Here is a 54,885-nt window from a genome sequence, read left to right as displayed (position 1 = left end):
TTCGCTCCGTTGCTGTTCGTCGCTGTCGTGCTCGGCGCGATCGTGGCGTTGATCGGCAGGCGCTGGATTCTGGCTGGAGTCTCGGCCGTCGTGCTGGCGGCAGGCGCGCTGTCCTACGCACCGCTCTACGTCGCGGATGCCGCCCCGAGTTCCGGTGGTGTGCGGTTGCGCGTGATGCAGGCAAATCTGATGGTGGGACTGGCAGATCCGGAGGTGGTGGTCGGTCAGGCCCGCGAGAACTCCGTCGACGTGGTCACGATTCAGGAATTGACCGATGCGGCGGTGGTGGGACTGCGTGACGCCGGGATGGAAGGGCTGTTCCCCTACAGCTATCTTCGGCCTGACGCGGGCGGGGGCGGCGGTGCCGGGATCTACAGCCGCCTACCGATCTCCGACAGCCGCGAACTGGGTGGATACGGTCCGGTGAATCTTGCGACCCGTATCCAGGTCCCTGATTTCGAGCCGATTTCGTTGCTGGCCGTGCACCCCGGACCCGCCTACATCACGCCCGCCGACATCTGGACCGCTGAATTGGACAGGCTCCGAGACGATGTGGCTGCAGTATCAGACGACGGTCCGGTGATCGTCAGCGGAGACTTCAACACGACGTATTCGCACAAGAAGTTCCGCAACCTGCTGGACGCCGGATACTCCGACGCCGCAGCACAATTGGGAGAGGGCCTGATACCGACCTATCCCACCGGCAAAGGCACACCCGCTGTCGTCGGGATAGACCACATCCTCACCAACAGCGGCCACGCTCGGTCCCTGGAGAGAATCGATCTACCGGGATCCGATCACCACGGACTGATCGGGGAGATCGAGTTCTCCTGAGCGTGCGGCCGCCAGTCAGCTCACACGAGCGGATTGCTTCCGAGACGTACCGCATTGCAACAGGATTCGCACCGCGGCCGGGGTTCCATCCAACGATGTCACGATGTCGTCGCGTGTCTGCGCTGCCGCGGTGGAGATTGTGTCGAGCGATGTCACTGCAGGGTCGAGGGTCGCGGTGATCTCGACGACCCGTTGACCACGGTCCGACACCGAGCGACCGGTTGCCGAGACGACACCGTCGTGGGCAGCCAGGGACTTCGCGGCGCTTCGCGCGGCGGTTGTCAGATCGACACTGAGCCTGCCGTCGACGGTGGCATCTGCGGTGGACGCGAATGCCACGATGCCGATCGAGCGCCGAGGCAGGTGCGCGAGGAGCCACCGCAGTCCGAGGAGAACGAGGACGATCGCGGCCGCGGCCAGAGCCCAGGGCCACCAACCGGCGTCGAGGGCGGTGTCGACGAAGGCGGCGTCGATGCGTTCACGGCCGGGGAACTTGCCGCGCTCCCACGCGATTGCTCCGCCGCCGAGGGCGATCAGTGCGAGTCCGACGACCGCTGTACTGGTTCGGTCGACCGAAGCGGTGGCGCGTTTCATGAGGCTGGTCCTGTCGTTCGCACTCGGGTGCGGACTTTCGGTGCCGACGCGAGTGGGCGGAGGGCGTCGTCCACGGAGGTGACGAGTGAGGATTTCAGGGCCGACGTATCGGTGCCGACGACGGTCGACACGGCAACGGTGACCTTCTTGTTGCCGGCCTTTGCCGTCGCGGAATCGACTCCGACGCTGTCGAGGGCGGAGGCGCGCGCAACGGCGGCCACGTCACCCTTGCGGAGCCAGATGTCCTGCTCGCTGAGGGCGCGGTGGGTGCGTCGGCGTGGGCGGATAGCGACGAACACCAGGATGAATCCGACGACGACCGCCGCGATGCCCGCCGGCAACATCCACTGTTGCGCGGTGAGTCCGTCCAGATGAGTCGCGGCAGGTCCGACCCAGTCCGGTCCGTCGAGTGCACCGAGCCTCAGCAGCGCTTCTCGCCCGAGTACCGCACCGGCACCGATGAGGACGAGTGCGAACAGAACGGCAGGGATGGCGGCGGTGGGGCTGGCTACGGGCTTCTTGCTCGCCTTCTCGTTCATCTCACTCTCCCTTCTTCGACGGGGGCTTCGGCAGACACGCATTCGACGGTGACGTCGACCCGGTCGACGGTGTAGAGGCCCAGTTCGGATAGATCTCGCGCCACTGCAGCGCGGACGTTGGCGGCAACCTGTGCAAGCGGTGACGGCCAGGTGACGGCCACGACGACCTGTGCGCGGACGCGAGAGCCGTTGACCGTCACCTCGGCTTTGGGTAGGTCACGCCCCCCGAGGACACGCAGTCCTGGATGGCGGGCGGTGACCGAATCGGTGCTGCGAGCGGCGAGAACGGCAAGACGCTCGACGGCCTTGTGCTTGATCTCCAGCGAGCCGCGCTGTCCAGGGTCGTTCGGGGTGTCGGCCTCGGTTGCTGTCTCAGTCACGACCGCGACCACGCATGATCGAGTTCAGGTCCAGCTCGCCGTCGAGGTAGCGACCGACGAAGAATCCGAGACCGCCGAGAACGATGGCGATGAGGAAGCCGGTGAAACCGCCGGCAGCTGCGGCGATGGCCAGCAGAAGTCCCACGAACAAACCGATGGTTGCGGTGGTCATTGTCTTGATCTCCAGTCAGAGTAATCAGATGTCGGAGTAGTCAGATTTCGAAGTAGTTGCGCCGGGTGACTCGCTTGCGGATGCGAGCGATCTGCTTGGGCAGACTGCGCAGGGTGGACGGCATCGAAGAGGCGCGGAACACGGTCGGTGCGCTGGCCGCGTTGATCGGAGCCGAGGGGAGAACGGAGAACCTCCGGTCGACTGCGGCGAGCTCGGCCATGTATCGAGTCGGATCGCCGCCGATGTCGGGATGGTGTTCTCGTGCAACCGCGCGCCGAGCCGCCTTGTACGCGGCGGCTCGGTCGTGCGCTGAGTGATGATCCACCTGGTCAGACTCGCACAATGTCCTCGACGGTGACGTGTATGGGCCCGTCGATCATCGCGGCCACGGTGCGACGCACGGCGTCGGCGGTCTCGCGAACCGAGACGCCGAACTCCAGTGTCACGTGCACCTCGGTTCCGTCCTCACCGATGCGGATGCCGGCGATTCGGCGGCCGGGCAGATAGGTAGCAGCCTCACCGAACATGCCGCCGTGCAGCCCGACGACACCGTCGATCGCCACCACGGCGTCGGCGATGTCCTCGGACTGGTCACGGTCCGTCGTGTTCGGGTCCGTCACTGCACTCGGGTGGTGGCGGGCTCGGTGGTGGAGGTCTCCTCGTCGTCCGATCCGTCGTCCAGGAAGATGTCGTGAACGACGATGTTGACCTCGGTGACCTCGAGGCCGGTCATGCGCTCGACGGCGTTGATGACGTTGCGACGGATGCCGGCGGCGAGGTCTCCGATGGAGACGCCGTAGTCGGCGACGATGTCGAGGTCCACCGCTGCCTGACGCTCGCCGACCTCCACGGAGACGCCCTGCGACTGGTTGACGCGGGCGCCGGGAATGCGCTCACGGAGGGCGCCGATCGCGCGGCTGGCTCCGCCGCCGACGGCGTGCACTCCCTGGACCTCACGGGTGGCGATGCCGGCGATCTTGGAGACGACGGTATCGGCAATGGTGGTGCGGCCCTGAGGGCTGAGGAGAACGGAATCCGACTTGCTCGTGACGTCGGTCTTTCCCTCGCCTGATGTGGTTACGGTTGCCTTGTTATCCGTCGTGGAGCTCATGGATACCTCTCGTCGTTGAGTATTGGTGCAGAGTGTGTGTCAGGAGTTGGTCGTACCTCGATCTACGAAACGCACGTCCGAACAAAGTGACCTACGTCATAAGATTACGTCTGGGGGCTCGATGCAGTGGGTTGACGCGTCGGACCGCGTTCTCGTCGGCGCTGCGGCGCTCGGCGAGACCGACGCGTTCGAGGAGATCGTCCGGCGGTACGGCCCGGAGATGTTTCGATATGCGCGCAACATGTTGTCCGATCAGGGTGCCGCCGAGGAAGTGGTGCAGGACGCCTTCGTGGCAGCGTGGAAGGGGCTCGACAACTTCCGTGGAGATTCGGCGCTGAGAACCTGGCTTTTCTCGCTGGTCTCGCACAAAGTGATCGACCATCGGCGCAGGCGTAGCGTTCCCCCCGCAGAAGATTGGGTGTTCGAGCGAAAGAGCACCGGCGCGGGCAGCGACCCGGAGGCGGATGTCGAAGCCGACAGCTTCATGACCGAACTGGGCACTGCACTCGCCGAGCTGCCCTACCGTCAGCGGGCCTGCTGGCTGCTCCGCGAGGTCGAGGGCATGACCCACCCCGAGATCGGCGCGATCATGATGTTGTCCGCCGGAGCGGTACGTGGTCAGTTGACCAGGGCACGAGCAACATTGAGTGAAAGGTTGGCGACATGGCGAACCCGGTAGAGCCGGATTCGGTCCTCGCACGTGCTGCCGCCGAACTTCGGGACGCACCGCAGGAACCGAATTGGGTGGACATCAGCTCGTCCATCCTCACCAAAGTACGCAACACCACCAGGCGTACGTGGCCCATCGACAGCGCGTTTCCCGGCGGCTCCGGGGCCGGCCCGGCGGACACACTGCGGATCAGCGATCACATCGTCAAGACGACCCTTCGTCGCGCCCTTGCCGGCGTCCGCGGCGCTCAACCCACCGAGATCGACCTCGACCTCGACGGTCACGCCTGCATCGGCCTGTCCCTTGCGGTGATCGGCGTCTACGGCGACGACCTGCAAGCTGCCGGCGACGAACTGGCAATGATCGCGATCGATGTCGTGTCCGATCTGCTGGCAATCAGCCTCGATCGTGACGCCGTCGACGTACGCGTCGACGACATCGAGGAGCAGTAGCGTAAAGATTCCGTCATAGCTGCTGGTCGACGGCGTAAGAAAGCGTAAGGAACGCGGCTCGGCCCGTTGGTGGGCTCCAGTATCGAGCGATGACCGAATTGCTCTGTCTCGCGGTGGCCGCGTGTGTCGCGGTGTACCTGTTCGTCGCTCTCCTCGATCCGGAGAGGTTCTGACGCCGCCATGACTCCTGCTCTGCTGGCCGGTCTTCAGATCGGCGTGGTGGTCGTCGTTCTGGCGGCGGCATACGTACCGCTCGGCGACTACATGGCTCGCGTTTTCACCCGCACTCGTGACTCGAGTGTGGAACGCATTCTCTATCGGATCGCCAGGGTCGATCCCGAATCCGAGCAGACGTGGGTCGGCTACGCCACCAGTCTGCTCGGATTCTCGTTCGCCGGCGTCGTACTTCTGTTTCTGCTGCAGCGCATTCAGGGCGTACTCCCGCTGAACGGTGGACTGTCGGGTGTAAGTCCCGCGATGGCATTCAACACCGCGGCCTCGTTCGTGACGAACACCAACTGGCAGTCGTACGTACCCGAGACGACGATGTCCAACCTGACGCAGCCGCTGGGCTTGGCCGTGCAGAACTTCCTCTCCGCTGCAGTCGGTATGGCGGTGGCGATTGCGGTCATCCGAGGATTTGTGCGCGTTTCGGCCGGCGGCGAGCTCGGCAACTTCTGGGTCGATCTGGTGCGTGGAACACTGCGTATCCTGCTGCCGCTGTCGCTGCTGGTGGCCGTGATCCTGCTGACTCAGGGCGTCATCATGTCCTTCTCCAGCGGCTTCGCCTCCACCGGTCTCGACGGTCAGGCCGTCACCAATGCTCTTGCGCCCGTTGCCTCTCAGGAGGCGATCAAAGAGATCGGTACCAACGGCGGCGGCATTCTTGCGGCGAACTCTGCGCATCCGTTCGAGAATCCGACACCACTGTCCAATATCGTCGAGATCATCTCGCTACTGCTCATCCCGGTGGCGCTGACTCGGACGTTCGGGACGATGGTCGGCAGTCGTAAGCAGGGTCTGACGCTGCTTGCCGTCATGGCGACGTTGTGGGCCACGCTGTTGACGGTGACGCTGTTCGCCGAGTCCGGTACTCGCGGAGTGGCGGCTACGGCCGCAGGCGCGATGATGGAAGGCAAGGAAGTCCGTTTCGGCATCCCGGCATCGGCGTTGTTCGCCGTCTCGACGACCGGAACATCGACCGGCGCAGTAAATTCCGCGCACGACAGTATGTCTGCACTCGGCGGCGGAACGGTGTTGCTGAACATGTTGTTCGGCGAGATCGCGCCCGGCGGCGTCGGTACCGGCCTGTACGGATTGCTGGTGCTGGCCATCATCGCCGTGTTCGTCGGAGGGCTACTCGTCGGCCGAACTCCGGAATTCCTCGGCAAGAAGCTCGGGCGACGTGCGATCACGATGGCCGCGCTGTCGGTACTGGTGATGCCGATTCTCGTCCTGGTCGGTACGTCCGTCACCGTGGCGCTCGAATCCACGACGAACTACCAGGGCAATCCCGGAATCCACGGTTTCACCGAGGTGCTCTACGCCTACGCATCCGCGTCGAACAACAACGGCAGCGCGTTCGGCGGGCTGACGGCGACCAGTGACTGGTTCCAGATCTCCCTCGGTGTCGCGATGCTGCTCGGCCGATTCCTACCGATCGTCCTGGTGCTGGCCCTGGCCGGATCGCTGGCGACGACCAAGCGCAGTGCGCCCAACGCCGGCACCCTTCCGACCGACGGACCGCTGTTCGCCGTGTTGCTGATCGGCACCTCCATCCTGGTCGCGGCCCTCACCTTCTTCCCCGCACTTGCTCTCGGACCCATAGCAGAGGCCATGCAATGAACCTGTCACTGTCCACGGCCGTACCCGGCGCGTTCCGCAAACTCGATCCACGACACCTCGCCCGCAACCCGGTCATGTTCGTCGTATTTCTCGGCTCCATCGTCACCACCGTGCTCTCTGTTGCACAGCCGTCGGTATTCGCGTGGTTCGTCACCGGGTGGCTCTGGTTCACGGTGCTGTTCGCCAACCTCGCCGAATCCGTCGCCGAGGGCCGCGGCAAGGCGCAGGCGGCAAGCCTGCGAAAGGTCAAGCAGGACAGCGTTGCTCGACGGCGGACGGGTGTGACAATCGAGGCTGTGGCCGGTGCCGATCTGAAGGTCGGTGACGAGGTCGTCGTCTCGGCGGGCGAGGTGATTCCCGGTGACGGTGACGTCATCGAGGGCATCGCCAGCGTCGACGAGTCGGCGATCACCGGTGAGTCGGCTCCGGTAGTGCGAGAGTCGGGCGGCGACCGATCCGCGGTCACCGGCGGCACCATCGTGCTCTCCGACGAGATCGTCGTGAAGATCACTGCAGCGCAGGGTGAAACGTTCGTCGACCGGATGATCGCGCTCGTCGAGGGTGCAGCTCGGCAGAAGACGCCGAACGAGATCGCACTCAATATTCTTCTGGCGTCACTGACGATCGTGTTTCTCTTCGCGGTTGTGGCTATCGGACCGATGTCGAACTATTCAGGTCGGCAGCAGGATCCGATCCAGTTGATCGCGCTGCTGGTGTGCTTGATTCCCACCACCATCGGTGCACTGCTCTCGGCGATCGGTATCGCCGGCATGGACCGGCTGGTGCAACGCAACGTGCTCGCGATGTCCGGACGCGCCGTGGAGGCCGCAGGCGATATCGACACGTTGCTGATGGACAAGACCGGAACCATCACGTTCGGTAATCGCCGCGCAACCGGACTGCACCCGGCTACGGGCGTCGATGCCGTCGAGCTCGCTCGTGCTGCCAGGCTGTCCTCGCTCGCCGACGGCACTCCCGAAGGCCGCAGCATCGTCGAACTGGTCGAACACGACTTCGACACCGTGACGGGCGAGTCCGACTCGCGCGGCGAGTTCGTCGCGTTCACGGCGCAGACGCGGATGAGTGGACTCGACCTACCGGGTATCGAGATTCGCAAGGGCGCAGCGGATTCGGTGTACGAGTGGATTCGTGCCGGCGGCGGCACCGGCGATCTCGACGATGCGGTGCATCATATCGCTCAGAAAGGCGGTACCCCTCTGGTGGTGGCGGTGCACGAAACCGGTTCTGCTGCCCGAGCTCTCGGTGTAGTGGAGCTCTCCGATGTGGTCAAGCCGGGTATCGCGGAGCGGTTTGCTCAGCTTCGGGCCATGGGAATTCGGACGGTCATGGTGACCGGCGACAATCCGCTGACGGCCAAGGCCATCGCGGCCGAGGCCGGCGTCGACGATTACCTGGCCGAGGCGACACCGGAGGACAAGCTCACGCTCATCCGGCAGGAGCAGGAGGGCGGGCGGTTGGTTGCGATGACCGGCGACGGCACCAACGATGCCCCCGCTCTGGCCCAGGCCGACGTCGGTGTCGCGATGAACACCGGCACCTCGGCCGCCAAGGAGGCCGGCAACATGGTCGACCTCGACTCCGATCCCACCAAACTGATCGAGATCGTCGAGATCGGCAAGCAGTTGCTGATCACCCGCGGAGCATTGACGACCTTCTCGTTGGCCAACGATCTGGCAAAGTACTTCGCGATTCTGCCGGCGATGTTCTCCACCGTCTATCCCCAGCTCGGTGGGCTCAACATCATGCACCTCGCTACTCCGGAATCTGCGATCCTGTCCGCGGTGATCTTCAATGCGCTGGTCATCGTGGCCTTGATTCCTCTGGCGCTCAAAGGTGTTCGATACACCCCGGCATCGGCGGCAGCGCTGCTGCGACGGAATCTGCTGGTCTACGGCGTCGGCGGCGTCATCAGTCCGTTCGTCGGAATCTGGCTCATCGACCTTCTCGTTCGACTCATCCCAGGGATTGGCTGATCATGCGTTTCGTACAGGGATTTCTCCGCCAGGTACTGGCAGGTCTCGCGGTGCTACTGGCACTGACGGTCATCCTCGGCATCGGGTATCCGGCCGCGGTCTGGGGCATCAGTCGCATCGGTTCCGACTCCGCCGAGGGTTCGCCGCTGCGCGACGCGCAGGGATGCGTCGTGGGAAGCGCGTTGATCGGCGTCGATCCGCAGGTGGCTCCGGGAGAACCGGATCCGTTCTTCCATACCCGCGCCGGTGCAGATCCAGCAGCGGCGGTGCCGAGCAATCTCGGGCCCGCGAGTGAGGTGTTGGCCTCCGCCGTCGAGCAGCGCCGTGCCGCCATCGCCGCACGCGAGAACGTCGACCCGACGGCGGTACCTGCCGATGCGGTGACCGGTTCGGGTTCAGGGGTCGATCCCGATATCAGCCCGGCCTACGCGGCGATCCAGGCTGCGCGAGTGGCGCAGGTCAACGGGGTGTCCCTGAGCGATGTCGAGGCTCTGGTCGCCGAGCACACCCACGGACCGCAGTACGGTGTACTCGGTGCCGAAGCGGTGAACGTCCCGGAGTTGAACCTGGCACTGCGGGACACATACCGGCCGGGTGAGGAGACAGGCTGTGGCGGACAGGGGTGAGCTGCGGATCTACCTCGGCGCGGCACCCGGCGTCGGTAAGACCTTCGCGATGCTCGGTGAGGCCCACAGACTGCGCGGCAGGGGCTGCGACGTCGTGGCCGCGGTGGTCGAGACCCATGGCCGCGCGCGGACGATCGAGGCACTCGACGGTATCGAAGTGCTGCCGATGGTGACCGTCGAGTACCGGGGGTCCTCTGCTCAGGAACTCGATCTCGATGCCGTCCTGACCCGACGACCGCAGGTGGTGCTCGTCGACGAGCTGGCGCACACCAACACCCCCGGCAGCGTGCACGGCAAGCGATGGCAGGATGTCGAAGTACTGCTGGACGCCGGCATCGACGTCATCTCCACGCTCAACGTTCAACATCTCGAATCACTCAACGACGTGGTGCACCAGATCACCGGTGTACCTCAACGAGAGACTGTGCCGGACAGCGTGGTTCGAGCGGCCGACGAGGTCGAACTGGTCGACATCACTCCCGAGGCGTTGCGCAGCAGGCTGCGGCACGGCAACGTCTACGCCGCCGAGAAGGTCGACGCCGCGCTGAGCAACTACTTTCGCGGCGGCAACCTGACGGCTCTACGGGAACTCGCGCTGCTGTGGATCGCCGATCAGGTGGACGCGGCACTGGTGAAGTACCGCAAGGACAATCGCATCACCGAGACGTGGGAGGCCCGCGAGCGCGTGGTGGTGGCTGTGACGGGTGGTCCGGAATCGGAGACTCTGCTACGCCGCGCGAGCCGGATCGCCTCGAAGTCCAGCGCGGAGCTGATGGTGCTGCACATCGTCCGTGGCGACGGGCTGATGGGAGTCTCGGCACCGCAGATGGGCTCGGTGCGAAAGCTCGCCGCCGGTCTCGGCGCGAGTCTGCACAGCGTCGTCGGTGACGATGTGCCGTCGACGCTGCTCGACTTCGCGCGGGGGGTGAATGCGACACAGCTGGTGATCGGAACCTCGAGACGGTCGCGCGCGGCCCGCATTCTGGACGAGGGCATCGGCGCGGCGGTGGTGCAGAACTCGGGGAAGATCGACGTACACATGGTCACTCACGCCGAACAGGCCCGGCGATGGGGCCTGCAGGTGGATTCGGGACGCCGTCGAATCCTCGCGTGGATCGCCGCCGTTCTGGTGCCGTGTCTGGCTGCTGCCGTACTGAGCACAGTGGGGCCGAAGTTCGACTCCAGCGGCGAGAGCGCACTGTTCTTCATGGTGGTGCTCTGCGTCGCACTGTTGGGAGGCGTTGCCCCGGCTGCATTCTCGGCGTTGATTGCCGGATTTCTGCTGAACTACTTCTTCACCACACCCCGGTACAGCCTGACCATCGCCGAGCCGGAGAACTTCGTTGTTGCGGTCGTGCTGTTGCTGGTGGCCGTGGCTGTCGCCGCGCTCGTGGACGCCGCCGCCCGGCGGACGCGTCAGGCTCGTCGAGCGACCCAGGAAGCCGAACTGTTGACGCTGTTCGCCGGATCGGTTCTGCGTGGAGCCGACCTGACCGCGCTACTGAACCGCGCCCGCGAGACCTATCGGCAGGGCGGTGTAGCTCTGTGGGACAACGAGTCCCAATCGATCGTCGGAAGTGCAGGCGAGCAGGCTCCGGTCGATCGCACCGGGGCCGATACCGAGGTCGACGCCGGTGACTTCACACTGTTACTAGTCGGTGAACGTACTCGCGCACACGATCGGCGGGTGCTCGCGGCAGTGGCCAATCAGGCCGCGGGCATGGTTCGTCAGGCGCGGCTCGCCGAGGAAGCCAGTCGAGCCAATGCTCTCGCCGAGGCAGACGCGTTGCGTCGAGCATTGCTCTCGGCCGTCAGTCACGACCTGCGGACGCCACTGTCGGCGGTCAAGGCCGCGTCCTCGTCGCTGCGCAGCACCGATGTTCAGTTCTCGGCCGAGGACACCGAGGAGCTGCTGGCGACCATCGACGAATCGGCCGATCAGCTGACTGCTCTGGTGAGCAACCTGCTCGACTCCTCGCGGCTGCAAGCCGGAGTGGTGCAGCCCAGTCTGCGGCCCGTCTTCGTCGACGACGTGCTGGCCGGCGCGCTGATCGGAGCCGACGACCGGGTGCGGGTCGAGGTGGGTGATGTCGAAGTACTGGCCGACCCGGGTCTGCTCGAACGCGTGCTGGCGAACCTGGTGGACAACAGTGCCCGCTACGCCCCTACCGGCGACATCACCGTCACCGCCGCGGTGCACGGCGAGCGCGCGACTATCGCCGTCGCCGACCACGGACCCGGCATCGGTGAGGGAGCCGAAGAGACCATGTTCGACGCGTTCCAACGCCTGGGTGATCGCGACAATTCTGTCGGCGTCGGGCTGGGGTTGTCGGTGGTGCGGGGCTTCGTGCGGGCGATGGGCGGTACCGTCACGGCATCGAACACCGTGGGCGGAGGGCTGACGATGACGGTCGAGTTGAAGGCGGCGAGCAGGTGAAGGTGCGGGTGCTCGTCGTCGACGACGAGCCGCAGATCGTCCGAGCGCTGCGGATCAATCTCAACGTGCGCGGGTTCGAGGTCGTCAGCGCGGCGAGCGGCGGTGAGGCACTGCGGGTGGCTGCGAACTTCCACCCGGACATCGTGATTCTCGATCTCGGCCTCCCCGACATCGATGGCATCGACGTGATCGCCGGTCTGCGCGGTTGGACCGAGGTGCCGATCCTCGTGCTCTCGGCACGAACCGATTCGGCCGATACCGTCGAAGCCCTCGACGCCGGTGCCGACGACTTCGTCACCAAGCCCTTCGGAATGGACGAGCTGTTGGCGCGACTGCGTGCTGCCCTACGACGCGGCCCGCAGACCGTGGCCGATCCCATCGTCGAGACCGCGGACTTCACCGTCGACCTCGCCGCCAAAACCGTTGTTCGGCAGGGTGAGAACGTGCACCTGACCCGCACCGAATGGGGAGTACTCGAACTGCTCGTTCGCAACGAGGGCAAGCTGGTGTCGCAGAAGGAAATACTGCGCACCGTCTGGGGTCCCGGACATGAGCGCGAAACACATTATCTGCGAATCTATCTCGGCCAATTGCGGCAGAAGCTCGAACGGGACCCCGCCGCCCCGATGCACCTGATCACCGAAACCGGAATGGGCTATCGATTCGTGAGCTGACCGCTCATCCGCCCAGTACTTCACCCTCGCGGCGTGGGTCCGCTCCCCCGATCCAGCCGCCGTCGGTGCGTTGCAGTGCACTCAGGCCGCTGGACTGGTCTTTGACCGAAACCTGTTGTCCCATCTCCCGAAGCGCCGCCACCACGGGATCGTTCTCGCCCGACACGTTCGGATGCTCACCGCCGTAGTTGGTGGACGGGGTGTTGGCTGCACCGAAATCGACCATCGACACTGCCTGCTGCGGGTCCATCCCCCAATCGAGCAGTCCTACCAACGTTTTGATGACGAACTGAATGATGACCGAGCCGCCGGGTGAACCGGTGACGAGCACCAGATCTCCGCGTGCACCGTCGTCGTCGCGGTCGAAGACCAAGGTCGGTGCCATCGAGCTGCGCGGACGCTTGCCCGGCTCGACGCGATTGGCCACCGGCATCCCGTCATCGGCCACCGGGGAGGCCGAGAAGTCGGTGAGCTGATTGTTGAGCAGGAAGCCGTCGACCATATGGAACGAGCCGAAGGCCGACTCGACGGTCGTCGTCATCGAGGCCGCGTTGCCCTCGCTGTCGACGACGGAGATGTGGCTGGTGCCGTGCTCGGGATCGGTGGAGGATGCGAACTGCACCGGGCCGAAGTCGCCGGGCTGCGCGGTCCCCATGGACTTGCTCTCGTCGATCAGTCCTGCTCGCTCGCCGAGATATTCGGGATCGAGCAGGGCATCGGGTGAGCCGCCGGGCAGTGGCACGAAGTCCGGGTCGGCCACGTACTTGTCGCGATCGGCGTAGGCGAGGCGCTCGGCCTCGGAGATCAGGTGTACACCCTCGGCCGTCGGGGTTCCGCCGTTGGCGTCCATCCCCGTCGGTGCGTATTGCGCGAGATCGAAGTTCGACAGGATCCCCATCGCCGACGCCACTGCGATACCACCCGACGACGGACCCGGCATACCGCAGATGTCGTGGTCGCGGTACTGCGTGCACACGGCGGTTCGGGTCTTGGGCTCGTACGCGGCGAGGTCGTCGAGCGTGATCTGCCCGGCGGTTCGCCCGGCGGTGGTGTCAGCGGTGGCGTCGACGATCGCCTGCGCGATGTCACCGGTGTAGAACGCGTCGGCACCGTCGGTTGCGATGGTGGACAACGTCTTCGACATCGCCGGGTTGTTCAGGACCGTCCCGGCCGGCTTGCCGGTGCCGTCCGGCTGCAAGAAGTAGTCCTTGGAGGCGGGGTCGAGGGCGAGCTTGGGGGCCGAGTCGGCGATGGACGACGCCATCCGCGGGCTGATCTCGATTCCGTTGTCGGCGAGACCGATAGCGGGTCGGAAGAGCTCGTCCCACGCCTTGGTGCCGTGATCGTCGTGGGCCTGCTCGAGCATCCGCAGCACTCCGGGGACGCCGATCGAGCGGCCGCTGGACCGTGCATCTGGTTGCGGCACAGTACGGTCGACGTCATCGATATATCTCAGGTAGTCGCCGGTTGCGCTCATCGGGGCCTTCTCGCGGCCGTCGTAGCTCTGTACGTCGCCGGTGGCGGCGTCGTAGTACATCAGGAAGGCGCCGCCGCCGATTCCTGACGACTGCGGTTCGACGAGGCCGAGCACGGTCTGCGCGACGATGAGGGCATCGGCGGCGGTGCCGCCGTCACGCAATACCTCACAGGCTGCTTCGGTCGACACCGGATTGGCCGTCGAGACCGAGTACGAGGGCGTCTCGACCGGGGTCATGTCCGATCGATACCCGGTTGCCACTTCCGGATTGGTGGAGATGTCGCCCGAGCCCGCGCCCGACGTCGCTGCTACCGGGGTACCGCCGCTGCTGCCGAGCACGCAGCTGTTCTCGGCAGTGGAGTCGGTACCGGTGGTGTCACTGCTGCTGCACGCGGCGAGCGGCACCAGCAGGAGGGCACAGGCAAGAGCGGTGGTGCGAAGTGGGCGCATTCCGGTTGCAGACACCGCCAGACGCTAACACCGAGATCACCGTCGTTCGGCCGATTCGAGGAGCCAATGTGCGATGGGTGCGGGCCTACCGAACAGAAAGCCCTGCGCGAAACGGCAGTCGAGCGCCTCGATGATGGCGGCCTGCTCTTCGGTCTCGACACCCTCGGCCACCGTGGCAACCGGCAGCGCCGATGCCATGGCGACGATCGCGCGAATCAGCTGGGTGTCGGACTCGGAACGCCCGATCTCGTGGACGAACGACTTGTCGATCTTCAGTAGCGCGATGGGCATCGCGCGCAACCTGTTCAGTGAGGAGTAGCCGATGCCGAAGTCGTCGAGCACGATGAGTACCCCCATCGCGGCGAGTCGATCGAGAATGCTCTTCGCAGTGCCCATGTCGTCGATCAAGACGCTCTCGGTGATCTCGAGCGCCAGATCCGAGCCACGGACGCCGTACAGCTCGAGCAGTCGTCCCACGATGACCGGCAGCGAATCGTCGCGCAACTGCATCGGGGACACGTTCACCGACATCGTGACGTTCTGCCCGTTCGCGCGCAGCGTCACCAGATCCAGAATGGCGGTGTGCAGCACCCATTCGCCGATCTCCTTGATGAGATTGGTCGATTCGGCGATCGGGATGAAGTCGTTGGGGGTACGCACTCTGCCGTGCCGATTCCAGCGGACGAGTGCCTCGTAGACGACGGTGGTACGCGAGGCGGTGTCGACGATCGGCTGGTAGTACACCTCGAGCTCTCCACGTCGTATCGCCCCGCGTAGTGCGGTCGCGGTCTCGATCGCCGACGTTGCGCGAGCTCGCAAGGATTCGTCGAAGAACGCATAGCGCGCTGCGCCGAGAGACTTCGCGTGATACATCGCGGTATCCGCCTCGCGAATGGCATCGTGCAACCGGTCTGCATCGGCGATGCCGACCGAGGCGGTGACGTACGCCGTCGCGGCACTGAGCGGAAACGGCTCGTTCATTCGATCGATGATGCGGCGGGCCATCGCTTCTGCTCCCAGGCGATCGCGCCGGGTCAACACGACGAATTCGTCGCCTGCGTACCGAATCACGGAGTCTGCGGCAGCAACGGAGGCGCGGATACGTCGAGCTGCGGCGATGATGAGCTCGTCACCGACGCGGTGGCCGTACGAATCGTTGACCATCTTGAAATTGTCGAGATCGACGAACAGAACACAGGTGCGTTCGGGAGTCTGCGAGCGCTCGTGCCGAGCGAATTCCTGGTCGAGCATCGTTCGGTTCGGTAGGCCGGTCAACAGATCGTGAGCGGCCAGGTACTTGGCGTGCTCCTTGCCGGTCTGGACTCGGGTCAGTGCGCGCTCGCCACGAAGGAATGCGCCCACCAGGATCGAGGCGAGCAACAGCGAACGAACGACCAGGTCGCCACTGGAGACTGCCGAACCCAGCAGCGGCACGGTGGCGCACACGACCAACAGCATCACCACGAACACGACCCGACGGTTGCTGTGGGCGGGCGCAGGGGTCTGCGGCTCGGACAGGGTGCGCATCGATGGATCGAGCGCCGCCATGGCCAGGGAGAGATAGGCGAAGAGGTAGATGGCGTCGAGCAGTCCCGACGACGGTGTGTCGCCGGTCGTGGTGGCCAAGGCGTACGAGACGTCGCCGACGAGTACCGCGACCAGAGCGAGCAGGGCCCATTGCAGCGCAGCTGTACGGGGTTTGGACGAGAACAACAGATAGGTGGTCAGGGTGATCAGCGCTGCGTCGATTGCTGGATAGACACCGTTGACCACCGTCGATGCCGACGAGCGCGGTGACTCGAGGGCCGGGGAGATGAACAGCAACCACGACAGGAACAACGTGCCGAGGAAGATCAGACCCGCATCGACGAGTGGAGTGATGTCGTCGATCGATCTGCGATCTCGGATCCAGCGCGACAGGGCATATCCGACGAGGCCGTACCCGGTCAGCGTGAACAGGTCCGGTAGCAGCGGAAAAGTATGTGCCAGTGCGCTGGGCTCGGTACGGAGCGAGACACCGAACAGGAAGACCACCGAGGCGCCGAACAGGGCCCACCAGCATCGAGAATCGTCGGGCCGGTATCTGCGGATGGCGCCGCTGATCGCGAGGACGGAGCCGACGGCGACGGTGACCATGACACCCATGCGCACTCCGGCGTCGCCGAGAAGGAAGACGATGGTCGCGACGACGATCACCGCGGCCAGCACTGCTGTTCGGGTCGACTGCACGTTGAAGGGAGCAGCGACCTTCGTGTTCATCGAAGGACCTACTTCCTGTTCGCCCGTGGCGTTCGCGCGGACTCTTTGCGACGCCTCCTTCGGTGAATATACGTCTTTCGGTAGTGCATTCGGTGACGAAGCCCGAAGTGGGACGGTCTGCGGCACCGGGTGCCTAGGGGGCCGTGGATTTTGCTCGTTCCACGGCGGCGCGGACGTCCTCCTCGATCAGGTCACCGTTGATCGCGGCACCTGCTTTGACCCCCGCCGCCGCCGCAGCGACCACGGTGTCCATCGGCGCTGCGACGTTGCCGGCGACCCAGACGCCCGGCACAGCGGTGGCGCCGACCGGATCGGCCTCGATGTAGGTGCCGAGAACGTGGTCGTCCAGCACCATCTCGGTGGTGCCGAGGCCGAGCGAGACCAGGATGTCCGCGCGGGAGGTGAAGCTGGGGCCCACGACCAACGCGTCGAGTCGAACCTGCCGACCGTCCGACAGCGTGACACCGACGATCGCGTCGTTGTCGACCTCGACCCCGGCGATCTCCTCGTCGACGACGTCGATGCCGCGCGCAGCGAGTCTCTGCAACTCCTCGTCGGTGAACTCCGGTGCTGTGTGGGCGAACACGGTGACATGTTCGGTGAGCTGACGCCACATCTGCGCCTGGTGCTGGGCCATGGCGCTGCCGACAATTCCGATTGCGCGGTCTCGTACCTCCCAGCCGTGGCAGTACGGGCAGTGCAGCACGTCGCGGCCCCATCGTTCGGCGAGACCTGGGATGTCGGGCAGAACATCGGTGAGGCCGGTGGTGACCAGAAGGCGTCGGCCCTGGACGACGGAACCGTCGGCGAGGGATATCTCGAAACCGGATTCGGTGCGGGTCGCCGAACGAGCGGTGCCGTCGATGATGTGCGCACCGTAGTGCCGCGCCTCGTCGCGGCCGAGTCGGACCAGTTCGAGTGGCGACTCACCGTCGCGGGTGAGGTAGTTGTGCGAGTGTGCTGCGGGCGCGTTTCGCGGATCACCCGCGTCGACGACCACGACGGATCGGCGAGAGCGGCCGAGGGCAACGGCAGCGCTGAGTCCGGCAACGCCGCCGCCGACGACGATTGCGTCGACCGGAGTGTGGTGAACAGTGTCTGAAGTCATGCAGAGAGTGTCACTCCGCAGGCTGCATAGCAGCAAGAAAAGTTGCGAGAACAGCAAGTTATTGAGGTAGAAAATACTGTCTGACGTATTTTGCGACCACAACTGGGGGAATCACCCATTAGTGCGCACAATGGCTACCCCGGTGTTCGCCGACTTCGTCGATAAGCGCGGATCTACCGCTTGAGCAGGGCGTTCACTCGAGGTCTACTAGTCGGTAAGAAACGAGCCAGGGGGGCGCATGGGGCATTTCGAGATCGGCGAGACCGTGATCACAGTTCGAAATCTTGGGCGCGTGCGATGGCGCAGCGGGATTCCCACGGGAACCGTGGGCGTAGTCGTAGGCGTCGATTGGCTTGGTGACGCTCGCGTCAGCTTCGCCGTCGACGGATCCAAGTCGGCCCAGGGCGAATCGGTCGAGCACATCGTGTCAGCAGGCGATGTCCGCACGCTGCGGGTTGCTCCCCGCCGATTGACCGGCTAATTCTTGTCGGTTCGCTCGTCGTCGGTAGCGGGGCCGGCTGGGGTTGCGCCGCCTTCGCTGGCCCAATCGTTGCCTTCAGGGGCCGCAGCCGGGTCCGACTGAACGTCCTTCTTCGCGTCGGGGGCAGCAGCGTCGTCGTTGTTCGGGGTAGTCATGACTACGGTGTACCCGTGCGGTGCCGATCGAATCGTCGGCACCGCAGAGGTGACCGGTCGGCCGGTCTCTACAGCCCGAAAGGCAGAGTGCCCGGTGCCAGCTCGAAGCCACTGCTGCCTGCGGAGATGGAGCCGAAGCCGCCGAGGATCGCGTTGATGAAATCGGTGATCATGGAGTGTGCCTGCCTTCGATGTGTAGATGCATTTCTCTGGACAACCTGGTCGAGGTTACCGGCAGCTGTAGCGTCGAAGCTGTGAGAAGCCCAGGAATCTGCGTCGGTCTCGCGGTGACCGCCTGCGTGCTCGCGGCCTGCACGTCGGAATCTTCCGCAACACAATCCCCCGCGCAGACCCCTGCCGCTCCGCTGAACTACGTCGCACTGGGGGATTCGGCCGCGGCGGGCCCACGCATCCCCGACCAGGTGGGCGTACCGGGATGCCAACAGTCCGATTCCAACTACCCACACGTTCTCGCGGCGCAACTCGGCGGTCGCCTCGTTCGTCGATGTCACCTGCTCGGGGGCCGTCACCGAGAACATCGTCTCCGCTCCCCAGGGCACATCCAGCGGAGAGGTGCCCGTGCAACTCGATGCGCTCAGCGCCGACACCGACCTGGTGACAGTCACGATCGGTGGGAACGACATCGGGCTGGTCTCGACGGCCGTGCAGTGCCTGACGTTCGCGAGCACCTCGGCGACCAACGTCTGCAAAGACCGGCTCACCGCGGGCGGTATCGACACCGTCGCCGCCGCCATTGCGGAGAACTCACCGAAGTGGGGAACCATGCTCGACGCGGTGGCCGAGCGCGCGCCCGACGCACGGGTCCTGGTCGTCGGGTACGGCACCTATCTGCCCGATGGTGGTTGCTTCCCCACCCAACCGATTCTGCCCGAGGACGCCGACTACATCCAGAGCAGCATCACCGCGATGAACGAGGCACTGAAGGCGCAGGCAAGCGAACACGGCGCGGAGTTCGTCGACACCGAGCCGTTGAGCGTCGGCCACGACGTCTGCGTCGCTCCCGATCAGCGGTACTTCGAGGGCGTCATCCCACAGAATCCGGCCGCGCCGCTGCATCCGACGGCGGCAGGAATGGCAGCGATCGCAGAAGGCGTCGCCCTCGTCGTGCGGGAGAACTGAGGTCTGATGCGTCGGCACCCACCGAGGGTGCCCCCCCTTCTCGAGGTGGAACTCATCGCATCGCTCGACGAACTTCTTGCTCAGATCCCTATCGGTCTCGAGGCCAATGCGCAGGACAGCTCCGGCGCAGCGTCGCTGGAGAACGCTCTGCAGAAGCATTCGGCGTCCGGGCTACTGGACGGCGGCATCGACATCGATCAGGTCGATACCGACGACGGTGCCAAGATCGTGTCGAATGTATTCGGTGACAAGGATAACCAGGTCACCTGCGCGCTCGGCGGAATCACTGGACGCGCGGACGCGTCACTGGTGCAGAAGGTGCTGCCGATTCTTGCGCCCATCGTCATGGCGTACCTGGCCAAGAAGCCCACGGGCGGTTCCGGCGGATCCGCAGGGGCGGGTGGCGGGCTCGGGGACCTGCTCGGCGGCATCCTCGGTGGTGCAGGTGGTTCCGGCGGCGTGCGGTCTCGTGTTCCGCTTTCTACCCGCCCAATTCTGCGCGTTCGACCGGGGAGCGCTCGGCGATCGCCTTCTTGCTCGTCATGAAATCGCGGGGTCGGTTGACGCAGTCTGCGGCGATGAGTTCGCTCTCGCGCAGGTAGTAGCACGTGAAATCGCGGTCGCGCTCGGGATCGCCATTGATGATGACCTCGTCGTATCCGGTGTTGAGTCCCGCGATCTGCAGTTTGAGGTCGTATTGATCGGACCAGAACCACGGCAGCGCAGACATGGTGGCAGATCCTCCGGCCATGGTCGACGCCGCCACTTTCGCGTGTTCGTTTGCGGCGGCGACACATTCGAGCCGGAGCCGTCGCTCGTATCGCGGGATCTCGTAGGAGGCGCAGTCGCCGGCAGCGATGACGTCGGGATCGTTGGTGCGAGCCCGATCGTCGATGACGATTCCGTTGTCGACGGTTATCCCGGCCGCTTCGGCGAGCTCGGTGTTGGGGACGATGCCCACTCCGACGACGACCAGGTCGGCGGGCAGCGTCTCTCCGCCCGCCAGTACTACCTCTCGCACCTGCGTGTCACCACGGAATTCCTCGACCAGTGCCCCCGTACGGATGACGACGCCGGACTCACGGTGGATCCGTGTGAAGAACGCCGAGACTACCGGTGCGGTAATACGTTCCAGCACGCGGTCGGCGGCCTCGACTACGGTCACCTCCAACCCCAGCTTGCTCAGCGAGGCTGCTGTTTCGAGACCGATGTACCCACCGCCGACGACTACTACTCGCTTACCCGGCACCGCAGCGGAGCGGAGCGACGCGGAGTCGGCGGCGGTACGCAGGTAGTAGATCCCCGCCAAATCGGCTCCGGGCGTGGTCAATCGGCGAGTCCGCGCGCCGGTGCAGAAGGCAAGCGTGCTGTACGACTGCATGACGCCGGTGTCGAGTGTCACGGTGCGCGCCTGCCGGTCGACGGCGGTCACGGCCGCGTCCACCAACTCGATGCTCTGCTTGTCGTAGAAGTCCGCGCCGCGGATCGCCAGAGCATCGAGGGCGGAGGTGCCGGCCAGATACGCCTTCGACAATGGGGGCCGCTGATAGGGCAACGTTTTCTCGTCGCCGATCAGGACGACATCCCCCGACCACTTCTCGCGCCGGAGGTGCGCGGCCAGCGCAGCGCCGGCATGGCTGGCGCCGATGATCACCGCACGGTCGGTGCTCACTCCGGCTGCGCCTTGGGGGTGAGCGTGACCATCATCTTCGTTATGCCTCGCACGAAGTTCGACTGCACGTACTCGGGCTCGCCGATGACCGCGATATTCTCGAAGCGGGTCAGCAATTCCTCCCAGAGAATGCGCAACTGCATTTCGGCGAGCCTGTTGCCCATGCATCGATGCACGCCGAACCCGAACGCGATGTGATTGCGGGCATTCTTTCGGTCGATGACGAAGTCGTCGGGCCGCTCGAACACACGCTCGTCACGATTGCCGGAGGCGTACCACATGACGACTTTGTCGCCCTTGCGGATGAATTGACCGTTGAGGATGGTGTCGGATTTAGCGATCCTGCGCATATAGGCCAGCGGGGTCTGCCAGCGGATGATCTCGGACACCATGCCCGGGATCAGAGCGGGATCGGCCTTCAGTTTCTCGAACTGGTCGGGAAACTTGTTGAGCGCCAACACTCCACCGCTCATCGAGTTACGCGTGGTGTCATTGCCACCGACGATGAGTAGAAGGAGGTTGCCGAGGAACTCCAGGGGCCGCTCGATGAGGTCCTTGGTGTCGTCATTGGCTTGCAGCAACGAGATCAAGTCGAAGCCGGGTTCTTCGCCTGCGGCCGTGCGGGCGGCCTTGCGATGCCAGAGTTCGCTCAGGCTCGTGGCCGCTCCGCCCATTGCGCGGAACACCTCGTCGTTGTCCGACTGGCCGCCGTTGGTCTGTTCCATTGCCGTTGCAAGGTCGGACCATTCGACCAACTTGTGGCGTTGCTCGTACGGGAAGTCCAGGAGCGTCGCGAGCATCCGAGCGGTGAGTTCCATCGAGACGGTGCGCACCCAATCGAAAGGCTCGTTCACGGGTAGGTCGTCGAGGACCTCCCGAACCCGCGACCGAATCAGGCCCTCCATCTCGCGCAGATTCTTCGGGGCCACTACCCCTTGGACTGCAGCGCGCTGTGTGTCGTGCTGAGGGGGATCCTGCGCGATGAACATGGCGACGTCCATGAACCGCGGAGGTTCTCCGATGACGATGAACGGTTCGGCCGAGAACACCGCGTGGTTCTTGTCCACCGCGATGATGTCCGCGTGGCGGGTGACCGACCAGAACGGCCCGAACGGACTGGTGGGCTGGAAATGTACCGGTGCCTCGTTGCGTACGCGCTCAAAGTACGAGGTCCACCGACCCTGGCGATAGAGGAACGGGTTGCTCAGATCGATGTCCGCGAGATCGACTTCATCGACCGTGGGAATGGGGGTCTCGGTGAACATGACCCGACCATCGGTCCGGGTCACCAGTCGACGGGTCTTGTCGTAGAGGTGCGCGCCCCGGATCTGTAGTTCGATGGGGATGACGGATCTGGCGGTGTTCGAGACCGTTGCAGCAATACTCATGGTCCTGGCTCCTGTTCTACAGCTCAGAGTTGGAACTCGGGAATGCGGACGGTCAAGCCGTCCCAGTTCTCGCGTGCCGTCATCTGGCACGAGAGACGAGAGGTGGGCTCGCGCTCGGGATTCATCGCGAGCATGTCTTCCTCCACCTCATCGTTGGCGCCGACCACGTCCGTCCATCCGTTCTCGACGATGACGTGGCAGGTGCCGCAGGCCGCCTCACCGCCGCAGTCGCCATCGATGCCGGGCACAGCGTTGTCGACGGCAACACGCATGAGGGACGTGCCCTCGATCAGTGTTGCCTCGTGGTTCTCCCCGTCGTGGGTGACAAAGGTGACGTTCGCCATGGTGTGCTCCTCGCTGAGATGACTGTGATCTCACTCTCTACCGACTGAGTTCGCCGAACCAGGCTCGAATGCATCGCATTGTTGTTAATTTGGCTCATGTGAGATTCGATGAGTCAGGGGTGCCTCCGCTCGCCTTCGCGCAGCTGCTCGGAAGCGGCGCACTGGGTGAGCGGGCCGAGGCCGCGTTCCGAGACATTCTGGTGCGTGAGGATGTCAGCATGTCGGAGCTGATCAGCCGCGACGGTCAGGCACCCCTGCGGTGGTTCAGGCAGGTGTACCCGAATCTGGACCGTGCCCAGGGTTTCCGGCTGGGTGTGACCTTCGCCAGATACGTTCAGCCCACGTCGTTGGGACCACTGAGCCTGCCTGCGATCAGCGCCGGTTCGATAGCGGAGATCGTCGATCTGCTCGCGTTCCTGCCCCTGATCACGACAGCGCTTGCGGTGCAATCCCATAACACCGATCGTGGGCTGACCATCGGACTCTCCGGCCGTACCGGGGACGACGGACTCGACAGCATCGCTGTCGCCTATGGCGGTACGTGCCTTCTTCGTCTCATCGACATGCTCACGAGCTCAGCGCAAGCGGTCGAACTCCACCTGAACATCCCGCCGTCGGAGGTAGGAGCCACCCTCGACGAGGACCTGACCCGACGGTTCGTGTTCGATGCGCCGTCCCCGTTCGTGTTCGTCCCGGCGACCGTCCTCGACGAAGCATGCCGATTCTCCGACGCGGTGTCTTATCAGCTCGGGGTCGCGGAGCTGAAGAAGGCCGTCGACGGGCGTCGCACCAAGTCGTTCACGGACACGGTCCGTGCACTGTTCGATGCCGATGCCGACTGCACCAACAGTGCACACTGTGCGCGGCAACTGGCTGTCTCCACGAGCACCCTCAAGCGGCAACTCGGTGCGGAGGGCATCACTTTTCGTGAACTGCGGCAGTCGTTTCTGCGGGAGCGTGCAACCGTGCGCCTGCTGGACCGTTCGGTGACGGTAAGCGAGATTGCCACCGAACTCGGCTACAGCGATGTAGCGAGCTTCTCTCATGCGTTCACGCGATGGACCGGCCGGTCACCGAGGGAGTTCCGCAACCACGCCGTATCGCCGCGGTGAGACGGCGTCGCAGTGATATGGCTCGGTGGTGGCCATCATCGGGTAACTGGCCATGGACCGGGGAAGCTCGCTGAACAAGGCTGAAGGCCATGGTCACTGGAGCGGCAGTCGTCGGTGTGTTCGCAGTAGCCCTCGCGTTGGTTCTGACGCCGGGTCCCAACATGATCTACCTCGTCTCGCGCAGCATCTCGCAAGGTAGACGGGCGGGAATGGTGTCGCTGGCCGGCGTCGCGATCGGTTTCCTGATCTATCTGACGGCCACCAATCTGGGCTTGGCCGCGGTGTTCACTGCCGTTCCTGCGCTGTACACGGCGGTCAAGCTCGCCGGTGCCGCCTACCTTGCCTGGTTGGCGGTGCAGGCGCTGCGTGGGACCGTATCGGCATTCGAACCGGCCGAGCTGCAACAGGATTCGACTCGCCGACTGTTCTCCATGGGCTTGGTGACCAACCTGCTGAACCCGAAGATCGCGATCATGTACATCTCGGTCATCCCACAGTTCGTCGACCCTGCCGCCGGACACCTCGTGTTGCAGGGCTTCGTGCTCGGCAGCGTGCAGATTGCGGTGGCGGTGACGGTCAACCTGGCGATCGTGGTGCTGGCCGGATCGATCGCCAGGTTCCTTGCCGTCCGACCCACCTGGCTGAAGATGCAGCGCTACGCCATGGGCACCGTGCTCGGTCTACTCGCCGTGCGGGTCGCCACCGACGGCGGCAGGCCTGTGCCGGCGTGATGCGTTCTCACGCAGATCGATAGGCGCGCCAGCCGCCGTACTCGGTGATGTCGGTTCCCTGCTCGGCCGCGTCGTGTGCGCAGCAGAATCCGGTGACCCAGCGACCATCGGACAATTCGACCGGGCCGAGGCCCATCGGTGCGGGCAATGCGGCGAGAAAGGTGCCGAGAGCGGCCGCGGACATTCGGTACAACTCGCCGGCGATCGGCGCGCCGCCTGTTTGTCGCACCAGGCCCGGCTTGGGCGGAGTGGCATGCAGATCCACCAGCCGATAGTCCGAGGATGTGGTCACCTCACCGCAGAACCGGGCACCGCGATCGGTCAACTGGTGATGCACAGGAAAGCCGCGCAGATGCGCGCCCACGGCCAGTACCTCGATGCCGTCGTCGATCAACGACGGTGCGGGTGTGCCTGCCAGTCGAGCAGCGAGGTCGATCGCGACCTGATCCTCGAATGCGGGCACGACGAACATCACTCCGAACGGAGCGCTGTCCGCCGTCGGGGCACCGGGAACCGCCACGGCCGCCATGTCGAGCAGATTGCAGAAGTTGGTGAACGTACCCAGCCGGCGATTGATGCCGATCGGGTCCGACTGAACCGCAGCGATACTCGGGTGCTCGGTGGTGGTGGGTAGCAGTAGGCCGTCGACGTCACTCAGTAACGCGCGGGCAGTAGTCTTCGCTTTCCCGAGTGCATCGAGATCGTCCACGTATCGGTGCGCGGACGGTCCGGCCGCGGATCCGACGATCGCTGCGACCGTGGGATCGGCCCCGGCGGGCGCTGTGTCGAGAAATTTACCGACGGCCGAATAGCGCTGCGCCACAATGGCTCCGTCGTACAGTAGCTTCGCCGCATCGAGCAGCGCCGAGATATCGACCTCGACGTGGGTGAAGCCCTTGCCGGCCAGGCCTGCGACCGTGTCCTCGAATGCCCGACGGTAGGCCGGGCTCAACGACGCGAGGTCCTCGCTTCGGGGGATGGCGACGCGCGGTTGCGGTGCCGCAGCCAGTCGGACGTCGGCGGGCCAGGCCCGGCTGCGCGGATCGGTGACCGTGGGTCCGGTCATGACTTTCATTGCCGCGGTTGCACTGTCGAGATCGTGAGCCAGCACGGTCACGCAGTCGTAGTCGGCGCAGGCGGGGACCACTCCGGTGTTCGGGACGATACCCAGCGTGGTCTTGATGCCGACCAGGCCGTGGAATGCTGCCGGGACCCGACCGGATCCCGCGGTGTCGGTGCCGATTCCGATGTCTGCAATTCCCAGCGCCACGGCGGCGGCGGAGCCGGAACTGGATCCGCCCGAGACCAGCGTCGGGTCCCAGGCACAGCGCACTGCTCCGTAGGGACTGCGGGTGCCGACCAGACCGGTGGCGAACTGGTCGAGGTTGGTCTTCCCGAGCACCAGTGCGCCCTGACTCGTGAGACGTTCGATGGCGACAGCGGATACCGTGGGTGTGTACGCGAATTCGGGGCAGGCCGCGGTGGTGGGCAGACCTGCCACGTCGATGTTGTCCTTGACCGCGACGAGTACGCCCGCGAGCGGCAGATCGCTACCGGCCGATATCGCCTCGTCGATGGACACGGCCTCGGCGAGTACGTCGTTCTCGTCTCGCAGGGTGATCCACACTTCGGGGCGGTCGACCTCGGCAATACGCTTGTATGCCTGCAACACTCGCTCTCGCACCTCAGGCCGCATCGGTCTTTCCTTTCGTCGTGTCGAATTCGCCTGCTGCCGACCATGCGTCCCGCTCGGCTCCGAAGGCCACGGCCTGCTTCGCGCGGAACTCGTCGATGGAATCGGCATTGGTTTCGAGGAAACTCTCGTGCTCGGCCAGGGAGAACTCACCCTCGGTGATCTGTACTCCACCGCCGCGCCCGGCCGCCAGATCGGCGCGCAGATCCATCAACTCCTCGGGTTCGACCGGGTACCAGGAGATTCGGTCGAAGAACCGCAGCAACCACGGGGTGCCTTCCTCGAACGGACCGCCGCTGTAGGTTGCACTGTGGTTCCACACCTGCGTGGTTCGGCCGACGAACTGGTAACCGCCCGGACCCTCCATGCCGTAGATGCACAGGTACGCACCGCCGATACCGACCGCATTCTCCGGTGTCCACGTGCGCGCCGGGTTGTACTTCGTCGTCACCAGTCGGTGCCGTGGGTCGAGTGGGGTCGCCACCGGAGCGCCCAGATAGACATCACCCAGTCCGAGCACCATGTAGTCGGCGGCGAAGACGGTGTCGAATACGTCTGCAACGGAATCGAGTCCGTTCATGCGCCGGATGAACTCGATGTTCCAGGGGCACCAGGGGGCGTCGGCACGGACTCCGTGCATGTATCGCTGGATGGCTTCCCTGGTTGACGGGTCGTCCCACGACAGCGGCAGCCGAACCTGGCGGCTGGGGACCACCAGTTCCGAGGCGGCCGGCAGATCGTCCTCGACCTCGGCGAGCAGACCCATCAACGTCTCGATCGAGAGCACATCGGGATCGACCTTCACCTGCAACGAGCGGATGCCCGGGGTCAGGTCCACCAGCCCGCGCGGGGCGAGCGCCTCGACGCGCTGATGCAGAGCGTGTACTCGTGCGCGCAGAGTCAGGTCGAGTTTCATGTCGCCGTACTCGACGAGCACGTTGTCGTCCCCCGAACGTCGATAGGTGACGCACGTGTCCGCGTCACGCCTGCCGATGACTCCGTCGTCACCGTCGCCACCGGCGGAGAAGACCGCCGGCAGTGATGCCCGCCGGGCGAGACCGAGCGATCCCAGAGGTGCGGTGGAGGCAGCGCGGACCGGAACGAACCGGATGGTGTCGCCGGGGCGGAGCTGGCCCAGCTTCCACCGTTCGGCGGCGACCACGGTGACGGGACAGACGAATCCGCCGAGACTCGGGCCGTCGGGGCCGAGCAGGATCGGGGTGTCGCCGGTGAAGTCCAATGCGCCGACGCTGTAGGCGTTGTCGTGAATGTTGGACGGATGCAGTCCGGCTTCGCCGCCGTCTGTCCTGGCCCACTGCGGCTTGGGCCCGATCAGCCGGACTCCGGTGCGATCGGAGTTGAAGTGCACCTCGTAACGGGTGGCGTAGAGGGTATCGATGTCGTTGCGGGTGAAGAACTCCGGCGCGCCGTGCGGCCCCTCGGTGACGGCGATGTCCCAGGTGGATGTCAGCACTGGGAGGTGTTCCATCGGTATCGGTCCGAGGACGGCCGGGTTGTCCGATCGACCGCCGAGCGCAATGACGTCGCCCTCGCCGAGGGTGCCTCCGCGATGTCCGCCGAATTTTCCGAGCGTGAATGTCGCTGCGCTGCCGAGGTAGTCGTCGACCTCGAGACCCCCCTGGACCAGCACGTAGACCCGCAAACCGTGGCCGGTTGTCATACCGACGTCCAGGGTTGCGCCGGCAGGAACCAGCACCGGACGCCACTGCGGGACGGTTCGTCCGTCGATCGTCACCGGTACCGCGGCACCGGTGACGCAGACGTAGGTGTCTGCGTCGAACGTCAATGCAGGTCCTGCCATGGTGGACTCGAGCCCGGGTGCGCCCTCGGGATTGCCGAGCGCGGTGTTGCCGAGCCGAAACGACAGATCGTCCATCGGCCCGGACGGCGGCACGCCCACCTTCCAGTATCCGACGCGTCCCGGCCAGTCCTGGACCGTGGTGATCATGCCGGGCCGCTGGACGGTCATCTTGGTCGCGTTCATACCCCCGCCGACTCTCGCGTGACGATCATGCGGACTGCGGTGGGATCGAATCCGTTGCAGGGGTTGTTGATCTGCGGGCAGTTCGAGACCAGTACCAGGGTGTCGATCTCGGCGCGCAGCGAGAGCTTCTTGCCGGGTGCCGAGAGGCCGTCGACGATGCCGAGGGTGCCGTCGGCATCGACGGGGACGTTCATGAAGAAGTTGATGTTGGGTGCCAGGTCGCGCTTTCCGAGGCCCCACTTCGAGCCCTCGATGAGGAAGTTCTCGACGCAAGCGTGCTGATGCTGCGTGTGGTGGCCGTAACGCAGGGTGTTGGATTCCTTGGAGCAGGCACCGCCGACGGTGTCGTGGTTGCCGACCTCGTCCTCGACGATGGTCATCAGGGGTGTCGAATCATCGCTGCGCAGCACGGTTCCGGTGCTGAGGAACAAGTTCTGCTGCGCGGTGACGGTGGCGGCTGCGGAGTACCGGAGCGAGTGATCGTGTGCGCCGTACAGCAGGGTGTCGACGGCTTGGTTGCCGTACAGGTCGACGATGGTCAAAATGTCGCCGGCTTCGACGACAGCCGACCAGGGTCCGAATGCGGGGGCGATCTCGTCTTTCACGATTGCTGTGCTGGCGGTCATTGCGCTGCCTTCCATGCTTTCTCGGTGTTCTGCACTGCGCGTTGGTATTCCGGTTCGGTGTTGTCGAGTGTGAGCAACTCTTCGGGTGCTCGCCAGGCCAACACGTCGAGTGCTGTCGTGGAGTACTCGGTGCTGGGGTCAAGTGGGTGAGCGGTGTTGGCGAGCAACACGATCACCGGCAGATGGATCAGCAGATCCACCGAGCGCCCCGGTCCGGCCGAGCCGGTGCTGATCAGTGCACCGTCTGCTGCCACGGTGACGCCGTGGAAGAACGACAGTGACGGCGCTACGTCCCGCGGTTCGAGTCCGTGCTTGGCCGCGGCCAGCGTGAACAGCTCCCGGCCTGCCGGAGCTGACGAATGTGGTCCGCTGACTCCGTATTTCGCAGAATTGGTCGCCGAGGACGTCGTGCCGCAGAGCGCGTCGTGGTGACCGGAGGTGTCGCCGACGATGGTGGCCAACACGCGGCCCTGGTCCGAGAGGAGGGGATGGCCTGCGCTCAGATACGCCTGCCACGGAACCTTGACGGTGTCTGCGGTGTTGAGCCGCTCCCACGGTGCGTCGACGCGATAGAGCAGCAGATTGGCGCAGGCACTGCCGTCGACGTCGATGAGCCGCAGGCGTGTTCCGCGGGCGAGGACCTTGGTGGTGTAGCTGCCGCCGGGCACCGATTCTGCCCAGGTGAGGTCCGAAACACCCTCCGGCGCGGTGGGTGCAGGCGCGGTGGTGGCCTGCGACCGTGCGTGCTCCTTGGCCGAATGCGTGGTTGCTGTCGCTGTGCTCATGGTGGTTCAGGCTCCGATCGTGACAGGCTTCGGGTGGGCTTTGCCGTGGGGAAGACATGCGATGCCCACGACGATCACTGCGAGGACGGTCAATGGCGCGGCCCACAGCAGCAGGGGGAACTCGCCGGTGGGGTCGAAGATTTCGGCTCGCGGCCACGACAGGTTGACCACCATCAGTGCGCCGTAGAGAACTGCCGCGATGTTGACGGGTACACCGAGGCGGCCGAGGGTGAAGAGCTTCTGGCCGTCGGCATCGTGCTGCACTCCGCCGTGTGGCCAGCCTTTGAGTCGCTGGATCAACAGCGGGACGGTCACCATCATGTAGGCGAGATAGATCAACACGATGCAGACGCTCGATAGCGTGGTGAAGATCGCGGAGTTGCCGACGTTGACGGCCAGGATCGCGATGCAGGCAAGTCCGATGAGTACCGAGGGCGCAATGGGAGTTCCGGTGCGCGAGTTCACCTTCGCCAGAGCCGGCGAGGCGGGCAGTCGTCCGTCACGGGCCATGGAGAACATCAACCGAGATGCTGCGGTCTGAATCGCCAGGGTGCAGATGAACACGGCGATGGAGACGTCGACCAGCAGAACCTTGCCCCACGGCGAGGTGAGGATCGAGTCGATGACGTACGGCAGGCCCTGTGTGGCCAGCTGACCGTCGGTCAGGCTGGGCGCGGCCATCAGTGCGCCGACGATCATCAGGCCGCCACCGAGTGCGGAGGCGGAGAGGGCGAGTCGGATGGTGCGCGGTGCCACGCGTCGGGGATTGCGGGTCTCCTCGGCGAGTTCGCCCGCCGAGCCGAAGCCGACCATGACGTAGGCGGCCATCAGGCCGGAGATGATCCAGGCGCCGATGTAGCCGGGATCGGCTCCGGCGCTACCGGTATCGAAGACCACCTGCGGTCCGCGTTCGGCGTGGGTGAAGAACACCAGCACCAGAGCGATGACGCCGACGATCTCGCAGGTGACGCCGATGCTGTTGATGCGCGACATCCAGTCGACACCGATGCAGTTGATGGTGGTGGTGATGACCAGCAGAATCGACCCCAGCACAACGGCATTCGCCGCTCCGCTCGAGGAGGTGAGCGCGGTGTCCTCGCCGATCATCTGGAAGCCGCCCCAAATGCTGGGCAGCACCACCTGTAGTGCGATCGCGGCCGCCGAGGCGGTGACGATCTGCGCGATGATCATGAACCAACCGGCGAACCAGCCGACCAGTTCACCGCCCATGCGCCGCGACCAGTGGTAAATGGCACCCGAGATGGGATAGCGGGCAGCGAGTTCGGCGAAGTTCAGCGCCACCATGAACTGGCCGAGAAACACCAGTGGCCAGGTGAGGAAGAAGGCCGGGCCGCCGAAGCTGAAGCCGAGGCCGAAGAGTTGAAAGATGGTGGTGAGGATCGAGACGAACGAGAAGCCTGCTGCGAACGACGCGTACTTGCCGAGGCTGCGATGCAGCTGCTGGTCGTAGCCGAGGGCAGCGAGATCCGAATGGTCCGATGGGCCAGCCGGTTCCGAACCGGGGCCGGGGGCCGGCAATGTTGTCGAGCTCACGTAAGTCTCCTACGGGCGAGGTGGGTGGTGAGTGACCGCCCGCTGCATCGCCGAGGCGGGTTTCTGTCAGTTGATAGTTTTCGGCACCGCCGTTCCCGGCGAGTGACCGTCGTGAAACAAGCTCGTTTCGTCTATTTCGATCAGATGACAGAAATCTCACCGTCACGTCGACCTGACAAGATGGGGACATGACCGGCGCAGGCAGACCGAGGCTGAGTACGAAGAAGCGGCCCGGCGACACCGCTCGAGAGGAGATACTCGACGCCTCGGCCGAGCTGTTCACCACTCGCGGATTCACCAACACCTCGACCCGCGTCATCGCCGACGCCGTCGGACTGCGGCAGGCCTCGCTCTATCACCACTTCGCCACCAAGGACGACATCCTCGACGCACTGCTCAGCGGCACCGTCGATGCTCCGTTGGCTGTTGCGCAGCGCATTCGCGACTCGTCGGCAGATGCCGCCACCCAGATGTACGCACTGGCCTACTTCGACGCCAAGCAACTCGGCGCGTCCACGTGGAATCTGGGTGCGCTCTACCTGTTGCCCGAGCTACGCAGCGAGCGTTTCGAGACCTTCCGGGATCATCGGTACGCGCTGATGCGGCTCTACGCGGTCATCGCGTCGGACACACTGGTTCAGCTCGAATCCGAACGACGACCGGGCACGGAGGACCTGCCGTTCCGCCTGGTCGAGACCGTGGTGAACGCGCGGGCCGATCGCGAGAACGGCCGTCGCGACGCCACGGCAGATGCGGCCGGGATCGCCGTCGCGGCACTGCGCATTCTCGGCTGGACCGGAGGGGTCGGTGCCCTGCACGCGAGTGCGGAGGCCCTGCTCGGGGCGGTCGTCGGAATAGCCGAGGATCGTCAGTCCTTGAATACGACATGACTTCCATAGCAATAGTCGGAGCAGGTGCAGGTCTCGGAGCAGCGGTGGCGCGCAAGTTCGGTGCCCAGGGCTACTCGGTCGGCCTCATCTCCCGCAACCAGTCCCGCCTCGACGCACTCGCCGATCAACTGGCCGCCGACGGAGTATCGGCGAAGGGGTTCGCCGCCGACGTGCGCGATCCGGCCTCGATCGCCGCAGCATTGGAACAGGTCACCGAGACACTCGGTCCCATCGAGGTGCTGCAGTACAGTCCGCTGCCGCAGAAGGACTTCATGCGACCCGTCCTCGAGACCACCCCGGCAGACATGGTAGGTCCGGTCGAATTCTCCATCTACGGTCCGATCGCCGCCGTCCATCAGGTTCTGCCGGGTATGCGGTTCCTCGGCAAGAACAAGGGCACGATTCTGTTCGTCAACGGCGGCTCTGCGGTCAAGCCCGGTCGTGCGGTCACCGGCACGTCCATCGCTTTCGCCGGCCAGGCAGCATATGCGCAGCTGCTCAACGAGGAGTTGGCCGACGAGGGAATCCAAGTGTCGCAGTTGATCATCGGTGGTGCCATCGATGGCAAGGATCCGAAGAAGAGCCCCGAAGCTCTTGCCGAGCAGCTCTGGAGCCTGCACACCGAACGTGATCGATTCCGGGTTCAGGTCTCCACGGATTAGGGTTGCGGGCATGACGTCGCTGCCCGACTGGGCTCTGAGCCTCGACCTTGCACCACACCCTGAGGGTGGCTGGTTCCGGGAGACCTGGCGTAGCGACGTCACCATCGAGCAGGCTTCTCTGCCCGACGGCTACCCGGGGCCTCGCGCGGCAGGCACGGCAATCCTGTTCCTGCTCATGCCCGGTCAGCGCTCCGCGTGGCACACCGTCCGCGGGACCGAGATGTGGCTGTACCACCGGGGCAGTCCGGTGCAGCTCGATCTCGGCGGCGCAGCTGCCGAGCCAGGGGCGGTGACCTCGCTGCTGGTCGGTCCCGAATCTCCACAGCAGATCGTGCCACCGTCTGTGTGGCAACGGGCGCAGCCGGTGGTCGACGAGCCGAGCTTGGTCAGCTGCATCGTGACGCCGGGATTCGATTTCGAGGACTTCCGACTCGAGGCCCTGGAGGACTTCCGACTCGAGGCCCAGGATGGGTAGGAAGCGTGAGTCAGCCGGCGGCCTGACGCCGGGAGTATTCGAGATCGATTCGGGCACCTGTGAATTGGTCAGAGACTCGTTCTCCGACGACGGCTGGGTCGTCAACGTCAACGACGTTCCGAGCTCGCACATCGACATGAACGACCCCACCGTCCTCGAGTTCGAGTACATGCGATGGATCTCGGGACTCGTCCGCGCGCAGTGGGATTCGAGCTTCCCCCTGCGAGCCCTGCATCTCGGGGGTGGGGCGTGCACACTTGCTCGCTCGTTCACCGCGGAATTTCCCGGTGCGCGTCAGGTTGTGGTGGAGCTCGACGGCAGACTCTCGGAGCTCGTTCGCGAGTGGTTCGAGCTGCCGCGGGCACCACTGCTCCGCATCCGCGTCGGGGAAGCGCGGGCGGTCACCGAAACTCTGTCCGAGAACAGTCGCGACCTGATCGTGCGAGATGTGTTCGCGGGAGCCACAACTCCGGCCCCTCTGCTCACCGCCGAGTTCACCGCCCATGTTCGACGCGTCCTCTCGCCCGGCGGTATGTACGTCGTCAACTGCGGTGATCGTCGAGATCTGTCGCTCGCGAAGCAGGAGGCGTCGACCATCGGCAGCGTGTTTCCACATACGGCGATCGTCGCCGATCCGGCGATGCTCAAGGGCAGGCGCTACGGCAACATCATCATCGCCGGCAGCGATGTCCCGATCGGAGACTCACCCTCACTGGCGCGCGAATTGCTCGGCGGCGCAGTTCCGGCGCACGTGTGGTTGACCGAGCAGGTCGAGACGTTCTCGCGGGGGGCCAAAGTCCTGCGGGACTGAACTGCTCACAGTACGTCCTGCGCGAGTGTCATCAGGCGACGGTGCGCGTCTGCTCCGGCGCGGCCGATCTCGTCCTGCGGTGCGCTGGTCAACTCGTCGTTCTCGACGATCGTTCTACCGCCCACCATCAACCGAGCCAATGGCGGCGTCTGCCCGTACGCGAACGCCACAACCGGGTCGTCCACGGCCGAGTAGAACCCGTCGGTACGCCAGATCGCGATGTCCGCGAGCTTGCCGACCTCGAGCGATCCGATCTCGCTCTGCCGCCCCAGTACCGTTGCCCCGCCCAGGGTTCCGATCTCCAATGCCTGACGCGCGGTCAGTGCTGTCGGTCCGTACTTGGCGCGCTGCATGTACATCGCCTGACGTACCTCTCCGGCCAGGGGAACCATCTCGGCCGAGGCCGAGCCGTCGACTCCGAGGCCCACCGGTGCACCGGCTGCGAGCAGGTCGGAGATTCGGGCGATGCCCGCGCCGAGCCGAGCATTCGAACTCGGGCAGTGGGCCGTACCGGTGCCGGTGGCCGCCATCTTCGCGATGTCGGAATCGTGCAGGTGTACGGCGTGCGCGAACCACACGTCGTCTCCGAGCCAGCCGACCTGCTCCATGTATTCGACCGGGGTGCAGTTCATCTGGGCGAGGCAGTGCTCTTCCTCGTCGAGGGTCTCGGCCAGATGAGTATGCAGCCGAACACCTTTGGCGCGGGCCAGAGTAGCCGACTCGACCAGCAATTCCTTGCTGATCGAGAACGGAGAGCAGGGTGCGACCGCGATGCGCAGCATCGACCCGAACGAGGCGTCGTGATAGGTGTCGATGGCCTCGGCGGTGGCGGTGAGGATGTCGTCGAGCGATTCGACCACCTCGTCCGGTGGCAGACCGCCGTCGGAGACGCCCCGGTCCATCGAGCCGCGGCACGGCTGGAAACGGACACCGATGCGTTGTGCAGCGTCGATCTCGGCCGCGAACAGGTCGCCTCGGCCCTTGGGGAAGATGTAGTGGTGATCGGTGCTGGTGGTGCAGCCCGACTTCGCGAGCCAACCGAGCCCGGCTGCAGCGGCTCCGCCGACCACCTCGGCGTCCATTTTGGACCACGGCTTGTAGAGCGCTACAAGCCATTCGAAGAGGGTGTTGTCCTTGGCGAGGCCCTGAGACGCCCACTGGTAGAGGTGGTGGTGAGTGTTCACCAAGCCGGGGGTGACGAGGCAGCCGGACGCGTCGATGGTCTCGGCACCGGTGATGTCCGGTGCCGGGCCCGATCCGATGGCGGTGATCATCGTGCCGTCGAGAACGAGGTAGCCGTTCGAGATCTCGGCACCGATGATGGGGGCGATGTAGGCACCCGAGATCACAGTAGTCATGAGGCATCGTAGGTCTCGCGCGGCGTCGACGCAGCGCATGTGTGGAGCGGGGCTAGGGTTGTCGTATGGCTCTCATCGCACTGTTGGATCTGACGTTCAAGCCCGAGTCTCTCGCCGACGCGCGCGCACTGTTGCGGACGGTGCTCGCCGATACCCGTGCCTTCGAGGGCTGCCTCGGTGTCGATGTGTGGGTCGACGAGGAGAACGAGGCGCATGTGATCGCCTACGAGACCTGGGAGTCGGTCGAGGCCGATGCGAAGTACCGAGAGTTCCGTGCCGGGCCGGGCAAGATCGTCGAATTGCCGCCGCTGCTCGCTGCTGCGCCGTCGCTGACCAAGTTCACGGCCGATTCGTCGATCTGATCGACAGCGGTTCGGCTACCTCCGCACTGCTTGTTCGGCGTGCTCCGCCGCCGGCTTCGGTCGGCCGGTGAGGAAGCCCTGAACCATTTCGGCTCCCAGTTCGGTCGCCACCTGTAGTTCCGCCTCGGTCTCGACGCCTTCCATGATCACGGTGGCGTCGATCTGTCGGGCAAAGCCGATGATGGCGGCCGCCGCGGCTCGCCGGAGCGGATCGCTGTCGATTCCATGGACCAGCGCGTAGTCCACTTTGAGCGTGTCCGGTCGCAGCTCGATGACGTGGCGCAAGCCGGCGAATCCGGCTCCGACATCATCGATGGAAATCTGCACCCCTGCAGTGCGGAGGTTTTCGATCGCTCGGGTGACAGCCAGATAGTCGTCGACGCGTTCGTGTTCGGTGATCTCGAGATGGAACGTTCGCGATGCGAGATGTGGTCGCAATCTATCGAGCAGATTGGTTGTGCGGATGGTGTCGGCGGATGCGTTGAGCGAGATGAACGTATCCGCAGGCAGCGAGTGCATCGCCTCGAGCGCTCGGTCGATTGCGGCGCGTTCGAGCCGCGGACCGAGGCCGGAGTCGATGGCGTCGCGATACCACGACAGTGGTGACCCGCCACCGAAGGGAAATCGCGAGAGTGCCTCGAACCCGACGACCGATCCGGTGACCGTCTCGCAGATGGGCTGAAAGACGATATCGGGGCCACCCGCTGCGATGAGCGCATCGATTCTGTGTCGAGTCTGCTCGTGGGAGTCCGCCTCGGCCCGAGCGGCAAGCCCGCTTCCCGAGGTACGGGACTTGAATCGGTACATCTCGATGTCGGCGAGGGCGATCAACCGTCGGACGAGAACGTGAATGTTGGTGTCGGCATCGAGCGTCTCTACGGTGGATCCGACACTCGCGGTGAACGGAGGTCCATCGAACGCTTCTTCCAGAGCAGCGCGAATTCTGTGGTCCGACTGGGCGATCACGCCTCTCGTTCCGGCTGCGACGACCACGAACTCGTCGCCTCCCAGCCGTGCGACCACCGACCGCTCGCCCACTGCCTCGGTGAGGCGTCGGGCAACTTCGATGAGAACAGCGTCGCCCGACGGGTGGCCGAACCTGTCGTTGATCTGCTTGAACCGGTCGATGTCGAGAACGACGACTCCGAGTGCCTCGCCGTTGTCGGCTGCCGAGCCGTCGGTGGAACCTGCTGGAGCGACCCGAGTGGCCCTCAGGGTGTCCACGGTGTCCAGCAATCCGCGGCGATTCCACAGGCCGGTCAGCGGATCACGTAGTGCCCGGGCCGCACTGAGTCGCAACTGCCCGATGTAGGCCTTGACCATAAATGGAGTTGCGTAGAGCGAACCGATCGTGACGGCGCGGGATGCAGCCAACCAGGGATCGGCTCCGTCGGCGACACTGAGGAAACCGAGCGCCGCCAGCGTGATCGTGGCGACACCGAGGTGGATCAGCATCGCACGATACGAGCCTGCGACGACGATGAATGCGGCGACGATCGCGAACATGGCGCAGCCCGGCATCGCGTCGAAGGGGGTCTGGAAGGAAAACAGGACCAAGACGATGCCGATGTCGGCATACAGAACGTAGACCTTCGACAGAAAAGGGGACGTACGCGGTCGGATGTACCAGGCTATGGCGACGGGCACCGTGGTGGCCGAGGTGACGAGAACAGCGATGGACATGGACTCGGAGAGCTGTCCCGTCGGGATCATCAGCAGGCCGGCCAGTCCGAACATCAGCGTCATCCCGCCGATGAACAGCCGAACCCACCGATCCTGGGCGGTAGGGCTGAACTCTCCCTGATCGGAAATGGCGACGCCCTCCCTCTGCTGAGCCCCCCACCCTGGGTAAACGCTAGCACCCGCAGCTTCGGCGCATCTCCGAAGATGAATCAGACCATGTTGTGCTTGGTGAGCCAACGCAAGGTGGGCCACCCGAGAAACACCGGTAGCCAGCAGGTCAGAACGCGATAGAGCAATACCGACGGCACGGCGATCGAGGCAGGTAGGCCGAACGCGGCGAGGCCGCCGATGAGCGCGGCTTCCACTGCGCCCACACCGCCGGGCGTCGGTGCCGCCGAAGCCAATGTTCCGCCGATCATCGTCACGACGGTCACCGTCACGAACGTCGTGCCGCCGCCGAAGGCCTCGATGCTCGCCCACAAGGCGAGGGCCGCGCCCAACGTCGTTGCCGCACAACCCAAGATGATGATCGAGAAGCGCTTCGGATCGCGAGCGAGCTCTCCCAGTTCGGTGAGGACCTCTTTGATCTGCGGCCGGACGGCGACCCGCAGCCAGCGCCGCAACTTCGGTACGAACATGAATGTCCCGACGACACCGAAGGCGGCGCCTGCGATCAGATACAGCACCGTGTTGCCGGGAACCATGTTCGACAGTCCCGACGAGGTGCCGGCGACCACACTGAAGAAGATCAACAGGCTCACGTGCGTGATCACTTGGACCGACTGTTGCAGTGCCACAGCCGCCGTCGCGCGAATCGTGCCCAATCCACCTTTTTGGAGGAACCGCACGCTCAGAGCCAGCCCGCCGACACCTGCGGGAGTCGTCGTGGCCGCGAAAGTGTTGGCGACCTGCATGACCGTCAGATTCCAGAAGCTCACCTTGCCGAACGCGCACGCCCACAACGCCGCTCCGGCACCGATGTACGTCAGAGCCGAGACCGTCAAACCGAGCAATGCCCACCACCAGTCGACCGAACCGAGTTCGGTGACGAACGCCGGAACCGCACTGATGAACGGATATGCGACGTAGACCAACCCGATCAACAATACGAGCGAGATGATCTGGTTTCGGGTGAATCGAGTGACCTGTTCGGCCTCGATCTTGGCGGTACCGGTCTGGTCGAGAACCTCGAGTCGCACAGCTTTCATTGTCTTGCCTGCGTCGGGAACCGATTGACGAACGCGAGATGGGATGGCGGACTTGGTCAATCGACCCGATGCTGCAACCACGGCATCGAGTCCAAGGACATCGAGGGCGGTGGACACCGCTCGCCGAGAGCCGAAAAGGTCTGCCGTGGTAAGTAACAGCTGGGCCACGTCGGATTGCATCTGCGCATCGGACGCCCCCAGTTCCGCGAGGCCGAAACCGCAGAACAGCGCTCGGCCGTCGTGGATTCGGAGTTCGCCCCGGTGCAGGTCACCGTGGGAGATCTGATTCTCGTGCAGCATATTCAGAGCCGACCACAGAGCAACGAGGGTGGCGTCGTCGTGCTCTGCTTCGATCGGATCACCGAGGGGCCGGCTGTGCGCATACAGGGTCCACCCTCGATCGAGCGCCGCAACTGCCAGTGGATGACTGCCCGCCGCGCCCAACTGCTGGATGGCCAGAGCCATCAGGGCCCGATGCTCGACGGCTCGGCGCATTGACGCGTGCAGTGGCGCAGTTTCACTGCCGCGCCGCGTGATCCATCGCCAGAACTGTCGGAGTGCGCCGCCGCTACGCTGATTCTGCCCGTACAGCTCGACCACCATGTCGCCGTCGGGGGTGTGTGCGTCCAATACCAGCGGTCCCGGCCCGCCCGGACGGACGACGGTGAAGCTCTCGACGCTGACACCGCGACCGCGGAACAGACGTACCGCCGCGTCGAGGGGAACTTCGAGAGCCGGCGTGCCGACGAGCAACACGATGATGGCACCGACAAGCCAACCGACGGCCAGACCGAGCATCGAGCGGGCGGGGACGACTGTGGAGACGACCAGGTGGATCGGCACGAACGCGAGCAACAGCGTCCACCATGCTCGACGCCACCGCGCGGGCAGGCCGGGGCCGGACACCGTCAGGGCCGCGGCCAACATGGCGATCCAGCGGGAGTCGTCGAGGAACTGCGACAGGAAGGTGTCGAGTCGATCGGGAACGTCGAGGTGCCAGGCGGGAGTGGAGATTCCGGTGCCGGTGATCGACAACGCCAAGGCAGCCACCAGGGCCGCTGCCGCGTAGCCTGCGAGCAGCTTCCATTTGCGGCCGGCGATCAGGCCGATCAGTACTCCGAAGGGCAGCGCGAGGATGGCGACGCCGTAGACGATGTAGACGGCGTTGGACTGGTCGGGGCTGAGCACGCCGACGATGTTCGATACCGATTGCTCGAGCGCATCCCACTGATTTCTGGTGATCAGCGAACCGGCGATGACCACGCCCAGCAGTACCACCGCCGACACGACCCGAATGATGTCGCTGGTTCTTCGCACCAGCGGCTGAAGCAGGTTTCCCGTTACGGGAACGTCCCGCCCATCCACGCGCATGGGGTCAACCTACCGTGCGGTACGCCTGCGAAGTTCGTTGCGGACGGCGGGCCATTCGGATTCTATGATCGAGAACACCACGGTGTCGCGCAGCGAACCGTCGGACATGCGTTGATGATTGCGCAGAATCCCGTCCTGCTTGGCCCCGAGCTTTGCGATCGCTGTCCGAGATTGCAGGTTCATCCAGTGGGTGCGAAATTCGACCGCGATGCAGCCCAGCGTCTCGAAAGCATGCGTCAGCAGTAGCAGTTTGCTCGCGGCGTTGGTGCCGGTTCCGTGCGCGGAGCGCGCATTCCAGGTGTAGCCGATCTCGACGCGGCGGTTGATCGAGTCGACGTTGCAGAACGTCGTCGCGCCGATGATCTGACCGGTGTCGTTGCGGCGCAGTGTGAACGGAAGCATGGTGCCCGCCTCGAGCAATCCGAGACGGCGATCGATCTCGGCAGCCATGTCTTCGGGCTTCGGCACGCTGGTGTACCAGAGGTTCCACAGCTCGCCGTCGCGGGCAGCGTCGGACAGTCCTTCGAGATGGTCGGGGCTCAGCGGCTCCAGGGTCACGAGATCGTCAGCGAGAGTCACCGGTTGCAGGAAGGGCATTCGCAGACGATACGTCGGATCGTGCCGTCCGGGAAAGCGCGATTATTGCTGCGGTCGTGACGGTGACTGCCACGACCATGAGGGCTTCGCTGCCGATACGGAACAGGTTGAGCACCCCGGCGGCAGTGCCGCTGCTGTGCGGCGGAACCGCCGCGAGGGCTTCGCCGTCGACCAAGCCGATGGGGAGCCCGAACCCGAACCCCACCAGAATCATCGGGATCACCACGGCGGCGAGCGGGACGCTGGGTTGCAGGGCCAGCATGCCGAGGTTGCCGACAACGAGGCAGCCGAGGCTCGCGAGGATGACGCGAGTGGGGGTGACGGCGTCGAACATTCTGCTCAGCCGAGCGACGGTCAGTGGGGCGATGAGAACCGGGATGGTCATCGCCAGCATGAACAGCCCGGCCCGTCCAGGAGTCAGAGACGCGACGGCGCTCAGGGCGGCGGGTAGGTAGGTGAGCAGGGTGACGAATCCGATGGCTCCGGCAACCGGTACCAGGCACAGCGCGAGGAATCGACGGTTGCGCAGCAGCCTGAAATCCAGGAGTCGGTCGGCGGTGGAGTGTGCACGTAGAACCGGCAGGGTCAGAGTGCCGACGGCCGCGACCAGGAGAACGAGCGCCTGCGCGACGAACACTCCGCGCCAGTCGATCGCTGCGATGAGCAATCCGGAGATGGTGGGCCCGAGCGCGAGCCCGAGCCCGTTCACGGTGCCGAACAGGGCGAATGCCGTGGCTCGTTCGGTCCCCTGAAAATGTAGCGAGAGGATCGACGTCGAGCCCACCAGGACTGCAGCGGCACCGATCCCTGCGAACACCCGTGCCGCGTCGAGCAACAGCAGCGACGGTGCGAAGGCGCTGACCAGGCTGGCGGTGGCGGTGAGCAGTACGCCGATGCGGAACGACGTTCGGTGGCCTATGCGATCCGAGACCGCGCCCCAGACGACGGTGAACAGGGCGAACGCGACGTTGAAGCCGTTGACGACCCACTGCAGCGGCGTCGGATCAGACCCGAGATCTGCTGCGATCACCGGAAGTGCGATGGCAGTGCCCGAGATGGACATCGGTACGACGAATTGGGCTGCGAGTACGACCGGCAGAACTGCTCTCATGAATCCCCCTGGAGGAGCTCATGGCAGACGAGAACGGGCATCCGGAGCCCGAGGAAATGCAACTCGGTGCGGTGATGTCTGCGTTGGCAGATCCGTTGCGGCGCAAAGTGGTCACCGAACTTGTCGGCGACGAGGACGGGGCCGAGCGAACGTGTATGTCGTTCGAGCTGGGCGTCACCAAATCGACTCTGACACATCACTTTCGAGTATTACGAGAAGCAGGTCTGGTGTTTCAGGTCGATCGCGGCAACAGTCGCAAGGTCACACTGCGCCGCCGCGAACTCGACGATCGCTTCCCGGGCCTGCTCGATCTGATCGCCAACGAAATACACTAGCCCAGCGCTGGGCATCCGTCATACGGTGGGCCCATGCACATAGCCATGATCGGCACGACGGCCCCCAGTCATATCTATCCATCACTGGCCGTCATTGCCGAGCTGGCGCGTAGAGGTCATCGCGTCACCTATGCCGTCGGAGATTCTCTGCGGCACCTGGTGGAACCTGCAGGCGTGGAGGTGGTGCCGTTCTTCTCGATACTTCCCGACGGTGACCCGTCCTCGGTGTGCGCTACGGGGTGACGGCCGTGCAGCTCTCGCCGACGTACGTGGCGTGGGACGGATACGCCGAGGATCTTTCCGATGTACTGACGCCGATGCGTGAGTCCTCCGGTGGCCTGCAATGCCACGCTTCGTACACGGCTTGGTTGCGAGACAACGACATCGACGCCGATCCCTGGGACTGGATCACCTACCCGCAGCACTGTCTGTCGCTGATCCCGAAAGTGATGCAGCCCAATGCGGATCGGGTACCGGATTCGGTGCAGTTCGTCGGGCCGTGCCTGGACCCGGTTCGGCTCGACGACCGAAGCTGGACGGCACCCGACGCGCCGATTCTGTACATCTCCTTCGGTACGGGCTACAACGAGCGACCCGAGTTCTACCGACTGTGCATCGAGACGTTCGCGAACACCGACTGGCACGTGGTGATGTCCATCGGGCGACGCGTCGATCCTGCTGCGCTCGGTGCGCTACCCGCGAATATCAAAGTATACGAACATGTTCCGCAACTCACCGTGCTCGATGCGGCCACGGTGTTCATCACCCACGCCGGAATGGGTGGCTGCACCGAGGCGCTGTGGTTCGGCGTCCCGACCGTGGCCGTACCGCAGGCAGTCGATCAATTCGGCAACGCCGCGATGCTCGCCGAACTCGGGGTGGGAGTGCATCTGGACTTCGAGAACATCACGGCGAAGATCCTGTTGGACGCAGTCGCCGAGGCTCGCGGATCGTCTTCGCGGGCCGCGGCAATCAGCGCAGAGGTGCGGGCAGACGGCGGCGTCGAACAGGCGGCAGATGCGGTCGAGGCGTTCCGCCGCTGACATCTCGGTAGGTCACGTTGCGAGTGCGCGTAGCTCCTCGAATGTCGCGGCGTAGGTGTCGCGAACCTGATCCCAGGATGCCGTCATGTCGAGGCTTTCTGGGTCGGCAGTGGGCAGCGCGTAGCCGTACTGCGAGCGCGGCACAGGGTTGCCGGGCAGGACTAGCACCTGGGTGAACGCTGCGGAATCGGGATTGAACGTCAAGGTGTGCGACGCGACGTTTCGGTCCCAGTCCTCGGACGGCCACGACAGGAAGATCACGTGCTGCGGGCTGTCGGCGACGTCGGTGTAGGAGACGTAGCTGCCGTAGTGATTCTCGCCCGGCGACATGATCTTGTACGCGCCGTTGTCGGTGTAGATGAGTAGTGCCTCGGCGAACGGCTTCTGATCGAACAACGCCGTGTAGCGAAGTGCCTGAACGAACACGGTCTTCCCGAGCGGGATCGAGATCGGCGCTGGTGTCGAGGTCATTCGGTGCAGGATCCTTGCCTTCTCGGGGGTGTCGATTCCACGGTACCGACACGACGTGAAGCGATATCGATTCGATCGAAGACAAGGGCGTCGACCATGCTGGGGTTCCGACGGTGGGGAAGATATTCGAGCGCATCGACTACTCGCTGACGGCGTGGATCCAGGGGCAGCCGATATGGTTCGTCGGGACCGCTCCGCTCCAAGGCGATGGACATGTCAATGCCTCACCCCGCGGCGATGATTCGTTCTCTCGATGACCTTGCCGTCTGCGACCGGTGATATTCGAGCACGGGAGCAGTCTGTATCTGCATGAGCAACCCCACTCCACACAATTCCGGCACAACGATCACCCGCGAGTGTCTCGTCGTGAGTCGAACGCTTGCCGCTGACCCGGCGAAGATCTTTGCTGTTCTGACCGACCCCGACCGACATCAGGACACCGAACCCGGCGACTGGGTGCGCGCGGCGGTGGATGCGAATCCCATCACCGCAATGGGGCAGGTGTTCGCGGTCAACATGTTCCTCGACGCCGCGGGTGGTGGCGCTACAACCTGGCGGCGTCGGACGAAGGCACTACCGTGACCCTCACCTACGACTGGACCGATACCCCGGAAGCCACCCGCGCAGAAATCGGTGGACTGCCGCCGGTTCCCGAGTCCTTCCTCGCAGAGTCGCTGGCGTCGAGCATGTGTGAATTCGGTGCAGACAGCCGCGCCTAGAGCGGTCCAGTGCACCCGATTCAGTCCTCCAGGACGCAGATGCTCACGCCGTAGGGCAGGAAGCGGACGCGTCGAGCTGGTCGATCTGGGGTGATCAACTGCGGTTAGGCACCGCCGGTGTCGCCGAGGGAGATCAACAACTTTCGTAGAAGCCGTTCCAGCTCGGTTCGTTCGTCGGGTTCGAGCTCCGATACCAGGCGGGCTGCATTGGCCACATGGCCGTCCACGACGCGTTCGACCACGTCGTGTCCCTCGACGGTCAGCGTGATCAGAATGCTGCGCCGGTTCGCGGGGTCGGTTTCGCGGGTCACGAGGCCCTTCGTCACGAGGCGGTCCACCCGGTTGGTCATCGCGGCCGAGCCGACCATCGTGCGGGCGACCAGTTCTTTCGGCGTCAAAGTGTAGGGCGGCCCCGACCTGCGCAGCGTCGCCAGCACGTCGAACTCCCAGGGCTCCATGTTCTCCTCGGCGAAGTAGCCGCGGATCTCGTGTTCGACCAATCGCGAGGTCCGGGACAGTCGTCCGACTATGCCCATGGGTGATGCCTCCATCTCGGGCCGCTCTCGTTTCCATTGCTCCAGAAACGAATCGACTGCGTCGGTCAACGAACTCTCCTTGCGCACTGCGGATGGCGATCGATATTTCGACATCGAACTGTTTGACAGACGGTAGCACTTGTCCTAGTCTTTCGTTGTCAAATGATTCGACATCGAAATATTCGGGAACGAGACATGAGACCTTCAGAAGGAATTTCCGTATCGGACGCGATCAGGTCACGTCGAAGTCATCGGCATTATCTGCCCGATCCGATACCGACACACACTCTCGATCGGGTGCTCGAACTCACGCTCGAAGCGCCGTCCGCATGGAATTACCAGGGCCGATCCATCGTCGTAGTGAGCGATCCCGATGTCCGCGCCGGACTCGAGGCCGCAACCGGTGGTCAACCACACCCAAGGGAAGCCCCGGTCGTATTGGTATTTCTCGCCGAGATGGACGCATGGCGACGAGACAACGACGACGTGTTCCACTCTGCACGCCGATCGAGTGCGTGGTCGGAGCAGTTCATCGCTGGATCGGCTGAATCGAGCCGGGCATTTCAGCAGGACCTTCTCGAACGCGGCCTCGAACGCGAGTACGCAGTCAAGGACGCCGTGATCGCAGCCAGCTTCGCGATGCTCGCTGCCACCGAGCAGGGGCTCGCATGCTCGCCCATGAATGGCTGGGACGAAACGCAAGTCAAGAAGGTGATCGGCGTCGACGATCGCACCGATATCGCAGTCGCGCTGCTACTTCCACTCGGGTTCGCAGCCGAGGAACGACGCCACCCCGGTCGCCGGCCGGTCTCGTCCTCGGTGCATTACCAGCACTACCGAACGACACTCACCGACACTTCTGGGAGGACTTCATGAACGCACTCGTGCAGGTCGCAGGCATCATCGACGAGGCAGAGGCGCAGATGCTGTGCAACGCCGGCGTCGATTGGCTCGGCTTCCCGCTTCGGCTCCCGTCGGGCAAGGACGACATCACCGAGCTCGACGCCGCGAAAGCAATCGCCGGGCTGCCGGCACCTCATCAGGGTGTGCTGATCTCCTATCTGACGGACGCCGCCGAGGTTGCCGGATTCTGTCGCGAACTCGGGGTTCGCGCGGTGCAACTGCACGGTGACGTCGAGGACGAGCAGCTGCGAATCCTGAAGGACATCGCGCCCGAGCTCTATGTCCTCAAGAGCCTCGTCGTACGATCCGACAATGCGAAAGAGCTACTTGCGCAGGTAGATCGAACCGCCGACGTCGTCGACATGTTCATCACGGACACCTTCGATCCGCGTACGGGAGCGAAGGGAGCGACCGGTCTGCTGCACGACTGGTCGGTGAGCGCCGAGCTCGTCGAGCGCTCGCCCAAGCCCCTCATGATGGCCGGCGGCCTGAGCCCGGACAACGTCGCCGACGCGATCAGGCAGGTGCGCCCGGCTGCAGTCGACGCTCACTCTCTGCTGGAAGGTGCCGACGGACGCAAGGATGCCGTCAAGGTTCGTGACTTCGTGACGCGTGCTCGTGACGCATTCGCCGAATTCAACTGAGGGACAACAGGCTATGACTTCGACAGAACTGCGCGAGTCTTCGACCGCGTTGACGACAACCACCCGTGATCGTCCAGGCGTCCACCTTCTCGTCCAGACCAAGCAGTTGCGCGCGATGCATACGATCATCCGAGATCGGCACGCATCGCAGGAAGCCTTCGTGAACTACGCGGGCAGAATCAACCGGCTTCTTCTCGAGGCGGCTGTCGATCTTCTGCCATTCGACTATCACGAGGTGACCACCCCTGTCGGGGAAACCTACCGGGGTCTTCGGTTCGCGTCGAGGTTGTGTGCGGTCCCGGTGATCCGGGCGGGCGAGAGCATGGAATCGGCGTTTCGTGAGCTGTATTCAGGAGTGAGTATCGGGAAGATACTCGTGCAGCGGGACAAGAACACGAAGCTACCTCGTCTTTACTACTCGCATCTCCCCGACGACATCGCGTCCCGCCACGTTCTTCTGCTGGAACCGATGTTGGCGACCGGCGGGTCGGCACTCGCCGCGATCGACGTTCTCGTCGAGGCGGGCGTGCGCGAGGACAGAATCGTCTTCGTCAACTTCCTCGCATCACCCCAAGGGCTGGAGGCAGTCTGCCGTGCGAGGCCGCAGGTGCAGATCGTCACGTCGTCGATCGAGGAGCGCCTCAATGATGAGGCGTTCATGATCCCCGGCATCGGGGATTTCGGTGACAGGTTCTTCGGAACCGTGCACGCCGGACCGGTGCGATGAAATCCGGCAGCACGGTGCGCGATTCGCTGCTGACCGTCCTAGCGCCAGCGGTCTGGGGGAGCACGTACCTCGTGACTACCGAACTCCTACCGCCCGACCGTCCACTTCTTGCGTCGGTCGTGCGTGCACTTCCCGCCGGCCTGATCCTTATCGCGCTGGGACGCGCTCTACCCCAGGGGATTTGGTGGTGGCGCGCGATCGTACTCGGTGTGCTGAACATCGGCGCATTCTTCTACTTCCTGTTCGTTGCGGCGTACCACCTACCCGGCGGTGTCGCTGCCCTCGTCATGAGTGTTCAGCCGATGGTCGTGCTCGTCCTCGGCGTGGGACTGCTGGGGGCGAGGATCAAGAGCATTCACATCGTTTCCTGCGTCATGGGTGCAGTGGGTGTGGGACTTCTCGTCCTCCAGCCGAACGCCGGCCTGGATCTGATCGGGGTCCTCGCAGGACTCGCCGGGGCGGCGAGCATGGCCTCCGGCCTGGTGCTGACCAAGAGATGGGGCCGACCAGAAGGCGTCGGAGTGCTGACGTTCACCGGGTGGCAGCTGACAGTGGGAGGCTCAGTTCTGTTGCCGTTCATGTTGGTTCGAGAAGGTCTTCCTGACTCCATTACGACAGAGAACGTCTCCGGATTCCTCTACCTCAGTGTGATCGGTGCGCTTCTCGCCTACGCGGTGTGGTTCCGCGGTATCGGCAAGCTTCCCGCGCTTGCGGTGTCGTTCCTGTCGTTCGCGAGCCCCCTCGCCGCAACTCTGCTCGGGTATCTCGTTCTGGGCCAGGCGCTCTCACCGTTGCAAATGGTCGGTGCTGCGATCGTCGTCGCAGCAGTGATCATCGCGCAACCGATCCGCACCCGCCGCGCCGCGGCCCGATCCACCGTGAAAAAGACTCAACCCGTTTGATTCTCGTCAGCTCTGCGTTCGACACCTACTGCCGTTCCGATTCACAGGGGAATCCCGTTGGATACAAGACAGTTCGATGCACGCATTCAAGCCGCCCATCTCGTCGCCAGCCTGCCGGACCTGCTGCGACGCCAAGCCGAGAGCCGTCCGGATCAGGTCGCCGTCGTCGCTTCCGACGGAGACCTGACCTTCTCCACCCTGCACGACCGCGCCGAACAAGTCGCAGTGCACTTGCGTGACATGAGCGTCGGCGCGGACGACTGCGTCGGCCTCTACGTCGAACCGTCCGCACAGACGATGGTCGGTGCCTGGGGAATTCTGTTCGCCGGCGCCGCGTACCTGCCGTTGTCGCCGGAGTACCCGGACGATCGACTGCGGTACATGATCGAGGACAGTGCCACCACGGTCATCGTCACTCAGGAGCACCTCGAGGCGCACCTCACCGACATGGTTCCCGCGGGCACACGCGTCGTATCGCTGGAAACCATCACGCCGCGAACACCGTCGGCACCGTCGGCTCGTCCGAACCCGGGCGATCTGGCGTACGTCATCTACACCTCGGGTAGCACCGGCAGGCCGAAGGGGGTGATGATCGAGCACCGCAGCATCGTGTCGCAGATCAACTGGATGGCGTCGTGCGGCCATCTCGGCGACGGTGCCGTCGTTCTGCAGAAGACGCCGATGAGTTTCGATGCCGCCCAGTGGGAGATCCTGGCACCGGCCGTGGGCAGTCGAGTCGTGATGGGGTCGCCGGGTATCTACCGCGACACCGAGGCCCTCGTCGATGCCATCAACGCACACGGCGTGACGACGTTCCAGTGCGTGCCGACGCTCCTGCTTGCGCTGCTCGATTCGGACCGTTTCCGAAGCTGCGTCAGCCTGTCGCGGGTGTTCTCCGGGGGCGAGGCGCTGTCGCTGTCGCTCGCCAAAACTTTCTCCGACGAGCTGCCGTGGTCGTCGCTCGTCAACCTGTACGGACCGACGGAGTGCACCATCAACTCCACGGCGTTCCTGGTAGACCCGGATGCGATCCGCGACGGAGCAGGATCGGTTCCCATCGGGGTGCCCGTCGACAACACACAGTGCTTCATTCTCGACGAGAACCTCGCTCCGGCCGACATCGGTGAGGTCGGTGAGCTCTACATCGGGGGAGTGCAACTCGCCAGGGGGTACCTCGGACGCGAGGACCAGACGCGTGACCGGTTCATCGTGTCGCCGTTCGTTCCCACGGAAAAACTTTACAGGACAGGTGATCTCGCATACTGGAACCCTGACGGTTCGATTCAGTTCTCGGGGCGGGTCGACAATCAGATCAAGCTCAGAGGCTACCGGGTGGAGCTCGAGGAAATCGCTCTGTCGATCGAGGAACACACCTGGGTGCGCCGGGCCGCGGCGATCGTGACCGATGACAGCCGCACGGGGAGCCGCACCCTCGTCGCGTGCGTCGAACTCAATCCGAAGGAAGCCGCCCTGATGGACCAGGGCAACCATGGCAGCCACCATCAGTCGAAGTCGAGCAAGCTGCAGCTCAAGGCGCAGCTCGCCGATCCGGGAGTTCGGCGGCCCGCGGAGCTTGCAGACCGGCCCGTGATCGAACTGCCCGGCCGAGCAGAGACGGCGCTCCAGCGATCGGAGGTGTTCGCGCGCAAAACCTACCGCTTTTTCGACGGTGATGGCCGGATGTCGCGCGACCGACTGTTCGACTTGCTGGCGCCGCCGCCGACGCACCGGTCCGCGGCGACGCCGCGTCCGTTCGACGATCTCACCGGGGACGAACTCGGAGAGATCATGCGGTGGTTCGGGCAGTTCCGTAGCGACGAGCGCCTGCTTCCCAAGTACGCGTACGCATCCCCTGGAGCCCTGTACGCCGATCAGATCTACCTCGAGACGCCAGGCAACGACACCCTCGAACCTGGTGTGTACTACTACCACCCGGTCGATCACGCCTTCGTGTCGATGAATCCGAACACGACCGTAGGCTCCAGCCGCATTCACATCGTCGGGCGCCGAAGCGCCATCGAACCGGTCTACCGCAACAACGTACTCGAGGTACTCGAGTTCGAGGCCGGACATCTGATCGGAGTCTTCGAGACGGCGTTGGCTCGTTACGGCTCGACGGTCGAACCGGGGCCGTGGGATCCGACGGTGTCGCAGCGACTCGAACTGCCCGTCGGCGACGAGTACCTGGGCAGCTTCGACATCGTTGCCGCACAGGATGTGCCGCGGACCCTGGATCTCGACGTATACGTCCAGGCGCACCGCGATGTCGTCGGGATGGCGTCGTGCCTCTATCGATTCGACGGCGTCGCCGACTTCGAGATCGTCTCGGATTCAGTGGTGCAATCCCGGCACGTGATCGCGATCAATCAGCAGGTCTACGACCGTGCGAGCTTCTCGATCGCGCTGGTCTCTCGTGTCGATGAATCCTGGATGGACTACATCGAACTAGGTCTGGCTCTCCACCGTCTTCAGCGTCGAGGAATTGACGTCGGGATCGGCTTGATGTCCTCCGGTTACAGCTCCAAGACGGGGAATCCGCTGCCTGCCGCCAAGCGCATCGACGACATCCTCACCTCGTGTGGGCTTCCGACGGGAGCCTCGTATTACTGCGTAGGCGGACCGATCGGTGCCGACCAGCTAGCGAGCGAGGGAATGAACGAGGATGCCGTGCACATGCGGGGACCCGCCGAGATCATCAAGGACGAGCTCGCGAACTTCCTTCCCGACTACATGATCCCGAATCGCATTCTCGTCATGAACGCGCTGCCGTTGACCGCAAATGGAAAGGTCGATTGCACAGTGCTGAGCCGATCCGAGGAGGTGCTCGCTGCCGATTCGTCCGCGCCGTACGTCGCACCGGCGACGGACACCGAACGGTGGTTGGCCGAGGTGTGGGGCGCGGCCCTGCACTATGACTCGGTGTCCGTCGAGGACGAGTTCTTCACTGCCGGTGGCAATTCCCTCATTGCCGTCGCGCTCGTCAACAGGATCAATGCGGAATACGGGGTGAAACTTCCGATTCAGGTGATTCTGGAGCGTCCGAAGTTGAGGGACCTGGCCGCGAGAATCCAGGGTGACGCTGGCGGTCCCGAATCACGATTGTCGTTGCTGCACAACGTGGGAACGTCCGCGCCGGTCTTCTGCTGGCCCGGCCTCGGCGGATACCCGATGAATCTTCGGTTGCTCGGGGCAGAGGCGAGCCCGACGCGTCCGTTCTACGGGATCGCAGCTCACGGCATCAACCCGGGCGAGACGGCCTACCGCACGATCGGCGAGATGGCTGCGGCCGACGTCGCCGAGATCGTCCGAGTCCAACCCCACGGACCGTATCGGTTGTGGGGATATTCGTTCGGAGCACGGGTCGCCTTCGAGACCGCCTGGCAGCTCGAGCAGGCGGGCCGCGACGTCGAAGAGCTGTTTCTGATCTGCCCGGGCAACCCGGTGGTGGACGGCGCAGGAACCACTCGGAGCGCGAGCTACGACGATTGCGGATATCTGACGATCCTGCTGTCGGTCTTCACCGGAAAGATCGCCGGTCCCGAACTGGACGGGTGCCTGGTCGCCGGAGTCGCCGACGAGAGCAGCTTCGTCAGCTACGTACACGGTCTGCTTCCTGAGCTCGGGGAGGTGCTGATCACCAACATCGTGCGCGTCGTGGAACAGACGTACGAGTTCGAGTACACATTTCGGGAGATGGCCGGTCGGACACTCACCGCGCCGGTGACGATCTTCAAAGCATTCGGTGACGACTACTCCTTCGTCGAAAATCAGTCGGGATACTCCACGTCGACACCCCGGATCGTCGAGCTGAAGGGCGACCATTACGCCGTGTTGCGGTCGGCGGGCGTCGGAGAGCTCGCAGCTGCGATCCGAGGCATCGCCGGTCCGTCCGATCGTGCGCTCGACGAGGTACCCGAGCCGGAAGTTCGTTCTCGACTCGAGACTTCGCAGGAGCACGCATGAGCATGTCGAAAATTCCCTTGCGGATAACCGAGGAGGTCGCGGAGGCTCTGCACAGCGGCCTACCCGTCGTCGCACTCGAGTCCAACGTCATCACCCACGGATTGCCGTACCCGGACAATGCACAGACCGCGTACGAGGTCGAGAACGCGGTGCGCACAGGCGGTGCGATTCCGGCGACCATCGGGATCGACGATGGTCGACTCTCGATCGGCATGACCGAATCCGACATCGAGCGGTATGCGTCCACGCCGGGCATCCCCAAGGTGAGCAGCCGTGATCTACCCGTCGCATTGGCACGAGGCATCACCGGTGCAACGACGGTCGCATCGTCCTTGGTTGCTGCAGAACTCGCGGGCATCCGCTTCTTCACGTCGGCGGGGATCGGCGGTGTGCATCGAGGTGCGGAGAAGACGATGGATGTCTCGTCGGACCTGATCCAGTTCACCAGGTCCAAGGTCGCGGTGGTGTGTGCCGGAGCGAAAGCGATCCTCGATCTGTCGCTGACGATGGAGTTCCTCGAGACGCACTGTGTGCCGATCGTGTCGTACCGGTCGGACGACTTTCCTGCCTTTTACTGCGAGTCGAGCGGCATCCGCAGTCCACACCGTGTGGACGACGAGGGCATGATCGCCCGGATCGTCGAAAACCACTGGGATGCAGGAGGATCAGGGGGAGTCCTGATAACTACGCCGCCCCGTGCCGAGGACGCGGTGGACCGTGAACTCGCGGAAGCCGCGATCGGTACGGCGCTGCGATCCGCCGAACGGGACGGCATCCGCGGAAACGCGATCACCAAATATCTGATGCGAGCCGTCGACGAGATGACCGGCGGCAGAACGTCCGAAGCAAACAAGGCGGTTCTGATCAGCACCGCCGAAGTCGGCGGCATACTTGCCGCCGCCCACGCACGCACCACAGCACAGACGACATACCCGACGCGAGAGACTGGAGCAGCATGACCACCATCTTCGATCCGACCGAACTCGGTGCCCTGACGCTGAGCAACCGACTCGTCATGGCCCCGATGACTCGGAACCGCGCAACCGTCGACGGCTGTGCAACCCCCTCCATGGCAACGTATTACGCGCAGCGTGCGAGTGCGGGACTCATCGTCTCCGAGGGGATCCAGCCGAGTGCGATCGGCCAGGGATTCGCCTCGACCCCGGGTCTGCATTCGGTGGAGCAGGTTCGATCCTGGCGACAGGTCACCGACGCCGTCCATGCCGCCGGTGGGCGCATCGTCGCCCAGTTGATGCACTCCGGTCGTATCGGACACCCGAGCTTGTACCCTTCCGCGCACACGTCGGTCGCCCCATCGGCGATCGCCGCTGCAGGCACGTGCTTCTCACCGACCGGTCCGGTGGATTACCTCACCCCGACCGAGTTGTCCGAGGACGACATCGTGGAGACCGTCGCCGACTTCGTCGCGGCCTCGACGGGTGCGATCGACGCAGGGTTCGACGGTGTCGAGATCCATGCGGGCAACGGATTCCTTCTCCACCAGTTCCTTGCGGACAACACCAATGTCCGTGACGACTCGTACGGTGGATCGATCGAGGGTCGGGTGCGATTCCCGGCAGAGGTGATCGCCGCCGTGGCCCGCGCACTCGGTGCCGACCGCGTCGGTGTCCGTATTTCGCCGGCCAACCCGTACAACGACATCGCCGAGTCCGACACTGCCCTGCTCTACCGACATCTCGTGGATCGGCTACCAGCCCTGGCGTACCTGCACATCATGGAATCCGGCAACCGATCCGTCACCGCTGCTGTACGTGAGCAGTGGACGGGCGCGCTCGTGCTCAATCCCCATGAGCATGCCGATTCGGGTCCCGTGACGCCCGAGATCGCGAATACCGTCCTGAACGACCAGGTTGCAGACGCGGTGTGCTCGGGTGCGCTGTTTCTGGCCAACCCCGATCTGATCGATCGCATTCGAGCTGGCGGGCCGTACAACGAGCTCGATGAAGCCACGTTGTACGGCGGCGGCGACGCAGGCTACACCGACTACCCAACGATGACGTCGTACACGCGGGAAGAACCAGCCCTCTCGACGTCCACATAAGGAGCGACCGATGCACCCGATCGAGCAAGAATTCGACTTCGTGACGACACCTGGTGACCCTGCCGATCCGTTCCGTGCCGAGACCGTCCTGTTCGACCTCGATGGCACGCTGACCGACTCGGCACCGGGCATTCGGGCAGGATTCCGGCACGCATTGGCGCATATCGGCGAGCCCGAGCCGACTGCCGAAATGCTGAGCACAGTCATTGGACCACCATTGCTGGACTCGTTCCTGTCCTTCGGCCTGAACGAGACCCGCGCTGCACGAGCCGTTGATTGCTACCGAGCGAGATACGACGAACGCGGTTGGGCCGAGAATTCCGTCTTCGAAGGAATGGACGAAGTCCTGTCCCGTCTGAGCGATACGGGCGTGACCATGGCCGTAGCGACCTCGAAGACCGAGCTGACTGCGCACCGCATACTCGAGCATTTCGGCTTGTCGAAATACTTCGCATTCATTGCCGGATCCGAAGGGTCGCGCCAGTCGAAGTCGGACGTCATCGCCCGTGCCCTCGCCGAGACCTCGACTACTCCAGTCGCGGCAGACTTGGGCGGCACACCTGGAGTAGCGATGGTCGGGGACCGGATTCACGATGTCGAGGGGGCAGCTCTGTGGGGCATCCCCACAGTGTTCGTGGAATGGGGATACGGGCCGCCATCGGAGACACTCTGTGCGCGCTGGACAGCGTCATCAGCACCAGAGCTCGGCGCGCTACTGACCGCTCTTACCGACGGCACATAGTG

General features: G+C 64.5%; 57 protein-coding genes and 1 pseudogene (1 of these 58 only partly in view). 31 read left to right on the top strand and 27 right to left on the bottom strand.

Going from position 1 to position 54,885, the window contains the following annotated elements:
* Window positions 1-834 carry the 3' portion of an endonuclease/exonuclease/phosphatase family protein gene (locus RHODMAR_RS03370; protein ID WP_008711282.1) on the top strand. The gene continues 126 nt to the left of window position 1, outside the view, so 834 of the gene's 960 nt are visible here — the last part of the coding sequence; the start codon falls outside the window, past its left edge; it ends in the stop codon at window positions 832-834.
* A 15-nt stretch (window positions 835-849) separates the two neighbouring features.
* On the opposite strand, the gene RHODMAR_RS03365 is transcribed toward RHODMAR_RS03370, so the two are convergent.
* From RHODMAR_RS03365 to RHODMAR_RS03335, 7 genes are read right to left on the bottom strand one after another with little or no spacing between them, the layout of a single operon-like run.
* Window positions 850-1,428: a hypothetical protein gene (locus tag RHODMAR_RS03365; RefSeq protein WP_008711281.1), complete on the bottom strand. Its 579-nt coding sequence runs from the start codon at window positions 1,426-1,428 to the stop codon at window positions 850-852.
* Window positions 1,425-1,967 carry a DUF6286 domain-containing protein gene (locus RHODMAR_RS26840; protein ID WP_008711280.1) on the bottom strand — a complete coding sequence of 181 codons (543 nt, stop codon included), beginning with the start codon at window positions 1,965-1,967 and terminating at the stop codon, window positions 1,425-1,427. Before RHODMAR_RS26840 ends, RHODMAR_RS03365 begins: the two co-directional genes overlap by 4 nt.
* Entirely contained in the window at window positions 1,964-2,347 is a 384-nt protein-coding gene (locus tag RHODMAR_RS03355) for an Asp23/Gls24 family envelope stress response protein (RefSeq protein ID WP_157225969.1), read from the bottom strand. Before RHODMAR_RS03355 ends, RHODMAR_RS26840 begins: the two co-directional genes overlap by 4 nt.
* Window positions 2,340-2,519 (bottom strand): hypothetical protein, encoded by a 180-nt coding sequence (locus RHODMAR_RS03350; protein ID WP_008711278.1) that lies wholly within the window; start codon window positions 2,517-2,519, stop codon window positions 2,340-2,342. The genes RHODMAR_RS03355 and RHODMAR_RS03350 overlap by 8 nt, the downstream gene beginning before the upstream one ends.
* Window positions 2,520-2,559: 40 nt before the next feature.
* Window positions 2,560-2,844 carry a hypothetical protein gene (locus RHODMAR_RS03345; protein WP_042937799.1) on the bottom strand — a complete coding sequence of 95 codons (285 nt, stop codon included), beginning with the start codon at window positions 2,842-2,844 and terminating at the stop codon, window positions 2,560-2,562.
* 4 nt (window positions 2,845-2,848) lie between these two features.
* Entirely contained in the window at window positions 2,849-3,139 is a 291-nt protein-coding gene (locus tag RHODMAR_RS03340; RefSeq protein WP_008711276.1) for an Asp23/Gls24 family envelope stress response protein, read from the bottom strand.
* Window positions 3,136-3,630, bottom strand: a complete 495-nt coding sequence (locus RHODMAR_RS03335) for an Asp23/Gls24 family envelope stress response protein (protein ID WP_008711275.1) — start codon at window positions 3,628-3,630, stop codon at window positions 3,136-3,138. Before RHODMAR_RS03335 ends, RHODMAR_RS03340 begins: the two co-directional genes overlap by 4 nt.
* 121 nt (window positions 3,631-3,751) lie before the next feature.
* Here RHODMAR_RS03335 and RHODMAR_RS03330 point away from each other — a divergent pair, with 121 nt between their 5' ends.
* The 8 genes from RHODMAR_RS03330 (at window position 3,752) to RHODMAR_RS03300 (ending at window position 12,328) form a co-directional block, all read left to right on the top strand.
* Window positions 3,752-4,309, top strand: a complete 558-nt coding sequence (locus RHODMAR_RS03330) for an RNA polymerase sigma factor (protein ID WP_008711274.1) — start codon at window positions 3,752-3,754, stop codon at window positions 4,307-4,309.
* Window positions 4,294-4,752, top strand: a complete 459-nt coding sequence (locus tag RHODMAR_RS03325; RefSeq protein WP_008711273.1) for a hypothetical protein — start codon at window positions 4,294-4,296, stop codon at window positions 4,750-4,752. The genes RHODMAR_RS03330 and RHODMAR_RS03325 overlap by 16 nt, the downstream gene beginning before the upstream one ends.
* Before the next feature lie 89 nt (window positions 4,753-4,841).
* A complete protein-coding gene (locus RHODMAR_RS29540; RefSeq protein WP_081605885.1) occupies window positions 4,842-4,925 on the top strand; it encodes a potassium-transporting ATPase subunit F in 84 nt (27 codons plus the stop codon).
* Between the two features lie 7 nt (window positions 4,926-4,932).
* Window positions 4,933-6,597 (top strand): potassium-transporting ATPase subunit KdpA, encoded by a 1,665-nt coding sequence (kdpA, locus tag RHODMAR_RS03320; protein ID WP_008711272.1) that lies wholly within the window; start codon window positions 4,933-4,935, stop codon window positions 6,595-6,597.
* Window positions 6,594-8,591, top strand: coding sequence for a potassium-transporting ATPase subunit KdpB (gene kdpB / locus RHODMAR_RS03315; RefSeq protein WP_008711270.1), 1,998 nt, complete (start codon window positions 6,594-6,596; stop codon window positions 8,589-8,591). The genes kdpA and kdpB overlap by 4 nt, the downstream gene beginning before the upstream one ends.
* A 2-nt stretch (window positions 8,592-8,593) precedes the next feature.
* The gene (locus tag RHODMAR_RS03310) at window positions 8,594-9,217 is read left to right on the top strand and encodes a potassium-transporting ATPase subunit C (RefSeq protein ID WP_008711268.1); all 624 of its coding nucleotides are present in this window, start codon (window positions 8,594-8,596) and stop codon (window positions 9,215-9,217) included.
* Window positions 9,201-11,654 carry a sensor histidine kinase gene (locus RHODMAR_RS03305; protein ID WP_008711265.1) on the top strand — a complete coding sequence of 818 codons (2,454 nt, stop codon included), beginning with the start codon at window positions 9,201-9,203 and terminating at the stop codon, window positions 11,652-11,654. The genes RHODMAR_RS03310 and RHODMAR_RS03305 overlap by 17 nt, the downstream gene beginning before the upstream one ends.
* A complete protein-coding gene (locus RHODMAR_RS03300; protein WP_008711264.1) occupies window positions 11,651-12,328 on the top strand; it encodes a response regulator in 678 nt (225 codons plus the stop codon). Before RHODMAR_RS03305 ends, RHODMAR_RS03300 begins: the two co-directional genes overlap by 4 nt.
* A gap of 4 nt (window positions 12,329-12,332) precedes the next feature.
* Here RHODMAR_RS03300 and ggt read toward each other — a convergent pair whose 3' ends face one another.
* From ggt to RHODMAR_RS03285, 3 genes are all read right to left on the bottom strand, one after another.
* Window positions 12,333-14,255: a gamma-glutamyltransferase gene (gene ggt / locus RHODMAR_RS03295; RefSeq protein WP_086000230.1), complete on the bottom strand. Its 1,923-nt coding sequence runs from the start codon at window positions 14,253-14,255 to the stop codon at window positions 12,333-12,335.
* Window positions 14,256-14,291: 36 nt separating this feature from the next.
* Window positions 14,292-16,514 (bottom strand): putative bifunctional diguanylate cyclase/phosphodiesterase, encoded by a 2,223-nt coding sequence (locus RHODMAR_RS03290; protein ID WP_008711260.1) that lies wholly within the window; start codon window positions 16,512-16,514, stop codon window positions 14,292-14,294.
* A 133-nt stretch (window positions 16,515-16,647) separates the two neighbouring features.
* Window positions 16,648-17,622: an NAD(P)/FAD-dependent oxidoreductase gene (locus tag RHODMAR_RS03285; RefSeq protein WP_042937793.1), complete on the bottom strand. Its 975-nt coding sequence runs from the start codon at window positions 17,620-17,622 to the stop codon at window positions 16,648-16,650.
* Between the two features lie 238 nt (window positions 17,623-17,860).
* Between RHODMAR_RS03285 and RHODMAR_RS03280 the strand changes: the two genes are divergently transcribed.
* Entirely contained in the window at window positions 17,861-18,103 is a 243-nt protein-coding gene (locus tag RHODMAR_RS03280) for a hypothetical protein (protein WP_232433563.1), read from the top strand.
* On the opposite strand, the gene RHODMAR_RS28600 is transcribed toward RHODMAR_RS03280, so the two are convergent.
* Complete coding sequence (locus RHODMAR_RS28600; RefSeq protein WP_198289387.1) at window positions 18,100-18,258, bottom strand: hypothetical protein; 159 nt, start codon at window positions 18,256-18,258, stop codon at window positions 18,100-18,102. The two genes, RHODMAR_RS03280 and RHODMAR_RS28600, sit on opposite strands and share 4 nt — an antisense overlap.
* A gap of 68 nt (window positions 18,259-18,326) precedes the next feature.
* Window positions 18,327-18,797, bottom strand: a complete 471-nt coding sequence (locus RHODMAR_RS28885; protein ID WP_232433562.1) for a hypothetical protein — start codon at window positions 18,795-18,797, stop codon at window positions 18,327-18,329.
* On the opposite strand from RHODMAR_RS28885, the gene RHODMAR_RS28880 reads away from it, so the two are divergent.
* Both RHODMAR_RS28880 and RHODMAR_RS03265 read left to right on the top strand, forming a co-directional pair.
* Window positions 18,709-19,398, top strand: coding sequence for an SGNH/GDSL hydrolase family protein (locus tag RHODMAR_RS28880; protein WP_332307743.1), 690 nt, complete (start codon window positions 18,709-18,711; stop codon window positions 19,396-19,398). The genes RHODMAR_RS28885 and RHODMAR_RS28880 overlap by 89 nt on opposite strands.
* A gap of 54 nt (window positions 19,399-19,452) precedes the next feature.
* A complete protein-coding gene (locus RHODMAR_RS03265; RefSeq protein WP_442970020.1) occupies window positions 19,453-19,944 on the top strand; it encodes a DUF937 domain-containing protein in 492 nt (163 codons plus the stop codon).
* On the opposite strand, the gene RHODMAR_RS03260 is transcribed toward RHODMAR_RS03265, so the two are convergent.
* The 3 genes from RHODMAR_RS03260 to RHODMAR_RS03250 are packed head-to-tail and all read right to left on the bottom strand — an operon-like array spanning window position 19,880 to window position 22,802.
* Window positions 19,880-21,070: an NAD(P)/FAD-dependent oxidoreductase gene (locus RHODMAR_RS03260; RefSeq protein ID WP_008711254.1), complete on the bottom strand. Its 1,191-nt coding sequence runs from the start codon at window positions 21,068-21,070 to the stop codon at window positions 19,880-19,882. The two genes, RHODMAR_RS03265 and RHODMAR_RS03260, sit on opposite strands and share 65 nt — an antisense overlap.
* Window positions 21,067-22,458, bottom strand: a complete 1,392-nt coding sequence (locus tag RHODMAR_RS03255) for a cytochrome P450 (protein WP_008711253.1) — start codon at window positions 22,456-22,458, stop codon at window positions 21,067-21,069. Before RHODMAR_RS03255 ends, RHODMAR_RS03260 begins: the two co-directional genes overlap by 4 nt.
* A 23-nt stretch (window positions 22,459-22,481) precedes the next feature.
* The gene (locus tag RHODMAR_RS03250; protein WP_008711250.1) at window positions 22,482-22,802 is read right to left on the bottom strand and encodes a 2Fe-2S iron-sulfur cluster-binding protein; all 321 of its coding nucleotides are present in this window, start codon (window positions 22,800-22,802) and stop codon (window positions 22,482-22,484) included.
* Between the two features lie 98 nt (window positions 22,803-22,900).
* Here RHODMAR_RS03250 and RHODMAR_RS03245 point away from each other — a divergent pair, with 98 nt between their 5' ends.
* Window positions 22,901-23,914, top strand: coding sequence for a helix-turn-helix domain-containing protein (locus tag RHODMAR_RS03245; protein WP_042937789.1), 1,014 nt, complete (start codon window positions 22,901-22,903; stop codon window positions 23,912-23,914).
* An 89-nt stretch (window positions 23,915-24,003) separates the two neighbouring features.
* Window positions 24,004-24,645, top strand: a complete 642-nt coding sequence (locus RHODMAR_RS03240) for a LysE family translocator (RefSeq protein WP_008711247.1) — start codon at window positions 24,004-24,006, stop codon at window positions 24,643-24,645.
* Between the two features lie 7 nt (window positions 24,646-24,652).
* Here the strand turns inward: RHODMAR_RS03240 and atzF are convergent, their stop codons facing one another.
* Genes atzF through RHODMAR_RS03215 form a run of 5 tightly spaced genes read right to left on the bottom strand, consistent with a single transcriptional unit; the run spans window position 24,653 to window position 31,308 of the window.
* Window positions 24,653-26,341: an allophanate hydrolase gene (atzF, locus tag RHODMAR_RS03235; RefSeq protein ID WP_008711245.1), complete on the bottom strand. Its 1,689-nt coding sequence runs from the start codon at window positions 26,339-26,341 to the stop codon at window positions 24,653-24,655.
* A complete protein-coding gene (locus RHODMAR_RS03230) occupies window positions 26,331-28,343 on the bottom strand; it encodes a 5-oxoprolinase/urea amidolyase family protein (RefSeq protein ID WP_008711244.1) in 2,013 nt (670 codons plus the stop codon). The genes atzF and RHODMAR_RS03230 overlap by 11 nt, the downstream gene beginning before the upstream one ends.
* Window positions 28,340-28,969 (bottom strand): urea amidolyase associated protein UAAP2, encoded by a 630-nt coding sequence (locus tag RHODMAR_RS03225; RefSeq protein WP_051047743.1) that lies wholly within the window; start codon window positions 28,967-28,969, stop codon window positions 28,340-28,342. The genes RHODMAR_RS03230 and RHODMAR_RS03225 overlap by 4 nt, the downstream gene beginning before the upstream one ends.
* Window positions 28,966-29,754 carry an urea amidolyase associated protein UAAP1 gene (locus tag RHODMAR_RS03220; RefSeq protein ID WP_008711240.1) on the bottom strand — a complete coding sequence of 263 codons (789 nt, stop codon included), beginning with the start codon at window positions 29,752-29,754 and terminating at the stop codon, window positions 28,966-28,968. Before RHODMAR_RS03220 ends, RHODMAR_RS03225 begins: the two co-directional genes overlap by 4 nt.
* A gap of 6 nt (window positions 29,755-29,760) precedes the next feature.
* Window positions 29,761-31,308: an amino acid permease gene (locus RHODMAR_RS03215; RefSeq protein ID WP_008711238.1), complete on the bottom strand. Its 1,548-nt coding sequence runs from the start codon at window positions 31,306-31,308 to the stop codon at window positions 29,761-29,763.
* Window positions 31,309-31,496: 188 nt separating this feature from the next.
* Between RHODMAR_RS03215 and RHODMAR_RS03210 the strand changes: the two genes are divergently transcribed.
* From RHODMAR_RS03210 to RHODMAR_RS03195, 4 genes are read left to right on the top strand one after another with little or no spacing between them, the layout of a single operon-like run.
* Entirely contained in the window at window positions 31,497-32,198 is a 702-nt protein-coding gene (locus tag RHODMAR_RS03210) for a TetR/AcrR family transcriptional regulator (protein ID WP_008711237.1), read from the top strand.
* Window positions 32,195-32,860: an SDR family NAD(P)-dependent oxidoreductase gene (locus RHODMAR_RS03205; RefSeq protein WP_008711234.1), complete on the top strand. Its 666-nt coding sequence runs from the start codon at window positions 32,195-32,197 to the stop codon at window positions 32,858-32,860. Before RHODMAR_RS03210 ends, RHODMAR_RS03205 begins: the two co-directional genes overlap by 4 nt.
* 10 nt (window positions 32,861-32,870) lie before the next feature.
* On the top strand, window positions 32,871-33,335 hold the full coding sequence (locus RHODMAR_RS03200) for a cupin domain-containing protein (RefSeq protein WP_008711232.1): 465 nt from the start codon (window positions 32,871-32,873) through the stop codon (window positions 33,333-33,335).
* The gene (locus RHODMAR_RS03195; protein ID WP_008711230.1) at window positions 33,328-34,146 is read left to right on the top strand and encodes a spermidine synthase; all 819 of its coding nucleotides are present in this window, start codon (window positions 33,328-33,330) and stop codon (window positions 34,144-34,146) included. Before RHODMAR_RS03200 ends, RHODMAR_RS03195 begins: the two co-directional genes overlap by 8 nt.
* A 5-nt stretch (window positions 34,147-34,151) precedes the next feature.
* Here the strand turns inward: RHODMAR_RS03195 and RHODMAR_RS03190 are convergent, their stop codons facing one another.
* A complete protein-coding gene (locus RHODMAR_RS03190) occupies window positions 34,152-35,504 on the bottom strand; it encodes an 8-oxoguanine deaminase (protein ID WP_008711228.1) in 1,353 nt (450 codons plus the stop codon).
* Between the two features lie 65 nt (window positions 35,505-35,569).
* On the opposite strand from RHODMAR_RS03190, the gene RHODMAR_RS03185 reads away from it, so the two are divergent.
* The gene (locus RHODMAR_RS03185; RefSeq protein ID WP_008711226.1) at window positions 35,570-35,866 is read left to right on the top strand and encodes a putative quinol monooxygenase; all 297 of its coding nucleotides are present in this window, start codon (window positions 35,570-35,572) and stop codon (window positions 35,864-35,866) included.
* Between the two features lie 15 nt (window positions 35,867-35,881).
* Here RHODMAR_RS03185 and RHODMAR_RS03180 read toward each other — a convergent pair whose 3' ends face one another.
* The 4 genes from RHODMAR_RS03180 to RHODMAR_RS03165 all read right to left on the bottom strand — a co-directional run bounded on the left by RHODMAR_RS03180 (window position 35,882) and on the right by RHODMAR_RS03165 (window position 41,836).
* On the bottom strand, window positions 35,882-37,612 hold the full coding sequence (locus RHODMAR_RS03180) for an EAL domain-containing protein (RefSeq protein WP_008711225.1): 1,731 nt from the start codon (window positions 37,610-37,612) through the stop codon (window positions 35,882-35,884).
* A gap of 146 nt (window positions 37,613-37,758) precedes the next feature.
* Window positions 37,759-40,128: a lysylphosphatidylglycerol synthase transmembrane domain-containing protein gene (locus RHODMAR_RS03175; RefSeq protein ID WP_008711223.1), complete on the bottom strand. Its 2,370-nt coding sequence runs from the start codon at window positions 40,126-40,128 to the stop codon at window positions 37,759-37,761.
* 9 nt (window positions 40,129-40,137) lie between these two features.
* A complete protein-coding gene (locus RHODMAR_RS03170; RefSeq protein ID WP_008711221.1) occupies window positions 40,138-40,725 on the bottom strand; it encodes a GNAT family N-acetyltransferase in 588 nt (195 codons plus the stop codon).
* The gene (locus RHODMAR_RS03165; protein WP_008711219.1) at window positions 40,694-41,836 is read right to left on the bottom strand and encodes an MFS transporter; all 1,143 of its coding nucleotides are present in this window, start codon (window positions 41,834-41,836) and stop codon (window positions 40,694-40,696) included. Before RHODMAR_RS03165 ends, RHODMAR_RS03170 begins: the two co-directional genes overlap by 32 nt.
* 20 nt (window positions 41,837-41,856) lie before the next feature.
* Here RHODMAR_RS03165 and RHODMAR_RS03160 point away from each other — a divergent pair, with 20 nt between their 5' ends.
* The 3 genes from RHODMAR_RS03160 to RHODMAR_RS03155 are packed head-to-tail and all read left to right on the top strand — an operon-like array spanning window position 41,857 to window position 43,214.
* A complete protein-coding gene (locus tag RHODMAR_RS03160; RefSeq protein WP_008711217.1) occupies window positions 41,857-42,171 on the top strand; it encodes an ArsR/SmtB family transcription factor in 315 nt (104 codons plus the stop codon).
* Window positions 42,172-42,204: 33 nt separating this feature from the next.
* On the top strand, window positions 42,205-42,414 hold the full coding sequence (locus RHODMAR_RS28875) for a hypothetical protein (RefSeq protein ID WP_232433561.1): 210 nt from the start codon (window positions 42,205-42,207) through the stop codon (window positions 42,412-42,414).
* Window positions 42,411-43,214 carry a nucleotide disphospho-sugar-binding domain-containing protein gene (locus tag RHODMAR_RS03155; protein ID WP_232433560.1) on the top strand — a complete coding sequence of 268 codons (804 nt, stop codon included), beginning with the start codon at window positions 42,411-42,413 and terminating at the stop codon, window positions 43,212-43,214. The genes RHODMAR_RS28875 and RHODMAR_RS03155 overlap by 4 nt, the downstream gene beginning before the upstream one ends.
* Window positions 43,215-43,226: 12 nt before the next feature.
* Here the strand turns inward: RHODMAR_RS03155 and RHODMAR_RS03150 are convergent, their stop codons facing one another.
* A complete protein-coding gene (locus RHODMAR_RS03150; RefSeq protein WP_008711215.1) occupies window positions 43,227-43,685 on the bottom strand; it encodes a hypothetical protein in 459 nt (152 codons plus the stop codon).
* 309 nt (window positions 43,686-43,994) lie between these two features.
* Between RHODMAR_RS03150 and RHODMAR_RS03145 the strand changes: the two are divergent.
* Window positions 43,995-44,404: pseudogene (locus tag RHODMAR_RS03145) on the top strand (ATPase).
* Window positions 44,405-44,508: 104 nt separating this feature from the next.
* On the opposite strand, the gene RHODMAR_RS03140 reads toward RHODMAR_RS03145, so the two are convergent.
* A complete protein-coding gene (locus tag RHODMAR_RS03140; RefSeq protein WP_008711211.1) occupies window positions 44,509-45,009 on the bottom strand; it encodes a MarR family winged helix-turn-helix transcriptional regulator in 501 nt (166 codons plus the stop codon).
* Window positions 45,010-45,135: 126 nt separating this feature from the next.
* Between RHODMAR_RS03140 and RHODMAR_RS03135 the strand changes: the two genes are divergently transcribed.
* The 8 genes from RHODMAR_RS03135 to RHODMAR_RS03100 all read left to right on the top strand — a co-directional run bounded on the left by RHODMAR_RS03135 (window position 45,136) and on the right by RHODMAR_RS03100 (window position 54,883).
* Window positions 45,136-45,816 carry a nitroreductase family protein gene (locus RHODMAR_RS03135; RefSeq protein ID WP_042937785.1) on the top strand — a complete coding sequence of 227 codons (681 nt, stop codon included), beginning with the start codon at window positions 45,136-45,138 and terminating at the stop codon, window positions 45,814-45,816.
* Window positions 45,813-46,487, top strand: a complete 675-nt coding sequence (locus RHODMAR_RS03130; protein ID WP_008711209.1) for a phosphoribosylanthranilate isomerase — start codon at window positions 45,813-45,815, stop codon at window positions 46,485-46,487. The genes RHODMAR_RS03135 and RHODMAR_RS03130 overlap by 4 nt, the downstream gene beginning before the upstream one ends.
* 13 nt (window positions 46,488-46,500) lie before the next feature.
* Window positions 46,501-47,214, top strand: a complete 714-nt coding sequence (upp, locus tag RHODMAR_RS03125; RefSeq protein WP_081605883.1) for a uracil phosphoribosyltransferase — start codon at window positions 46,501-46,503, stop codon at window positions 47,212-47,214.
* 71 nt (window positions 47,215-47,285) lie between these two features.
* A complete protein-coding gene (locus RHODMAR_RS03120; protein WP_232433559.1) occupies window positions 47,286-48,116 on the top strand; it encodes an EamA family transporter in 831 nt (276 codons plus the stop codon).
* 57 nt (window positions 48,117-48,173) lie between these two features.
* Window positions 48,174-52,079: an amino acid adenylation domain-containing protein gene (locus RHODMAR_RS03115; RefSeq protein WP_008711202.1), complete on the top strand. Its 3,906-nt coding sequence runs from the start codon at window positions 48,174-48,176 to the stop codon at window positions 52,077-52,079.
* Window positions 52,076-53,038 carry a pseudouridine-5'-phosphate glycosidase gene (locus RHODMAR_RS03110; RefSeq protein WP_008711200.1) on the top strand — a complete coding sequence of 321 codons (963 nt, stop codon included), beginning with the start codon at window positions 52,076-52,078 and terminating at the stop codon, window positions 53,036-53,038. Before RHODMAR_RS03115 ends, RHODMAR_RS03110 begins: the two co-directional genes overlap by 4 nt.
* The gene (locus tag RHODMAR_RS03105) at window positions 53,035-54,141 is read left to right on the top strand and encodes an alkene reductase (RefSeq protein WP_008711198.1); all 1,107 of its coding nucleotides are present in this window, start codon (window positions 53,035-53,037) and stop codon (window positions 54,139-54,141) included. The genes RHODMAR_RS03110 and RHODMAR_RS03105 overlap by 4 nt, the downstream gene beginning before the upstream one ends.
* Window positions 54,142-54,151: 10 nt before the next feature.
* The gene (locus RHODMAR_RS03100; RefSeq protein WP_081605882.1) at window positions 54,152-54,883 is read left to right on the top strand and encodes an HAD hydrolase-like protein; all 732 of its coding nucleotides are present in this window, start codon (window positions 54,152-54,154) and stop codon (window positions 54,881-54,883) included.
* Window positions 54,884-54,885: the final 2 nt, after the last annotated feature.

The organism is Rhodococcus sp. AW25M09 (assembly GCF_000333955.1).
GTDB lineage: Bacteria > Actinomycetota > Actinomycetes > Mycobacteriales > Mycobacteriaceae > Rhodococcoides.
Note: the sequence above shows the minus strand (reverse complement) of the source record. Positions and strands in the feature narration are given on the sequence as shown.

What these genes read in the sequence shown, in the direction of transcription:
- RHODMAR_RS03365 (WP_008711281.1), bottom strand. Translation starts at nt 1,428, where the DNA reads ATGAAACGCGCCACCGCTTCGGTCGACCGAACCAGTACAGCGGTCGTC.
- RHODMAR_RS26840 (WP_008711280.1), bottom strand. Translation starts at nt 1,967, where the DNA reads ATGAACGAGAAGGCGAGCAAGAAGCCCGTAGCCAGCCCCACCGCCGCC.
- RHODMAR_RS03350 (WP_008711278.1), bottom strand. Translation starts at nt 2,519, where the DNA reads ATGACCACCGCAACCATCGGTTTGTTCGTGGGACTTCTGCTGGCCATC.
- RHODMAR_RS03335 (WP_008711275.1), bottom strand. Translation starts at nt 3,630, where the DNA reads ATGAGCTCCACGACGGATAACAAGGCAACCGTAACCACATCAGGCGAG.
- RHODMAR_RS03330 (WP_008711274.1), top strand. Translation starts at nt 3,752, where the DNA reads ATGCAGTGGGTTGACGCGTCGGACCGCGTTCTCGTCGGCGCTGCGGCG.
- RHODMAR_RS03325 (WP_008711273.1), top strand. Translation starts at nt 4,294, where the DNA reads ATGGCGAACCCGGTAGAGCCGGATTCGGTCCTCGCACGTGCTGCCGCC.
- RHODMAR_RS29540 (WP_081605885.1), top strand. Translation starts at nt 4,842, where the DNA reads ATGACCGAATTGCTCTGTCTCGCGGTGGCCGCGTGTGTCGCGGTGTAC.
- kdpA (WP_008711272.1), top strand. Translation starts at nt 4,933, where the DNA reads ATGACTCCTGCTCTGCTGGCCGGTCTTCAGATCGGCGTGGTGGTCGTC.
- kdpB (WP_008711270.1), top strand. Translation starts at nt 6,594, where the DNA reads ATGAACCTGTCACTGTCCACGGCCGTACCCGGCGCGTTCCGCAAACTC.
- RHODMAR_RS03310 (WP_008711268.1), top strand. Translation starts at nt 8,594, where the DNA reads ATGCGTTTCGTACAGGGATTTCTCCGCCAGGTACTGGCAGGTCTCGCG.
- ggt (WP_086000230.1), bottom strand. Translation starts at nt 14,255, where the DNA reads ATGCGCCCACTTCGCACCACCGCTCTTGCCTGTGCCCTCCTGCTGGTG.
- RHODMAR_RS03290 (WP_008711260.1), bottom strand. Translation starts at nt 16,514, where the DNA reads ATGAACACGAAGGTCGCTGCTCCCTTCAACGTGCAGTCGACCCGAACA.
- RHODMAR_RS03285 (WP_042937793.1), bottom strand. Translation starts at nt 17,622, where the DNA reads ATGACTTCAGACACTGTTCACCACACTCCGGTCGACGCAATCGTCGTC.
- RHODMAR_RS03280 (WP_232433563.1), top strand. Translation starts at nt 17,861, where the DNA reads ATGGGGCATTTCGAGATCGGCGAGACCGTGATCACAGTTCGAAATCTT.
- RHODMAR_RS28600 (WP_198289387.1), bottom strand. Translation starts at nt 18,258, where the DNA reads ATGACTACCCCGAACAACGACGACGCTGCTGCCCCCGACGCGAAGAAG.
- RHODMAR_RS28885 (WP_232433562.1), bottom strand. Translation starts at nt 18,797, where the DNA reads ATGTTCTCGGTGACGGCCCCCGAGCAGGTGACATCGACGAACGAGGCG.
- RHODMAR_RS03255 (WP_008711253.1), bottom strand. Translation starts at nt 22,458, where the DNA reads ATGAGTATTGCTGCAACGGTCTCGAACACCGCCAGATCCGTCATCCCC.
- RHODMAR_RS03250 (WP_008711250.1), bottom strand. Translation starts at nt 22,802, where the DNA reads ATGGCGAACGTCACCTTTGTCACCCACGACGGGGAGAACCACGAGGCA.
- RHODMAR_RS03240 (WP_008711247.1), top strand. Translation starts at nt 24,004, where the DNA reads ATGGTCACTGGAGCGGCAGTCGTCGGTGTGTTCGCAGTAGCCCTCGCG.
- atzF (WP_008711245.1), bottom strand. Translation starts at nt 26,341, where the DNA reads ATGCGGCCTGAGGTGCGAGAGCGAGTGTTGCAGGCATACAAGCGTATT.
- RHODMAR_RS03230 (WP_008711244.1), bottom strand. Translation starts at nt 28,343, where the DNA reads ATGAACGCGACCAAGATGACCGTCCAGCGGCCCGGCATGATCACCACG.
- RHODMAR_RS03225 (WP_051047743.1), bottom strand. Translation starts at nt 28,969, where the DNA reads ATGACCGCCAGCACAGCAATCGTGAAAGACGAGATCGCCCCCGCATTC.
- RHODMAR_RS03220 (WP_008711240.1), bottom strand. Translation starts at nt 29,754, where the DNA reads ATGAGCACAGCGACAGCAACCACGCATTCGGCCAAGGAGCACGCACGG.
- RHODMAR_RS03210 (WP_008711237.1), top strand. Translation starts at nt 31,497, where the DNA reads ATGACCGGCGCAGGCAGACCGAGGCTGAGTACGAAGAAGCGGCCCGGC.
- RHODMAR_RS03205 (WP_008711234.1), top strand. Translation starts at nt 32,195, where the DNA reads ATGACTTCCATAGCAATAGTCGGAGCAGGTGCAGGTCTCGGAGCAGCG.
- RHODMAR_RS03200 (WP_008711232.1), top strand. Translation starts at nt 32,871, where the DNA reads ATGACGTCGCTGCCCGACTGGGCTCTGAGCCTCGACCTTGCACCACAC.
- RHODMAR_RS03195 (WP_008711230.1), top strand. Translation starts at nt 33,328, where the DNA reads ATGGGTAGGAAGCGTGAGTCAGCCGGCGGCCTGACGCCGGGAGTATTC.
- RHODMAR_RS03190 (WP_008711228.1), bottom strand. Translation starts at nt 35,504, where the DNA reads ATGACTACTGTGATCTCGGGTGCCTACATCGCCCCCATCATCGGTGCC.
- RHODMAR_RS03185 (WP_008711226.1), top strand. Translation starts at nt 35,570, where the DNA reads ATGGCTCTCATCGCACTGTTGGATCTGACGTTCAAGCCCGAGTCTCTC.
- RHODMAR_RS03180 (WP_008711225.1), bottom strand. Translation starts at nt 37,612, where the DNA reads ATGACGCTGATGTTCGGACTGGCCGGCCTGCTGATGATCCCGACGGGA.
- RHODMAR_RS03175 (WP_008711223.1), bottom strand. Translation starts at nt 40,128, where the DNA reads ATGCGCGTGGATGGGCGGGACGTTCCCGTAACGGGAAACCTGCTTCAG.
- RHODMAR_RS03170 (WP_008711221.1), bottom strand. Translation starts at nt 40,725, where the DNA reads ATGCCCTTCCTGCAACCGGTGACTCTCGCTGACGATCTCGTGACCCTG.
- RHODMAR_RS03165 (WP_008711219.1), bottom strand. Translation starts at nt 41,836, where the DNA reads ATGAGAGCAGTTCTGCCGGTCGTACTCGCAGCCCAATTCGTCGTACCG.
- RHODMAR_RS03160 (WP_008711217.1), top strand. Translation starts at nt 41,857, where the DNA reads ATGGCAGACGAGAACGGGCATCCGGAGCCCGAGGAAATGCAACTCGGT.
- RHODMAR_RS28875 (WP_232433561.1), top strand. Translation starts at nt 42,205, where the DNA reads ATGCACATAGCCATGATCGGCACGACGGCCCCCAGTCATATCTATCCA.
- RHODMAR_RS03150 (WP_008711215.1), bottom strand. Translation starts at nt 43,685, where the DNA reads ATGACCTCGACACCAGCGCCGATCTCGATCCCGCTCGGGAAGACCGTG.
- RHODMAR_RS03135 (WP_042937785.1), top strand. Translation starts at nt 45,136, where the DNA reads ATGAGACCTTCAGAAGGAATTTCCGTATCGGACGCGATCAGGTCACGT.
- RHODMAR_RS03130 (WP_008711209.1), top strand. Translation starts at nt 45,813, where the DNA reads ATGAACGCACTCGTGCAGGTCGCAGGCATCATCGACGAGGCAGAGGCG.
- upp (WP_081605883.1), top strand. Translation starts at nt 46,501, where the DNA reads ATGACTTCGACAGAACTGCGCGAGTCTTCGACCGCGTTGACGACAACC.
- RHODMAR_RS03110 (WP_008711200.1), top strand. Translation starts at nt 52,076, where the DNA reads ATGAGCATGTCGAAAATTCCCTTGCGGATAACCGAGGAGGTCGCGGAG.
- RHODMAR_RS03105 (WP_008711198.1), top strand. Translation starts at nt 53,035, where the DNA reads ATGACCACCATCTTCGATCCGACCGAACTCGGTGCCCTGACGCTGAGC.
- RHODMAR_RS03100 (WP_081605882.1), top strand. Translation starts at nt 54,152, where the DNA reads ATGCACCCGATCGAGCAAGAATTCGACTTCGTGACGACACCTGGTGAC.